Source organism: Micromonospora sp. NPDC051227, assembly GCF_044455385.1.
Lineage (GTDB): Bacteria > Actinomycetota > Actinomycetes > Mycobacteriales > Micromonosporaceae > Micromonospora.
On sequence record NZ_JBITET010000001.1, the window covers coordinates 798,937 to 853,088 of the forward strand.

Genomic DNA, 54,152 nt, shown 5'->3' on the forward strand with positions numbered 1-54,152 from the left:
CCTCCCCCGGCTCCAGCCACGGCACGCCGCGGGCCGCCGCAACGTCCAGCAGGACACCACGCGTGACGATCCCGTTCGCGGCCGCCGTGACGGCCGCCCATGCCGAGCCCGTCGCGGCGTCGACAAACGAGTGCGACCGCCCGTTGTACATCGTGCCGTCCCAGTAGATGTGGCACGGCGAGTCAAGGTGGGTGAGGGTGTTGCCGTGGTACGAGATGCCGAGCCGCTCGGACGAGAAACCCCAGCGCCGGTCGGCGTGGAAGGCGGGCGGCATGTTCTCCGCACCCGGCATGTCGGCGGTGCACGGGCACGTCGTCGTCGACCGCTCCATGTCTGCCGGCGCGGTGACCTCCCACGCGCAGGACACGCTCCTGCCGTGTCGCACGGCCCGCGCCGCCGCGAGCCGGACGTCGTCGGTGATGTGGTTCAGCGTTCCGCGCTCGTCGTCGTGGCCCCACCGCCCCCAGTTCGACAGCGTGTCGAAGTACGCGAGCACCTCGTCCTGGGTCGGCATGGGTCGTCCCGCCGTCATCTCAGCACCGACTCCTCTGTCACGGGGGTTCGAGTCACCACAGGTCAGGGTAGCCCGCCGCTTGATCGACGGACGGCCGCAGGCACCGCAGCGGCGCTGGTGTCCTACTCGCTGAACTCGGTCACCGAGAGCGCCAGGTCCAGCCGACCGGCCGCCAGGTCGTCGTGGCGGATGACGAAACTGCCGTAGTAGTACTCGTCGGCCGGGGAGAACCGCGCGAGCGACACCCACTCGCTCGTCAACCGGTGCTGCTCCTTCTCCAGTTGGGTGTACCACTGCGCCACCGGGACGACGATCTCACCGGCCTTCTCCCGCCCGGCGAGGGTCTGCTCCGCGATACTCCTGATCACCTCGTCGTCGGCGTAGCCACCGATTTCGGCGCTGGCGAGTCCTTCATCGGGTGGCCAGAGGTCGTCGGCCAGCGCACGGAGCTCGTCCAGGTGCGGCAGGTCAACCTCCAGGTCACGGGCCAACTGCTGCTGGAAGGGCGACAGGTCGTCCTCGTCGTCGTCCTCGTCCTCGTCGTCGGTCGCGATCCACGGGGGCAGTTCCGCGCGGAGTCTGGCGTGGAGGTCGTACTGCTCGCCGACGAACGTGGGGTCGCTGGGTTCTTCCGCCACCTCGGTAGCGGCGTCGGCCGGGACATACACGACTCGCGCGTATCTCCGGTCCCCGGTGCCACCGGCCAGGTGGTCCTCCTGGTGGTTCAGGAAGAAGAGCAGCGAGCCGTCTGCCGGCAGGCCGATACCGTCGACTCTCGGCAGCGCCGCACAGTCCACGGAGAAGACGAACGGCAACGGATCGGCTCCGGCGGTCGGCCAGCCCATGCCCACCGGCAGTCGGGGCAACCCACCGAACTGCCCGACCGGGGAGTCGCCGGAACCCCCACTCAACCGGATCGCCAGACGCAGGTGTTCGGTGAACCTGCTGATTTCGTCGTCCGGAATGCCCACCTCGAGCGCGGCACGGCGGAACTGCCCTTGATGATCCATGGCCCCGCATAATGCCATCGAGGTACGACGCGAGGACGCCCGGCGACCGGATGGACCGACTTATCGGCATTGTCGCGAGGAACATCCCGTCCTCGGGCAGGAATGTGTCAGCGGGCCACTAACCCGGCAGGGGGAAGAGATATCGCTCTGCCGAGGGAGGCTGTGCACCCTGCGGTGGTGCGATGGTCAGACCGTGACCGGTGGCCGCCAGCGGACGAGGGCATCGCGGGCGTCGGTGGTGACAGCAGTGGCCGAGCGGGGTGAAGGTGACGATGACGCAGCATGCTGTCCGGGTGGCCCGGATGTTCGACGGCGAACGGCTCGTGGACGGCGGGGTGCTGGTCCTGCTCGACGAGGGGCGCATCGCCGAGGTCCGCCGGGGTAACGCCGAGGCGCCGGAAGGCTGGCCGGTGCGGGAGGAGCCGAACGGCACGCTGCTGCCCGGTCTGGTCGACGCGCACGTGCACCTGTGCGCCGACGCCGGGCCGGACGCGCTCGGCCGGCTCGCGGAGCGGCCCGAGTCGGACCTCGACGGGGTCGTCGAGGCGTCGCTGCGTACGCACCTGGCGGCCGGCGTCACGACGGTCCGGGACCTGGGTGACCGACGCGGCGCGGTGCTGCGTTGGCGGGATCGGCGGGTGCGTGGCGACCTTCCGACGGTGGTGGGGTCGGGCGCACCGGTCACCAGCGTCGGCGGGCACTGCTGGTCGTTGGGGGGTGAGGCGAGCGGTGTCGACGGGGTTCGCGAGGCCGTACGTCTGCGGGCTGCGGCCGGCGCCGATCTGGTGAAGGTCATGGCCAGCGGTGGGGTGTTCACGCCGGGCACCGACACCACGAGGCCGCAGTTTTCCGACGAGGAGCTGACCGCCACGCTGACGCAGGCCCATGATCTGGGCCTGCCGGTGACCGCGCACGCGCACGCGCTCAGCGCGGTCGAGCAGGCGCTGCGCGTCGGCGTGGACGGCATCGAGCACTGCACCTGCGTCGCAGCGGCCGGCGCCCGTGTCCCCGCTGAACTCGCGGACCGACTGGCCGCGTCGGGGGTGGCGGTCTGTGCCACGCTCGGCACCGACCCGGCCGTGGTCACGCCACCGGACGTGGTGGAGATGGCGGCGCGGGCCGGGCTCAGCGAGGCCGCGCTGCGCGACGGCGTTGCCACCCTGCACCGGGCCGGGGTCCGCCTGGTGGCCGGTTCGGACGCGGGCCTCGGCCCCGCGAAGCCGCACGGAATCCTGCCCGAGACGCTCGTCGAGTACGTGGTCTGCGGCATTCCCGCCACCGTCGCCCTCGCCGCGGCCACCTCGGTCGGTGCCGAGGTGTGTGGCCTGGGACGACGCAAGGGCCGCGTCCACCCCGGATTCGACGCCGACCTGCTGATCGTGGACGGCGATCCGACGAGCGACATCACGGTGCTGCGCCGCCCGCTCGCGGTGTACCTCGCCGGTGACCCGGTGGTGAGATGACGATGCCACCGGGTGGAGACGTGTCGAGGCGGATTCAGGACGAGCGGAGTTGCTCGCGGAACCAGGCCCGGTCGGGGTTGACGACAGCCCGATCGCCGAGCACGACCGTGGGCACCGTCTCGTTGCCGCCGGCCACCGCCCGGACGGCGGCGGCAGCGTCGGGGTCGCGCCAGATGTCGACCCAGTGCGCCCGCCGGGCAAGCCGGCCGAGGGAGAACCGGAGCCGCAGGCAGTAGTGACAGCCGGGACGCCAGTAGACGATCGGCCGACCGTCCACCGCGCTGGCCTGTTGCGCCTCCGCGGCGCCCACCGAGCGGGGGAAGGCCCACGGCGACAGCAGCAGCGCCAACGCCAGGAAGACCAGCAACTCGACGCCGCCGACGACGGGCAGACCGGCGGTCAGTTGCGTCACCGCCACCAGCACGCCGCACGTCGCCATCAGGATCGCCAGCACCCACCGTCGCAGCACGCCGAGGACCCTACCTCCAGGTATGCGATGGCGGCTGTTCCGGCCAGTTCGGCGACCATGACGCCTTGACATGTATCGATGTTAACGCCAACATGAACTCCGCCACCCGATAGCAACGCCACCGTCACATTCCCAGCCCCTTCCCGCCTCTCCCCCGGTCCTGCCCGACGTCGCCGCGTGGCGTCGACCGGACCGGCCACGGCATCGCCGCGGTGCTACAGGTGCTGGTCAATGGCCGTTCCCAATCTCGCGGAGGACACATGCCGCTGCCATTCCCTCGAGCCGACCCGAACACCCGTCGGGCCGTCCGCCGGGGGCCTGCCGGCCACGGTGTCCCTCGGCGTCTGCGGTCGACGCTGGCCGCAGTGCTGGTGGTGCTGGCCGTGTCGGCCGGCCTGCCCCTGGCCGCGCCGGCGCAGGCCGCGCCAGCCGTCAACTACACCAACCCATTGGTGAACCAGCGGGCCGACCCGCACATCTTTCGGCACACCGACGGCTACTACTACCTGACCGCAACGGTGCCGCAGTACGACCGGATCGTGCTGCGCCGGGCGACCACCCTGCAGGGGTTGGCCACGGCCGCGGAGACGACGATCTGGAGCCGCCACACCAGCGGAGAGATGGGCGCCCACATCTGGGCGCCGGAGATCCATTTCATCAACAACCGGTGGTACGTCTACTTCGCCGCGGGCCGCACCGACGACGTGTGGCGGATCCGGATGTACGTGCTGGAGAACGCCAACGCCAATCCACTCACCGGTTCGTGGACCGAACGCGGCCGGATCACGACACCTTGGGACACCTTCAGCCTGGACGCCTCGACCTTCGTCGCCAACGGGGTGCGCTATCTGACCTGGGCACAGCAGGAGCCGTCGATCGGAAACAACTCCAACGTCTACCTCGCCCGGATGGGTGCCAACCCGTGGCAGATCACCGGCACGGTGACCCGGCTCGTCGTCCCGACGTACGACTGGGAGACCCGCGGCTACCGGGTCGCCGAGGGACCGGCGGTGATCCAACGAAACGGCCGGATCTTCCTGACCTACTCGGCCAGCGCCACGGACGCCAACTACTGCCTCGGGATGCTGAGCGCCTCCGCCAGCGCGAACCTGCTCGACGCCGCCTCCTGGAGCAAGAGCCCCAGCCCGGTGTTCGCCAGCAACGCCGCCACCGGCCAGTACGGCCCCGGCCACAACTCGTTCACCGTCTCCGAGGACGGGCAGAGCGACATCCTCGTCTACCACGACCGGAACTACCGCGACATCACCGGCGATCCGCTCAACGACCCGAACCGACGCACCCGGCTGCAGAAGGTGTACTGGAACGCCGACGGCACTCCGAACTTCGGCATCCCGGTGCCCGATGGGGCCACACCGGTGCGGCTGCGCTCACACGACCAGGCCAGCAGCTACATCCGGCACTACGACTACCGGGCACGGATCGAGCCGAACGTGACCAACCTGGCCGACACCCAGTTCCGCATCGTCACCGGCCTCGCCGGTGGCGGCTCGGTGTCGCTGGAGTCGACCAACTTCCCCGGTTACTACCTACGCCACCGGGGCTACGCCCTGTACGTGGAGAAGAACGACGGCTCGGCGCTGTTCGGCGGCGACGCGAGCTTCCGTCGTCAAGCCGGCCTCGCCGACAGCGCCGGGATCTCCCTGGAGTCGCAGAACTTCCCGGGCCGCCACGTGCGCCACCGGGACGGACTGCTCTTCATCGAGGCGGTCAGTTCGAACGCCGACCGCGCCTCGGCCACCTTCCACCTCGAGTAGGTGCCCGCGGTCGTCGACACCCGTTCAGGTTCGCCCGGAGCCCATTCCAGCCAGGAGGAGCGATGCCCTTCACCATCAGCAGAAGGCCGTCCGGCGGCGGGTCGATCCGTCGCGGCCGGCGTACGGGCCTGGTGCTCGCCATGATCACCACGCTGGTCGGCGCGGCCGGTGCCGCTCTGGTCGGCGCACCGCCGGCAGCGGCGGCGAGCATCGACACCAACGCCTACTACGTCCTGGTCAATCGGAACAGCGGCAAGGTCCTCGACGTCCGGGACACCTCGACGGCAGACGGCGCGGTGATCCAGCAGTGGTCCCGTAACGACGGCGCGTGGCAACAGTTCCAGTTCGTCTCCTCCGGCAGCGGCTACTACCGCCTCAAGGCCCGGCACAGCGGCAAGGTCGTCGACCTCTGGGAGTGGAACACCGCCGACGGCGCCGAGTACCGCCAGTGGTCCGATGTCAACGGCACCAACCAGCAGTTCCAGGTCCTCGATTCCGACGGCGGCCACGTCCGACTGATCAACCGCCACTCCGCGAAGGCACTCGAGGTCTGGGAGCGGTCCACGGCCGACGGCGGCCGGATCAGTCAGTACGCCGACCTCAACGGGACGAACCAGCAGTGGCAGCTGGTCGCGGTAGGCGGCGTCAGCACGCCACCCACCACCGGCTGTGGCAGCGGGTCGAGCAACGCCGAGGCCGTACTGAGCGGGAGCACCTGGACGGCCCGCAACGGCTCGTCGACTGTCTACTCGGGTTCGGACATGCTGTCGGCGATGCAGGCGGCGGTCAGCTCACTCTCGGCGGGTCGTACGTCGAAGCAGCGGGTGGTGGTTCGCGGCTCCGGCTCGATGAGCGCGGGCTCGCGGTTGTCGCTGCCGTCGTACACGACCCTGGCCGTGTGCGGCACGATCAACGTGACCGGGTCCGGCTCGGGCGACCAGGCGCCGGTGTACTCCCGGGGAACCACCGACGTCGAGGTGCAGAACCTCACGCTGACCGGTTCGCCGTTGTACGGGATCTTCATGCGCAACGTGAACAACCTGACTCTCGGGCAGATCGACATGCGGCTCTCGGCCGGTCTGGGCGTCCGCATCGACAACCATGGTGGGGATCGAGCGGTAAAGGTGCGCAACATCCGCATCGACAACGTGTACGTGTCGGGGACCGGCACCCACGGGGTGGAGACGTACGGCGTGGACGGTCTGACGATCGGCACGGTCACGGCCCGGAACACCCGGGATTCGGGCCTGCTGCTCAACGACACGATCAACGCCACGATCGGCACTGTCGACGCGCAGGGCGCCGGGGCGGGCACCGGGTACGCGGCGTTCCGGATGGCCAACCGCAACGGCCGGGTGGGCAACTCGTACCCGACAAACATCCGGGTCGGAACCGTGCTCGCGTCCGGCGGTGGTCGGGGGATCTTCTGCGTGTCCGAGTCGGGTGGCGCGGTCATCGACCGGGTGACCATCTCGAACACCGGCAACAACGCGATCCTGGTGGAGAACTGCTACAACGTCGTCATCGCCGGGGTGTCCGGAACGGTGACGGGCGGCGGCGAGGTGAGGATCGCGGCCCGTACCGAGTTCCCGATCTCCTCCGGCATCCGGTTCCAGAATCTGACCGTCAGCGGCACCAACATCACCCAGAGCCCCTGCGGTGGAGCGAACAACACGATCAGCAACGTCACCCGGGTCAACTCGACGCTGACCTGGTGTTGAACCGGCGAGGAGCGGCCGCCCGGGTTCGGGACGGCCGCTCCTCAGTCGGATCGTGGTGCTTCCGCCCGGACCTGTCGCGGGTTTCGCCGGCTGGCGCTTCCGGGTAGCGGATGGCCCATGAACCGCAATCTCGTCAAGGCTCTGCAGGTCGCGTGGGAGCTGCCGGAGTTCCGCTCCGGAGTGCGACACGTCGTCGATCTTGAGGAGATCGGGGGGCTGCTGGCCACCCTGTCCGTTCCCGACCATGACCACGAGGTCGAGCGCAGCCTGCTGAACCTGCTGCGGTCCGCCTTGGACACGGTCGAGATTCGGGAGGCGGTGTTGCTGCTGCTGGAGCAGGACGAGGTCCGCAGGCCGCTCGTCGCGGCGGCGGTGGAGCCGCTGGCGGACCGACCGGGTCAGGCTGCCGCCATAGCGTCGGCGGCCGAGGATCCGGCGGTGCGGCGTGAGGTGCGGGCGGTGCTGGCCAGCGCCAAGGTGCGCGAGCTGATCTGGCAGGCGATCGAGAACCAGCTGAGTGACAACCGGCTCGGTCTGATCCGCCGGGCGGCGGTGCTGTTCGTGTGGCACCCGCGCGTCCGGCGCCTCGCCTGGGCGGTACGCCGGCACGGCGTGTTGCGGGAACTACGCCGCAAGCAGTGATCCACGCTTGTCGATGCCAGAGGCGCAACAAGTCTGTTAGCGTTAACACTTACGACGATCAATCAAGGCCGGAGTGATCGTCGGGATCACGGGCAACCCCGTGTCAGTGCAGCAGACCGGTGCCGACCGGGCCAACGGCACCGAGAAGGCGCGCACCACCACCACCCAGGAGGACACGACAATGACGCAAGATCAGAATGAGCAGATGACCGGCGAACGGAAACGGCTTACCCGGCGAACCGTCCTGACGACGATGGGGGCCGTGCCGGTAGCAGCGGTCGCGACGGTCGTGGGGGCCACCGAAGCCGTTGCCGCACCTGCGAGCATCAACCCGTCCGCGACGCGACAGACGATCCGAGGCTTCGGCGCCATGGCCCACGCGGCCTGGATCGGCGACCTGACCGCCGCCCAGCGCGACACGGCGTTCGGCACCGGCGAAGGCCGGCTGGGGTTCTCCCTGCTGAGGATCCCGGTCAACGAGAACCAGGCGGACTGGAGCCGTGATCTGGCGACGGCGCAGCGTGCGGTCGCGCTCGGCGCCACCGTCTTCGCGTCGCCGTGGAACCCGCCGACCAGCATGATCGAGACCTTCACCCGCGGCAACCAGACCAACGCGAGACGGCTCCGATACAGCTCGTACGGCGCCTACGCCACGCACCTGAACGACTTCACCACCTACATGCGCAACAACGGGGTGAACCTGTACGGCATATCGGTGCAGAACGAGCCGGACTACGCGGCCGAGTGGACGTGGTGGACGTCCGCGGAGATGCTCCGGTTCCTGCGGGATAACGCTGGCTCGATCAGCACCAGGGTCATCGCGCCGGAGTCCTTCCAGTACGTGAAGTCCGTGTCGGACCCGATCCTCAACGACTCCGCGGCGCTCGCCAACGTGGACATCATCGGTGCCCACCTCTACGGCACCTCGTACGCGAACTTCCCCTACCCCCTCTTCAAGCAGAAGGGCGCGGGCAAGGAACTCTGGATGACCGAGGTCTACTACCCCAACAGCAACACCAATTCGGGCGACGCCTGGCCCGAGGCGCTCGACGTGGGGGAACACATCCACCGCGCCATGGTGGACGCCGAGTTCCAGGCGTACGTCTGGTGGTATCTCCGGCGCAGCTACGGTCCCATGCGGGAGGACGGCCAGATCAGCAAGCGCGGTGCCATGATGGCGCACTTCGCCAGGTTCGTCCGCCCCGGATACGTACGGATCGACGCAACGGCGAACCCCGCGTCGAACGTCTACGTCTCGGCGTACCGGGGTGGCGACACCGTCGTCATCGTCGCCGTCAACAAGAACACCTCGTCGGTGAGCCAGCAGTTCACACTGTCCAACGCCACCGCGTCCGGCAGTGTGTCGAACTGGCTGACCGACGGGAGCAGGACCGTGGCGCCCCAGGGCGCGCTGAACATGTCGAACGGCTCGCTCACCGTCACGCTTCCCGCCCGAAGCGTGATGACCTTCGTCACCAGCGTGAGCGCCACCAGCCCCGGGGACACCTACAAGCTGGTCAACGTCGACACCGGCCTGGTTCTCGGCGTACAGAACATGTCCACCGCCGATGGCGGTCTGGCCGTGGTGTGGGGTGACAGCGGCACCGCCGACCACAACTGGGTCCGGGTCACCGACGGCAACGCGTTCCGGTTCCGCAACGTCAACAGCGGCAAGGTCCTCGGCGTCGAGAACATGTCGACCGCCGACAACGCCCGCGTCCTGCAATGGAGCGACAACGGCACCGCGGACCACCGCTGGACTCTGGTGGCCAACAGCGACGGTTCCTACCGGATCCGTAACGTCAACAGCGGCAAGGTGCTCGCCATCCTCAACGGATCCAGCACCTGGGGCACCCAGGCCGTCCAGTACGCCGACAACGGCAGCACCAGGAACAACTGGCGCCTGACCCAGGTCAGCTGAACGTCAGCGGCTCCGGGTCGACCTCGCAGGTCGACCCGGAGCCGAACTCCCGTGTCACCGGACGTCAGATCACCGACGACGGCGGGCCATCCACTGCCAGATGTGGGTGCCGTTGAGGCTCGGGTCGTTGCGGGCGACGTAGATCCAGGACCAGTGGCCGGGGAACTGGTAGCCGTTCCAGACGACGTGGTCGTACAGACTGATCAGGGATCCCGGGATGAGGTTGTGGGCGTGGATCGTGTTGGTCTCGGGTGGCACTGTGTCGTCGTCGCGTGAGGTGACCAGCCAGGTCGGGGTCCGGATCTTCGCCAACTCGGCGTCGGAGATCAACGGCGGGCCCTCCCCGCTGAGCGGCTCGACGACCCCGCAGATCGGCACCGACGCGGCGAACAGGTCGGGATAGGTCGTGGTCATCTCCAGGGACATGTAGCCGCCGTTGCTGCACCCGACCACGTAGATCCGGTCGGGGTCGACACGCTTGCGACGTACGAGGTCCTGAATGATCTCGTGGATCAGCGGGGCGAACCGGGGGCCGCCCTCCATCCAGTAGGAGGTGCTCTGCGGAGCGACGACGTACGCGCCGGAGAAGATCCGCTGAGCCTGCGGGGTGGCGAAGCCGAGCGCCCCTCGGTTGGCGCGCAGTGTGGTCTCGTTGTCGTAGTAGTCGTCGGGCAGCGAGGCACCCTCGCCGCCACCGTGCAGCCAGACGATCAGCGGTCGCCGGCCGTGCCGGGGCGAGTGGTCGGGCGAGTACAGCCGGTATTTCAGGCCCGAGCCCGAGACGTGGTAGCTGAAGGCGTCCACCTCGGGGTTCGACAGCCCTGCCTGCATGAAGCGGCTGATGGTGACCGGTGAGCCGCGACGCCGGACGAGCGGGGTGTTCTGGGTGATGGTGTAGACGAGGTCCAGCCGGACGTTGCGGCCCCTGCTCAGGATGTAGCCGAGGGTGCCACCGCCGGGCTGACCTTCGGCGTGGCTCAGCTCCAGCACGATGTTCCCGTGCCGGTCGAGCCGGGCCGCGGTCACCGTGCGGTCCAGGTCGTACTCGCTGAAGATCTGGTCTCCGGGAGCGATCGGGATCGGGCTGGTGGCCTTGGCGTGCACGCTGAACGTGGCGGGGGTCAGCCCGGCCGGGTCGATCGGCCCGAGTCGGCCGGTGTCGAGGGTGACCGAGGTGACCTGCTCACCGCCGTCGAGCGTTCTCGCGTCGAGGGTGAAGCTCACGCTGGTGCGATGATGGCCACCGGCGTGCGCGGCGACGCCGGGCAGGGCCAGGCCGATGGCGGCACCGGCCCCACCGGCCAGAACGGTGCGACGAGTGACAGGCGACATGCGGGCCCCCGTACCTTGCGATGTAGACCTTCATCGATTGAACTTCAACGTAACGTGGTGGAGATCCGCTGGCAACCGATGCCGACACGGGTGATCAGGGCGCCCCACGAGCTACCGGGGAGACGCCCTGATCAATCATGAGAGCAACGCCGCCCCCGACACCGTCAGCTCAGCCGCTGGAACACGGAGAACGGGTAGACCCAGGCGGGGTTGAAGATGAGGCCCAGTCGGTGCAGGTACCGCTGGCAGGTGTTCGGCTGCGCCGGGTCGGTGCAGAAGGTCACCCACAGCTCGGAGTACCCGTCCTTCTCGGTCGGGCTGTAGTTGACGATCTGGTCGCGCACCACGAACTGCATCGAGGTCAGTCGGGGGTCCTGCACGTCGTTGGGGAAGGAGAGGGAGGTGTCCAGGCCGTACAACACGATCTCGTTGGAGAACAGGCAGACGCTCGCCTGGAAGTACAGCTCATAGATGGTGGTGTAGGTGGCGGTCTCGTAGACCTCCTCGGAGACCTCCTCGCGATAGCAGGGGGTGCCCGGCGGGAAGGCGGGCGGCGTGGGCACCGGGATCGCGTTGGTCGTGATGTCACCGGTGGTGCGCGCCGCCCTGCCCGACGATGTCGCTCGCAGACCACCGTCGGCGCAGGCCGCCTTCGTCTTGCAGACGGCCGCGTCGGGCGCCGCCGACGCGGCGGCCGCCGGCACGGTGAGCGTCGCCGCGAGCACGGTCAGGGCCAGGACCAGAGGCTTGAGATGTACGGACACATGACCTCCAATGGTTCGATCAGTGCGCTCTGCACCCGGGCAGGATCGCCGATCGGACCGGGCCTCTGGCCGGAATTCCGTACACCGCCGTACACTGACGAACGTCGATTGTCGACTGTGGGGGGCGGCGCGCTGGATGCTGCGGGGGCGCAAACGTCCAACGACCTCGCCGGGTTGTTGCGGGCGTTACGACGCAGGCACGCACGCCAGCAGGGCGACGGTGAGCTGACCTACCGAGAGCTGGCCGCCCGCACCGGCTGGTCGCACACCGCGATCGCGGAATACCTCACCGGCAAGACGCTGCCGCCCACCGACCGGCTCGACGCCCTGGTCCGGCTCCTCGGTGCCACGCCGGCCGAGCAGGGCGCGCTGGCCACCGCCCGGGACCGGATCGAGGAGAGCCGCCGCCGCGCGCCGCGCGCACCCGATCGGATGACGCCCCGGCAGTTGCCCGCCGACGTGGCCAGCCTCGCCGGGCGTGACGACGAGTTGGCCCTTCTGGACAAGCTCGTCGCCGCGCCCACCGCCGTCGTGGTCGCCGCGATCTCGGGCACCGCCGGGGTGGGCAAGACCGCCCTGGCCGTGCACTGGGCGCATCGCGTCGCCGACCGGTTCGACGACGGTCAGCTCTACGTCAACCTGCGCGGCTTCGACCCACGCGGGCAGGCGCTGAGCGCGGCGAAGGCGCTGCACGGCTTCCTGGACGCGCTCGGGGTGCCGGCCGCCCGGGTGCCCGCCGACCTCGACGCCCAGGCCGCCCTGTACCGCAGCGCGCTGGCCGGCAAACGGATCCTCATCGTGCTGGACAACGCCCGCGACGCCGAACAGGTCCGTCCGCTGCTGCCCGGCACACCCACCACCATGGTGCTGGTGACGAGCCGCAACCAGCTCACCTCGCTGGTCAGCCTCGACAGCGCGCACCCGATCCCGCTCGGCCTGCTCAGCCGCGACGCGGCCAGTCACCTGCTCACCCATCGGCTCGGCGCCGAACGGGTGGCCGTCGAGCCGGCGGCCGCCGAGGCGATCATCGCCGCCTGCGCCCGGCTACCGCTGGCGTTGAGCATCGCCGCCGCCCGAGCCCAGCAGTCCGGCTTCCCGCTGGCCACCCTCGCCACCGAGCTGGGGACCGCCGGTCAGCGGTTCGGCGTCCTGGACGCCGGTGATGCGGTCGGCGAGGTGCGGGCGGTGTTCTCCTGGTCGTACACCGCGCTCACCGCGCCGGCGGCCGGCCTGTTCCGCCTGCTGGGTCTGCACCCCGGCCCGGACATCACGGTGGCCGCGGCGGCGAGCCTGGCCGGCCTCCCGGCGGATGGAACCCGCCGGCTGCTGACCGAGCTGATCCGGGCGAACCTGCTCGCCGAGTACCGACCCGGCCGGTTCACGGCGCACGACCTGTTGCGGGCGTACGCCGCCGAACTCAACGACGGCACCGATCCCGAGGCGGACCGCCGGGCGGCCACGACCCGGCTTCTCGACCACTACACCCACACCGCCCACACCGCCGATGCCCTGCTGCGCCCGCACAGCGACCCGGTCGACCACCTCGTCACCCCGCCCGCGCCCGGTGTGCGGCCGGAGCAGCCCGCCACCCACGCGGAGGCGATGGCCTGGTTGACCGCCGAGCATCCGGTCCTACTCGCCGCGCTCCGCCAGGCCGCCGGTGCCGGATTCGACGCGCACACATGGCGGCTGGGGCGGGCCCTCGACACGTTCCTGGACCGGCAGGGGCACTGGCAGGACCGCGTCGAAACCTGCCGGGCGGCCCTGCGCGCCGCCGAGCGTCTCGGCGACCCGGTCGCGCAGGCCGTAGCACACCGCTTCCTCGCCGGCGCCCACACCGTGGTCAACCAGTACGCCGACGCGCTGGGCCACCTCGAAAGGGCCCTCGACCTGTACGTCCGCGGCGGAGACCCCGAGGGCGAGGCGCGTACGCACCAGAACCTCGCCTCGCTGTGGGACCGGCAGGGCGAGCCGCGGAAGGCGCTGGAGCACTCGAAGCGGACCCTCGTCCTGGCCCGGGCCACCGGCCACCGTAGGGCCCAGGCCGACGCGCTCAACGCGGTCGGCTGGTGCCATGCCCAACTCGGCGAGCACCTCGCGGCGTTGGCGTACTGCGAGCAGGCGCTCGCACTCCTCCAGCAGCTCGACGACCGCGCCGGCGAGGCCGCCACCTGGGACAGCCTCGGCTTCGCGCACCACCACCTCGGCCGGTACGGCCGGGCCGTGGAGTGCTACCAACGCACGCTCGAGCTGACCCGCGACCTCGGGGACCGCTGGGGTGAGGCGGACACCCTCAGCCGGCTCGGCGACACCCGGCACGCGCTCGGCGACCCCACCTCCGGTCGGGCCGACTGGCAGCGGGCACTGGACATCCTCACAGCCCTCGACCACCCGGACGCCGCCGCCGTCCGCGCCAAACTCCACCCCGCCTGATCCACCAGCAACCAGGCCACCCGAGTCGTACTTTGGGACGATCTGGAGTGGCACCACCGTTCGTACCATGAGTCCCATGCACCCTCGCCTGCACGCGGTGTTGGCCGAGCCGCGGGTCTCCCCCGCCCCGTCGCGGACGTGGCGCGACTGGGCGGTGATCGCGGTCCTCGCGCCGGCGATCGTGGTGGAAGGAATCCTCCGACCCGATCTGCCCTGGCGGGTGGGCTGCGTCGTCGTCGCGCTCGCGCTGCTGCCCACGATCCTGTGGCGGCGGACCAAACCACTCGCGATGGTGGTGATCGCGTTCGGCTGCACGACGGTCGCCCCGTACGTGCTGCCCGGTGATCCCTGCCAGCTCGTCACGGCGAGCTTCCTGGTCCTGCTGGCCTACGCGCTGTTCCGCTGGGGCTCCGGCCGGGACGCCGTGCTCGGTTCGTTCTTCGTGGTGGCCAAGGTGACCGCCGCCGGCCTGGTCGGCTCGATCGACGGTGGCGAACTGGTCGCCGGCTTCGCGGTGATGTTCGCCGCCGCCACGCTGGGTGTCGCGATCCGTTTCCGCGCCGCCGCCCGGCTGCGCGAGCTCGACCAGGTGAAGCTGTTGGAGCGGGAACGGCTCGCCCGTGACCTGCACGACACGGTGGCCCACCACGTGTCGGCGATGGCGATCCGCGCCCAGGCCGGCATCGCCGCGTCGACGAGCCAGCCGGGTGCCGCCGTCGAGGCGCTGCACACCATTGAGGCCGAGGCGTCCCGGGCGCTTGCCGAGATGCGCGCGATGGTGCGTGTCCTGCGCCGCGACGAGCCCGCCGACCTGGGGCCCAACCCGCAGGTCGCCGACATCGAGCGGCTCGCCGGCCAGTTCCGCACCGGGCCGACCGTCGACGTGGATCTGCGCGGCGACCTCGGCGACCTGCCACCCACTGTCGGCTCGGCGCTCTACCGGCTGGCCCAGGAGTCGGTCACCAACGCCCGTCGCCACGCTCGCCACGCCACGCGCATCGAGGTCAGCGTCGCGGCCGACGACACGTCCGTGCGGCTGCGGGTCAGCGACGACGGCGAAACCGGTGCCGCCCGCCCGACCGGCTTCCCCGGGTTCGGCCTGGTGGGCATGATGGAGCGCGCCGACCTGCTCGGCGGCACCTGCGAGGCCGGCCCCAACCCCGACCGCGGCTGGACCGTCACGGCCGTGCTCCCCCGCGAGGGGGTCGGCGCGTGACGGTTCGCGTGCTGGTGGCGGACGACCAGGAGATCGTCCGCACCGGCCTCACCATCATCCTTAACACGCAGCCGGGCATCGAGGTCGTCGGTGGGGCTGGCGACGGCCGGCAGGCGGTCGAGCTCGCCCGGCGGCTCCGCCCCGACGTGTGCCTGTTCGACATCCGGATGCCGGGCATGGATGGCATCGAAGCCACCCGGGCGCTCGCCGGGCCGACGGTCCCGGAGCCGCTCGCGGTGGTCGTCATCACGACCTTCGACCTCGATGAGTACGTGTACGCGGCGCTGCGGGCCGGCGCTCGCGGCTTCCTACTCAAGGAGGCCGGTCCCGACCTGCTCAGCCAGGCCGTGCACGCCGCCGCCAACGGGGACGCGCTGATCGCGCCGAGCGTCACCACGCGGCTGCTGAAGGCGTTCGCCGACGCGGATCCAGCCGTGCCGCGCCAGCAGCCCATCGAGGCGCTCACCGACCGGGAGGAGCAGGTCCTGGTCGCCGTCGCGCGGGGACGCACCAACCAGGAGATCGCCGACGAGCTGTACATCACTTTGAGCACGGTCAAGTCGCACGTCACCAGCCTGATGACCAAGCTGCGGGTGCGTAACCGGGTCGAGGTGGCGATGTGGGCGTACGAGACCAACCGCCGCCGACGGCACTGGTGACCGGCGAAAGTACGACGACGGCGTCCGACCATGGGCCGACCCGGTCGCGGCCCATGTGCCGATGAACGGGAGCGGGTGCGGCGTCCACCATCGGTGGCATGACGATGCGCGAGTGGCGGCTACCGGCCGCGGTGATCCTGCTGGGCCTGATACCGATGCTCGCCGGCGCGGGGCGGCTCACCGAGCTGGGCAGCGGACCGGAGGTCACCGCGGCGAACGCACGCTTCGTCGCCGATCCGCTGCCGGTGGTGCTGCACATCGTCGGCGCGGTGGTGTACACGATCCTCGGCGCGTTCCAGTTCGTACCCCGTCTGCGCCGGCACGCCTGGCACCGCCGGGCCGGCCGGGTGCTCGTCCCCTGTGGGCTGACGGTCGCGTTCACCGGGCTGTGGATGGCCTTCGCGTACGACCTGCCGGCCCATGACAACGACGTGCTCGCCGGTATGCGGCTCGTCTTCGGCTCGGCCATGGCCGGCTCGATCCTGGTCGGTTTCGGTGCCGTGCTCCGCCGGGACATCGCCCGGCACCGCAGGTGGATGGTGCGCGGCTACGCGATCGGCCTCGGAGCCGGCACCCAGGCGTTCACCCACGCGCCGTACCTCATCGCGACCGGCGAGCAGCCCGACGGGAACCTCCGGGCCGGGCTGGTGGTCGCCGGCTGGTTGATCAACCTGGCGGTGGCCGAGTGGTACCTGCGCCGTCCGGCGCGGGTCGTCACCGCGCCGGCCCTCAAGCTGAGCTGAGCCCGTCGGCCGTCGGTGACCGGCTCAGGCCGCCCCGGATGTCCTCCTCGATCCGCTTCGCGGCGGCCAGCAGCGGCGGGAGCAGCTCTCGACGGATCATCTCGAAGGACCCCCGGCTGGCGTGCGCGGAGACGTTCACCGAGGCGATCACCGACCCGTTCTCGCCGTGGATCGGCGCGGCCACCGAACGCAGCCCCTCCTCCAACTCCTGGTCCACGATGGCGTACCCCTGAGCGGCGATCTTCGTCAGGACGGCGCGCAGCTTGACCGGGTCGGTGACGGTGCGCCGGGTCAGCGGCCGCAGCTGCGCGGTGGCGAGGTAGTCGTCCAGCCACTCCACCGGTTGCGCGGCGAGCAGCACCCGGCCCATGGAGGTGGCATACGCGGGGAACCGGGTGCCGACGCTGATCCCCACGGTCATGATCCGCTTGGTGGGCACGCGGGCGACGTAGACCACCTCGTCGCCGTCGAGCACCGACACCGAGCAGGACTCGTGCACCTGCGCGACCAGCGCCTCCATGTGCCGCTGCGCGACCTCGGGCAGGCTCAGGCTGGACAGGTAGGCATAGCCGAGTTCGAGGATCCGGGCCCGCAGCGAGAAGAGCCGGCCGTCGGTGTGCACGTAGCCCAACTCGACCAGGGTGAGCAGGAACCGGCGCGCCGCAGCCCGGGTCAGCCCGGTCCGTCTGGCCACCTCGCTGAGCGTGAGCTGCGGATGTTCGCCGTCGAACGCCCGGATCACCGCGAGGCCGCGCTCCAGCGACTGAACGAACTCCGGCGACCTCGTCGCCTCCTCGCTCACGCTCACCCGGCCTCCTGCCGCAGGGCCTCCCGGGCCACCTTGAACGCCCGGTTCGCCGCCGGTACACCAGCGTAGACGCCGACCTGGAGCAGGACCTCCGCCACCTCCTCCGGGCTGAGCCCGTTGCGCAGCGCGGCCCGGACATGCATCGCCAACTCCTCGTCGTGGTGCAGGGTGGCGAGCACGGCGAGGGTGACGCAACTGCGGGTCCGCCGGTCGAGGCCCGGCCGGCTCCACACCTCCCCCCAGGCGTAGCGGGTGATGAAGTCCTGGAAGTCGGCGGTGAACTCTTCCGTGCCGGCGATCGCCCGGTCCACGTGCGCGTCACCCAGCACCTGTCGACGTACCGTCATGCCCGCCTCGTGCCGCTCGCGGTCGTTCATCCGTCACCACGTCCCTCGTGGAAGTGCTCCAACAGGAGTCGGCACACCTGCTCGGGTTGCTCGACGTTGGCCAGGTGCGCCGCCGCGTCGATCACCGCCAACCGGGCCAGTGGGATGCGCCCCACGATCTCGCGGGCGTGCTCCACCGGGGTGGCCGGGTCGTCCGCGCCGGCGATCACCAGCGTCGGCGCGGCGACCCGCCCGAGGTCGGGTCGGAGGTCCATCGCGGCTATCGCCTCGCAGCAGGCTGCGTATCCGGCCGGCGACGTCGCGGTCAGCATGGCGCGGTGGGTGGCGACCACCTCCGGCCGGGCTGCGGCGAAGGCCGGAGTGAACCAGCGGGCCACCACCGCGTCGGTGATCGCCGGCAGACCATCGGCTCGAACCGTCGCGGCTCGTGCCCGCCACTGCTCGGGTGGGCCGAGCGACGCCGACGTGCAGAGCAGCGCCAGCCGCCGCACCCGGTCGGGCGAGTACGTGGCGAGCCACATGCCCACCATGCCCCCGAGGGACAACCCCGCGTAGTGGACCCGCGGCACGTCGAGGTCGTCCAGCGTCCGCAGCAGCTCCCGGCCCAGCAGGTCCAGCGTGTACGGCCCGGGCGGCACCGCCGAGCGCCCGTGGCCCAGGTGGTCGTATCGGATGACCCGGAACCGTTGGGCGAGCGCCGACAGCTGGGGTTCCCACATCGCGGCGGCGGTGCCGAGGGAACTGCCCAGCAGCAGCACCGGCGCGGCGGCCGGGCCGTCGACGGTGAGATGCAACCGGGTGGTCATCCGCCCGCTCCCCGGACGGCGGCCAGGGCACTGTCGACGAATTGGCCGGCCGAGCCGAGCCAGCGGTACGGGTCGAGTGCCTCGGCCAGCTCCGTGTCGGACAGGTGGGCACGGACCTCGGGGTCGGCGAGCAGCGCGGCGCGGAACGAGGGTTCGGCGGCGGCGCGGGTCACCAGGTCGTGTGCGACGCGGCGGCCGACGGCGGGCGCCAGGCGCGCGGCGACCGCCTCGGCGAGCAGGAGGCCGCCGGTCGCGTCGAGGTTCTCCCGCATCCGCTCCGGGCGGACCTGTAGCCCGGCCAGCATCCGGGCGCACCGGGCGGTGGCGCCACCGGCCACGTGCAGCAGATCGAGGAGCGGCTCCCACTCGGCGTGCCAGCCGCCCGCGGCCCGCTCGTGCTCCTGCACCGCCGTGGCGAACAGGGTGGCGACGAGACCCGGACCGCGTCGCGCCGCGGCGGTGACGAGGATCGAGTCCACCGGGTTGCGCTTGTGCGGCATGGCCGAGGAGCCGCCTCGTCCGGCGCCGCCCTCGGCGACCTCGCCCACCTCGTTCTGGGCGAGCAACCCGACGTCGAGCGCGATCTTGCCGGCGGCCACCAGGAGCCCACCGAGGGCGGCGGCCAGATCGAGCCAGGGTTGACGGCGGGTGTGCCAGGGCAGCGGGCTGGGCGGGAGGCCCAGGTGCGCAGCGAACCGCTCGGTGACCTCGGCGCCGGCCGGCCCGAACGCGGCAAGGGTGCCGGCCGCGCCGCCGAGTTGCGCGGGCTGTGCGGCGCGGACCTGACGCAGTCGGTCCCGGGCCTGGACCAGACCGGTCAACCAGCCGGCGGCCTTGAGCCCGAAGGTGCTGGGTGCCGCCTGCTGCCCGAGTGTCCGGGCGACCATCACGGTGTCCCGGTGGGCGTCGGCCAGCCGGGCGGCGGCGTCCACTGCCACGTCGAGCTGAGCCAGCAGCGGCCCGAGCGCCCGCACCGCCACCAGGACCAGCGCGGTGTCCAGCACATCCTGGCTGGTCGCTCCGGAATGCACCCAGGCTCGGGCGTGCTCCGGCACGGCGGCGGTCAGCTCTCGCACGAGCGGGACGACCGGGTTGCCGGTGGCGTCGGCGGCCCGGCCCAGCGCCGCCGGGTCGTACCGCTCGGCGCGGCACCACTCGGCGATCGCCTCCGCCGCCGGTACGGGCAGGATGCCGGCGTCCGCCGCGGCCCGGGCGAGCGCGGCCTCCACGTCGAGCATCGCCTGGAGCAGGGCCAGGTCGCTGAGTTCCGCGTCGACGTCCGGGGCGCCGGAGAGGCCGCCGAGCAGTCCGTCAGAGGGCGAAGAAGACGGTCTCATGGTCGCCCTGAAGGTGGATGTCGAACCGGAACCCGTCCGCGGCGGGCCTCGCCAGCAGGGTGCCACGGCGGTCGGCGTCGACGCTGCTCAGCACGGGGTCGGCGGCGTTCGCCGTCGACTCGTCGGGGAAGTAGAGCCGGGTGACGAGGCGGTGCAGCAGCCCGCGCCCGAAGACCGACAGGGTCAGGTGGGGGGCTTCGGTGCCGCCGTCCGGCTCGGGCAGCGCACCGGGCTTGACGGTCAGCAGCCGGTACCACCCCTGCCCGTCGGTCTCGCTCCGCCCGAATCCGCGAAAACCCGCGAGCGCGGGCGGCCGGGCCCCCCGGGGGTCGTCCGGATGGTCGAACCGGCCCTCCGGGTCGGCCTGCCAGCTCTCCACCATCGCGTCGATCACCGGCGTCCCGGTGCCGTCGACGATCCGACCGCTGATCCAGAATGCGCCCGGCGTGCCCTCGGGCACCACGTACGGGCCGTCGGGCCAGCGCAGACCGATGTGCAGGTACGGCCCGACGGTCTGCGCGGGCATGACGCCCAACTGCTCACTCATCATCGTCCTCGTCCTCGAAAGGGGTGCTCTCCCGGCCGCGCAGCACGATGTCGAATTCGTACGCCAACGCCCACTCCGGTGCGGTGCTGGCGTGGTCGTACCGGGCGATCATCCGTTCCCGGGCCTTCGGGTCGCGGACCGAGTTGAAGATCGGGTCCTGGAAGAAGAGCGGATCGCCCGGGAAGTACATCTGCGTCACCAGCCGCTGGGTGAACGCGCGGCCGAAGAGGGAGAAGTGGATGTGCGCCGGCCGCCAGGCGTTGTCGTGGTTACGCCAGGGGTAGGCGCCGGGCTGCACGGTGATGAACCGGTAGCGCCCCTGGTCGTCGGTGAGCGCCCGGCCCACCCCCTCGAAGTGGGGATCGAGCGGCGCCGGCCAGGTGTCCCGTGCGTCGCGGTACCGACCGGCGGCGTTGGCCTGCCAGATCTCGACCAGCGTGTGGGGTACCGGTCGGCCGTCACCGTCGCGGACCCGCCCGTGCACGATGATCCGCTGTCCCTGCGGCTCACCGTCGTGCTGGCGGGTCAGGTCGTGGTCGAGCGCACCGAGCCGCTCCTCCCCCAGCAACGGCCCGGTGACCTCGGTCAGCCGCTGCGGCAGGTGGACCAGTGGGTGTCTCGGCGCCCGCGCCACTGTCGACTTGTAGCCGGGGCTGAGCAGGGGTGGGTGGGCGTCGACGTCGTCGCGCCGGTACTGCGGTAGCACCAACCCGCTGCTGGCCTGGGTGTCCTGAGTGGTCATTGTCGTCTCCCGTCGGACTTCGTCGCCTCCAGCGCCCGCAGCACCGCGAGTTCCCGTGCCGTCGGTGGCTCACCCGTGGCCAGTCCCTCGGCGACGGCGAGGTCCCAGCCGGTGGCCGCCCGCGCCTGCTCCCGGGTCACGCCGGGGTGCAGGTGGGTCAGTGTGAGCTCGCAGGTGACCGGGTCGGGCTCGAGGACGCCGAGGTCGGTGATCACCACTCGGGGGCCAGCGCCCCGCAGGCCGAGTCGCTCCCGGTCGCCCGGGCCCGTCCCGTACCCGACCGAGGTGACGAAGTCGACCCGTTCGGTGAACGTCCGGAGGTCCTGCCGGACGATCACCACGACCTCGCCGCAGGAGGCGGCGATCTCCGGGGCGCCACCGGCGCCGGGCAGCCGGACCGTCGGGGCGTCGTAGTCGCCGCCGACGACAGTGGTGTTGATGTTGCCGTAGCGATCGAGTTGCGCGGCGCCGAGGAAGCCCACGTCGATCCGGCCGGGCTGGAGCCAGTAGTTGAACACCTCGGGCACCGAGACGACCGCGTCAGCGGTGTCGGCGAGGATCCCGTCTCCGATGGAGAGCGGAAGCCGGTCCGGCTTCGCGCCGAGGCACCCGGATTCGTAGATGAGCACCAGGTTCGGGGCGTGGGTCGCCCGGGCGAGATTCGCCGCGGTGCTGGGCAACCCGATCCCGACGAAGCAGGCCGCGCCGTCGCGTAGTTGCCGTGCTGCGGCGACGGTCATCATCTCGTCCGCGGTCCAGTCCGCCATCGCGTTCCCCTCGCTCGCTGCGCTGACTCATGCCGCCGCGTCGGCCTTGTGCACGTGCTCGTCCAGCCAGGCCCGGAAGGTGTCGCGGTGCCGGCTGACGGCGTCCCAGTCCCGGTAGAAGTCGTTGTCCCGCACCGAGTAGCCGTGGGCGTAGGAGGGGTGCGCGCCTCCGGGCACCTCGGCCACCGCGGTGACCGCCCAGCCGGGCAGGATCACCTGCCCGGGTACGGGTTCCAACTCGTCCACGATCTCCTCGACGGTGACCAGTGACCGGTGGGCGGCGAGCACCGCCTCCTTCTGCACCCCGGTGATGCCCCACATCTGCACGTTGCCGTTCCGGTCGGCGCGCTGGGCGTGCACCACCGTCACGTCCGGACGCAGGGCGGGGACGGCGGTCAGCGTCTCGCCGGTGAACGGGCAGGTGATGGGCCGGATGTTGGTGGTGTGCCCGGGCAGGTCGGTGCCGGTGTAGCCGCGCAGGACGGCGAACGGCAGCCCGGACGCCCCGGCGACGTACCGGTTGGCCATGCCCGCGTGACTGTGCTCCTCCAGGTCGAGTGGACGTGGCCAGGCGTGCTGCACGGCGTCCCGGAAGCGGTGCAGCGAGCCGACGCCCGGGTTGCCACCCCAGGAGAAGACCAGGCGACGGGCGCAGCCCGCCCCGATCAGCTGGTCGTAGATGACGTCGGGGGTCATCCGCACGAGGGTCAGATCCTGCCGTCCCTGGCGGATGATCTCGTGACCTGCGGCGAACGGAATGAGGTGCGTGAACCCTTCCAGGGCCACCACGTCGCCGTCACGGACCAGGTGCGCCACGCCGTCGGTCAGCGAGACGAGCTTCGCCATGGGCCTCCCCGCCTCCTGGGTGAACCGCGCTGCCCGCCAGCCGTTCGCTATGCGGACTGCCGTACTCATCTCGAACGTACGACGGGGAACGACATCCGTCAACGACAGGCCGGACCGCCGTCCACAGTGCGCGGCAATCACGCCGGGCGATGCGTTGACGCGAGCCGGACCACGTGCCAACGTTCATGCAGAGAACGGCCGTTCGGTAAGCGAACACCTCCGGGCCCTTCGTGAGCGGAAGTCCGCCCGGTCACCCCGGGACCAGCCCACCGGCCCCACGCTCCGAGGAGGACCGCCATGACACTGCTGGACGTCACGACCTGGCAGGGCACCCTGCACAGCGACGGCTGGGTGGAACCGGCCGGCGGCACGGCACCCGTGCGCTCCCCCGCCACCGGCGAGGAGATCGGCCAGGTCGGCGTGGCGAACGCCGAGGACGTGACGCGCGCCTGCGCTCGCGCCGCTGCCGCTCAGCGCGCCTGGGCCGCCACCGGCTACGCCGAGCGGGCCGCGGTGCTGCGCCGGGCCGGGCAGCTGTTCGAGCGGCACGCCGCCGAGATCGGCGATTGGATCGTGCGGGAGTCCGGGTCCATCCCACCCAAGGCCGGCGTCGAGACCGACACTGCGGCGCAGGAATGTTACGAGGCGGCGGCGCTGGCCTCGCACCCGCTCGGCGAGATCATCCCGAGCGCGCAACCGCGGCTCAGCCTGGCTCGCCGGTTGCCCGTCGGCGTCGTCGGGGTCATCGCGCCGTTCAACTTCCCGCTCATCCTGGCCACCCGTTCCGTCGCCCCGGCCCTGGCGCTGGGCAACGCCGTGGTGCTCAAGCCCGATCCGCGCACGGCGGTCTGCGGCGGTGTCTCGATCGCCCGGGTCTTCGAGGAGGCCGGCCTGCCCGACGGGCTGCTGCACGTCCTTCCCGGCGGGGTCGAGGTCGGCGAGGCGCTGGTGGCCGACCCGAACGTACGGGTGATCAGCTTCACCGGGTCGACCGCTGCCGGCCGCAAGGTCGGCGAGGCGGCAGCACGCCACCTCAAACGCGCACACCTCGAACTCGGTGGCAACTCGGCGCTGATCGTGCTCGACGACGCCGATCTGGACCTCGCGGTCTCCGCCGGCGCCTGGGGGTCGTTCCTGCACCAGGGCCAGATCTGCATGACCACCGGCCGGCACCTGGTGCACGAGAGTCTGTCCGAGCGGTACGTCGAGCGGCTGGCGGAAAAGGCGAACCACCTGCCGGTCGGCGACCCGGCGAAGGAGCAGGTGGCGCTCGGGCCGATCATCGACGAGCGCCAGCGCGACAAGGTCCACGCACTGGTCACGGCGAGCGTCGACGCGGGTGCCCGACTGGCCGCCGGGGGCACGTACGAGGGGCTGTTCTATCGGCCGACGGTGCTCACCGACGTCACCCCCGCGACCCCGGCGTACGCCCAGGAGGTCTTCGGCCCGGTCGCGCCGGTGATCACCTTCGCCGACCAGGACGAGGCCGTGCGGTTGGCCCGGCAGACCGAGTACGGCCTGTCGCTGGGCATCCTGGGCCGCGACGTGATGAGGGCGATGGCCCTCGCCGACCGGATCCCCAGCGGGATCGTGCACATCAACGATCAGACGGTGAGCGACGAGGCGGTGGCGCCGTTCGGTGGGGTGGGGGCGTCGGGCACCGGCTCCCGGTTCGGTGGGGCCGCAGCGAACGTCGAGGCGTTCACCGAGACCCAGTGGCTCACCGTGCAGGGCGCCATCACGCGGTACCCGTTCTGACGCCGGGAGGAGAGGGGCATGCCGGGAATGCGTACCCAGGTCGGCATCGTCGGCGCCGGGCCGGCGGGGCTCATGCTGTCGCACCTGCTGCACCTGCGCGGAATCGAGTCGGTGGTGCTGGAGAGCCGCAGCCGCGACCACGTCGAGCACCGGCTCCGGGCCGGGGTCCTCGAACAGGGCTCGGTCGACCTGCTCTGCCGCAGCGGCGTCGGTGAGCGGCTGCGACGGGAGGGGCTGCGCCACGAGGGCATCGAGCTGCGCTTCGCCGGGGAGTCGCACCGGGTACCGATGGCGGATCTGACCGGGCGGGCGATCACCGTCTACGGGCAGCAGGAGGTGGTCAAGGACCTGATCGCCGCCCGGCTCGCGGCCGGCGGCGCGATCCTCTTCGAGGCCGACGCGGTAGGCCTGGACGGTCTCGACTCGGACTCACCGGTCGTCCACTTTCGACGGGACGGGCGGGCCGAGGAGCTGCACTGCGATTTCGTGGCCGGCTGCGACGGGTTCCACGGGGTGAGCCGCGGCGCGGTGCCCGAGGGGGTGCTGACCACCTACGAGCGGGCGTACCCCTTTGCCTGGTTGGGCGTCCTCGCCGCAGCGGCCCCGGCGGTGGACGAACTCATCTACGCCAACCACGAACGGGGCTTCGCCCTCTACAGCATGCGCTCCCCCGAGATCTCTCGGCTGTACCTACAGGTCGCACCGGACGAGGACATCGCCGCGTGGCCGGACGAGCGGATCTGGACGGAGCTGCGGGCCCGGTTGGAGACGGTGCCGGGATGGTCGCTCAACGAGGGGCCGATCCTGGAGAAGTCCATCACCCCGATGCGCAGCTTCGTGGTCGAGCCGATGCGGTGGGAGCGGTTGTTCCTGGCCGGGGACGCCGTGCACATCGTCCCACCCACCGGCGCGAAGGGCATGAACCTTGCCCTCGCCGACGTCGCGCTTCTCGGGGACGCGTTCGCCGCGTGGTACGACGGGGGCCGCACCGATCTGCTGGATGCCTACTCGGCCACGGCGTTGCGCCGGGTCTGGCGGGCCCAGCACTTCTCCTGGTGGATGACCTCGATGCTGCACCGGCTGGAGCGCGACGACCCGTACGAGACGAAGCTGCAGACCGCCACGCTGAGGTACGTCGCCACCTCCGAGGCGTACGCCAGGAGCCTGTCCGAGAACTACGTGGGCCTGCCCGAGGTCTGAGCGCGAGCCGGTGCGACGCCTCCACAGCAGAGCGTTGTTCAACTTAATTATGACGGGCGTCAGAAATTATTGACTTTCAATGCCGGGGTGACTGACCATGGCCAACACAGCGGCGTGCGCCCCCACGCAGCGGTAGTTCACCTGCAGATCCGAGGCATCCGCCGACTTCCGACGCACCCACCACCCCGCCCAGGAAGGGCCTCGTCAATGAAGAAGGTCATGGCTCTCGGGCTGATCGCCGCTACCGCGATCGCCCTCACCGGATGTACCGACTCCGACGCGTCCACACCGTCCGCACAGCCCTCGGGCGACCTGCGCAAGGTCCGGGTCGCGGCGCTGCCCATCACCGAGACCGCCGCGCTCTGGGGCGGCGTCAAGGCGGGCATCTTCGCCGAGCGCGGGCTCCAGGTCGAGGTGCTGCCCGCCCAGGGCGGCGCGCAGGCCATTCCGGCACTCATGAACGGCGACATCGACTTCGCGATCGGCCAGCCCTTCGGCCCGTTCCGGGCCGACCTGCGGGATCTCGGCGTCGTCATCATCGGCAACTACGCCTCCTCGTACGCCGACGGCGACGACATCAACGCCGTGGTCGCCTCGGCGAAGTCCGGCATCAAACGACCGGCCGACCTCGCCGGCAAACGGGTCTCGGTCAACAGCCTGGGCGCGGCCGGCGACGTGACGATCATGGCGGCGGTCGAGAAGGACGGCGGTGACCCGTCGACAATCAAGTTCGTCGAGGTCGCCTTCCCGGACGCCCCGGCCCAACTCGAATCCGGCAACATCGACGCCGCCTGGGTGCCGGAGCCCTTCGTCACCCAACTGAAGACCCGCGGCGACACTTTCATCGTCGCGCCCTACCAGGCGGTGGTGCCCGGCCTGACCACGCTCACCACCATCACCACCAAGGAACGCACCGAGAAGGACGCCAAGCTGGTCGAGGACTTCACCGCAGCGATGAAGAAGACGCTGGAGTGGGCCAAGGACCCCGCCAACGAGGCATCATTGCGGCAGGCCATCAAGGACAACCTGGAGCTGCCACCGCCGGTGGCCGAGTCGGTGCGGCTGCCGGCCTTCGGTTGGGAGGTCGACCGGTCGAGCCTGCAGACGCTCGCCGAGCTCGCGCAGAAGTACAAGGTTCTCGACAAGCAACCCAACTTCGACCGTCTCATCCAGCAGCAGTAGCTGGCGCGATCCCGCCCTCCCCGACCCCCGGACCGGGGAGGGCCTCGCCGCCCGCCTGACGACGGGAGTGACATGCGCGTGTTCCCCACCCGACGCCTGCGCGCGTTACGCACAGCGATGCTGGGCGTCGTCGGCCTGACCGGGTTCCTCGTCGTCTGGCAGCTGATCCCGACGCTGGGCCTGATCAACCCGCTGTATCTGCCGTACGTGACGGACGTGCTGGCGCGGCTGTTCGAGCAGCTCGTCGACCTCGCGTTCTGGCGGCGGCTGGGCAGCACCATGACGTCCTGGGCGATCGGCCTGACGGTGGCGACGGTCGCCGCCGTCGTCCTCGGCACGGTCGTCGGGCTGGTGCCGTTCCTACGGCGCGCGACCCACACCATTGTCGAGTTCCTGCGACCGATCCCATCGGTCGCCCTCATCCCGCTCGCCGTGCTGATGTTCGGCATCCAGCGGCAGGCCGCCCTCGTCATCATCATCTACGCGTCGTTCTGGCAGGTGTTCGTGCAGGTGATCTACGGCGTCGCCGACGTCGACGCGGTGGCTCGCGACACCGCCCGCAGTTTCGGTCTGACCCGGCGGGAGCAGTTGTCGCACCTGGTCCTGCCCACCACCCTGCCGTACCTCATGACGGGCCTGCGCCTCGCGGCGGCGGTGGGGCTCATCCTCGCCATCACCGCGGAGATGGTGATCGGTAACCCCGGCCTCGGGCGCATGATCGAGCTTTCCCGCTCCGCCGGAGACGCCGCCGGCCTGTACGCGCTGGTCGTGGTCACCGGCCTGCTCGGGCTCATGGTGAACATCGTCTTCCGGTTCATCGAGCGTCGGGTGCTGTCGTGGCACCAGTCGGTACGAGGAGAGGAGCCGTTGTGACCCCGTACACCGGGCGGATCGCCACCACGGCACGCAGCCGGACGGTCGGATTCCGGATCGCGGCGAGCCTGCTCTACCCGTTGGGGTTGCCGACGCTGCTGCTGGTGCTCTGGGGTCTGGTGGCGACGAGGACGACGAGTCGGTTCTTCCCCGACCCGTTGACGATCGCCGAGGCTTTCAGGGAGACCTGGATCGGCCCGGCGTTCGTCGAGGACGTGCTGCCCAGCCTCGCCCGCCTCGGCCTCGGTGTCGCGGCGTCGATCGTGCTCGGCATCGCCGCCGGCACCGTCATCGGCCTGACCCGCTGGTTGCGCGAACTCCTCGAACCGCTGCTGGAGTTCCTCCGGGCCATCCCGCCACCGGTGCTGATTCCGGTGATGATGCTCCTGCTCGGGATCACCGACACCATGAAGGTCGTCGTGATCGTCTCCGGCGCGATCTGGCCGATCCTGCTGAACACGATCGAGGGTGTCCGGGGGACGGACAGCGTCATGACGGAGACCGCGGAATCATTTCAGGTCACCTGGTGGGAGCGGCTCTGGTTCCTCGTGCTCCCGGCCGCCAGCCCACGGGTCATGGCCGGGGTCCGGCAGGCCCTCTCGGTAGCGCTGATCCTGATGGTCATCTCCGAGATGTTCGCCTCCTCCTCCGGCCTCGGCTACCGGATCGCCTACTTCCAGCGCAACTACCTGATCGCCGAGATGTGGAGTGGCATCCTCCTCCTCGGTCTCGTCGGCGTCTTCCTCGCCGTAGCTTTCGGTCTCGTCGAACGGCGTGTTCTGCGCTGGTACCACGGAATCAGGGAGGTCAACCGTGCCTGATCGGAGCACCCTGCTGCGGGTGGAGCACCTGCGGAAGGTCTACGAGTCGGCGACGGGCACCGTCGAGGCGATCGGGGACATCAGCTTCACCATGGACGCCGGTGAGCTCGTCTGCATCGTCGGGCCGTCCGGTTGTGGCAAGACCACCCTGCTGAAGTGCCTCGCCGGCCTGCTGCGGCCCACCAGCGGCGTGGTCGAGATGGACGGCTCGCCGGTGACCGGGCCCAGCCCGGCCATGGCCGTCGTGTTCCAGGAGTACGGTCGCAGCCTCTACCCCTGGCTGACGGTGCGCGGGAACGTCGAGCTGCCACTGCGGCACAAGAAGCTCACCCGCGCGGCCCGGGACAAGCTGGTCGTCGACGCCCTTGAGGCGGTGGGCCTCGCGCACGCCGCGCGAAGCCACCCGTGGCAGCTCTCCGGGGGGATGCAACAGCGGGTGGCGATCGCGCGGGCGATCGCCTACCAGCCCGACGTCCTGATCATGGACGAACCGTTCGCCGCCGTCGACGCGCAGACCCGGGCCGACCTGGAGGACCTGGTCCGCGAGCTGCACGCCAGCCGCACCATCTCGGTTGTCTTCGTCACCCACGACATCGACGAGTCGGTGTATCTCGGTCAGCGGGTTCTAGTATTGTCCACGTCGCCGACCTGGGTCCAGGAGGACCTCGCGATCGACCTGCCGCCGGAGCGCGATCAGATCACGACCCGCGCTCTGCCCCGTTTCACGGAATTGCGGACGCACGTCTACGACCAGATCCAGCGGGCCAAGCGCGGGCAGGCTGTGGCCCCGCGATCCGCCCGGTGATCGGCGGCCAGGCCAACGAGTTCGCCGAAGGGAAGCGCTGTGGGTAGTCGTCAGCCGAAGCAGTTGTTGCTCGCCTTCTTCGGCGAACACGTCGTCGACGCCGCCACGGGGCCCATCCGGGCAAGCGCTCTGATCACCGTGTTGGAAGGCGCGGACGTCGCCGCGCCGGCCACCCGCGCGACCCTCGACCGTCTCGTGCACAGCGGCATCCTCGCGCGCAGCAGGAGCGGCCGGGAGACGCTGTTCTCACTGACCGAGCACGGGGCGGCGGTGTTGCGCGAGGCGAAGGACCGCGTTCGCGGGCCGCGGCCGTTCGACCCGCAGGGCAGCGGCTGGACCCTGGTCACCTTCTCGATCCCGGAGGGTCAGCGGATGCTGCGGCACCGGCTGCGCTCAACCCTCACCTGGGAGGGCTTCGCGCCGATCCGGGACGGGCTCTGGCTCGCGCCCGGCGAGGTCGACCTCGCCGGGTCGTTGGAGCCGCTGCGCCAAGACCTCGCACCCAACACCGTGGTCGCCTTCCACGCCCGCGAACTCGCCGGCTTCCCGATCGGCGAGAGCGTGCGCGCGGCCTGGGACATCGAGGCGATCCGACGCGCGCACCTCGCCTTCATCGAGGTGTGGGACGACAGGTCCGCGCTGGCGATGGCGCCGAGCGCCCTCACCGTACGGACGATGCTCGTAGCGGACTGGCTCGCCCTGCTGCGCGCCGACCCGAGGCTGCCGGCCGAGTTCATGGACGCGGAATGGCCCGCCGCGAGATCGGTGCGGACCTACCGCCGGATGCACGACAAGCTGGCCGAGGCGTCCGCGGCGGAGTTCGCCGAACTCGTCGCGACCCGGCCCGCGACTAGGCGCCGAATCGGGTCCGCAGATCGGCCTTCCGCACCTTCCCCGACGCCGTCCGCGGCAGCTCGTCCACGATGACGACGTTCTTCGGGAGCTTGTAGCGCGCGATCCTGCCGTCCAGGCGGGCCCGGACGGTGGCGGTGTCCACGGACGCGCCCTCCCGTACGGTCACGATCGCCCACGGCACCTCCCCCCAACGCTCGTCCGGCACGCCGATGACCGCCGCCGAGGTCACCCCGTCGACCTCGGTGAGCAGCTGCTCGAGTTCGAGCGGGTAGATGTTCTCGCCCCCCGAAATGATCATGTCCTTGAGGCGGCCGGAGATGTGGAGGTAGCCGTCGGCGTCCAGGTGGCCGAGGTCGCCGGAGCGGAACCACCCGTCGGCAGTGAACGCCTCGGCGGTCGCCTTCGGCAGCCCGTGGTAGCCGGGAAAGACGTTGGGACCGGCCACCTCGATCTCACCGACAGCGCCGGCGGGCAGCACCGCACCGGCCGGATCGGTGATCCGTACGTCGGTGAAGAAGTGCGGCAGGCCGACACTGCCCTGCTTGACGCGGGTCATCGTGGGCGGCAGCGCGGTGGCGCCCGGCGCGGCCTCGGTCATTCCGTAGCCCTGGGAGAACGACAGGCCCCGCGCCTCGTACGCGTTGAGGATGCGGGCCGGCACCGCCGAACCTCCGCAGGTGAGCTTCGTCAACGTCGACAGGTCGGTTGACGCCCAGGCGGGGTGGTCGGCCATCAGCTGGTAGGTGGTCGGCACACCGCTGAGCATGGTGACCCCGTGCCGCTCGATCTGCGCGAGCGCGCGGCCCGGCTCGAAGCCCCTCTCGATGACCATCGTGGCGCCCTTGAGGATGACGGGCAGGGCGCCCATCCCGAGCGAGGCGACGTGGAACAGCGGCGAGATCATGAGGGCGACGTCGGTGGAGACGACGTCATAGTCGACCACACAGTTGAGCGCCACCCAGGTGAGGTTGCCGTGGGTCAGCACCGCGCCCTTGGCCCGGCCGGTCGTGCCCGAGGTGTAGACGATCGCCGCCGGATCCTCGTGGGCGGTGTCGGCGTGGCCGGTGAACGGGGTGACGGCGGCCCGGGCCAGGTGGGCCAGCCCGGGCCGGTCCGCGCTGCCCGCACCGTTGACGATGACGTACGGGGTCCGGACGGTCGACACGGCGGAGGCCACCGGCACCGCGAAGTCCGGGTCGTGGATCAGCACCCGCGCACCGCAGTCGGCGAGGACGTAGGCGATCTCGGGTGCGGCGAGCCGGGTGTTGACCGGCACGAAGACCGCCCCGACCTGCGCTGCCCCGAACATCACCTGGAGGAGTTCGGGGCTGTTCTCGCCCAGGTAGGCGACGGAGTCGCCGTTGCCGACGCCCCGCTCCCGCAGCACCGCCGAGATCCGGTCGACGGCGTCGGCGAACTGGCGGTACGTCATGGGTGGCCGGTCGCCGTGGATGATCGCGATCTGGTCCGGGGACTTGAGCCGGCGCTTGGCCAGCCAGGCGCCGATTCCGTGCTGGTGCATCATCATTCTCCTGGGGGTGGAGGTGGTGTGCTCGCCCGGCTCGACGGATGCCCCCGGGCTCAGGCGTAGAAGCGGTACAGCCCTCGCGCGACGACCGCCGGCTTGGTCCCGCCCTCGATCTCAATCGTCTGGTCGACGGTGAGCTGGTAGCCGCCGCGGACCTCGACGACCTCGACGACGGTGGCCCGCATGCGCACCCGCGCCCCGACCACGACCGGCGCGGGGAAGCGCACCTTGTCGAGGCCGTAGTTCACCTTCGTGGTCACCCCCTTGACCTCGAGCAGCTCGGTCCAGAAGGGAACCGCCAGGGAGAGGGTGAGGAACCCGTGCGCGATCGGCGCGCCGAACGGACCGGTCTTCGCCCGTTCCGGGTCGACGTGGATCCACTGGTGGTCGTCCGTGGCGTCCGCGAACAGGTCCACCTGGTCCTGGGTGACAGTGCGGTACCCGGTGTGGCCGAGATCGGTGCCGGCGAGGTCGCCGAGCCGGTCGTAGGTGATGGTCGTCGTCATGGCGTTTCCTCTCGTCGTCACCGGGCCAGGCCCAGCAGTCGGGCCGCGTTGTCCTTCAGGATCCCCGGAAGCACGTCCGGCTTGAGGTCGGTCGACTGCACGTCGCGAAGCCACCGGTCCGGGGTGAGCATCGGGTAGTCGGTGCCGAAGAGCACCCGTCGCTTCAGCAGCGAGTTCGCGTAGCGCACCAGCTCGGGCGGGAAGTACTTCGGGCTCCAGCCGGACAGGTCGATCCAGGTGTTGTGCTTGTGCGTGGCCACCGACAACGCCTCGTCCTGCCAGGGCACCGACGGGTGGGCCATGATGATCTGAAGGTCGGGGAAGTCGGCCGCGATCGGATCGAGCAGAATCGGGTTCGACCGGCCGAGGCGCAGACCGTAGCCGCCCGGCGTACCCGCGCCGATGCCGGTCTGCCCGGTGTGGAAGAGCGCCGGGACGCCAGCCCGCTCCAGGAGGCCCCACAGCGGCGCGTACTCGTCGTGGCTGGGGTCGAAGCCCTGCACGGTGGGGTGGAACTTGAAGCCGCGAACGCCCTCCTCCCGGATCAACCGGTCGGCGAGTTCGAGGGCCGCTCCCCCGGTGCGCGGGTCGACCGACCCGAACGGGATGAGCACGTCGGCGTGCTCGGCCGCCGCGCGGGCGATGTCGCTGCTCGACAGTGGCTGATGCTTCAGTTGGGTACGCGCGTCCACCGTGAAGACGACGGCAGCCATGTGCCGCTCGCGGTAGTACTGCGCCACCGCGTCGACGGCGGGCCGTGGGCCGTCCGTCCTGAAGTACGCCGACGCCGCTGCCACGAGCGGTTCGGGCAGAGAGGCGTGACCCTGGTCGTCGACCTCGATGTGCACGTGCATGTCGATCGCCGTGACGTCGTCGAGGTCGATCGCGGGCTGGTACATGGGGCCAACCTTCGTCGGGCGGGTCGGTGCGGGCAGGTCTGCTCGGGCCGGTCAGGACGGCGCGGGCTCGAACTCCTCGGGGAGTTTCGGGAAGCGTTCGCCGACACTCTGCGCGGCACCGGCGAACGTCGTCGGCCAGGCCTCCACCAGCGCGTCGTACGTCCAACCGCCCTCGCGGTGCGCGGTCAGCGCCGCCTCCGGGTGGGTCCAGATCTGCAGGCGGTCCCCGCCGACACCTATCACCTGCCCGGTCACCGAGGCTGCCGCGTCGGAGCCGAGGAACGCGACCAGCCCGGCCACGTCGTCCGCCGTGCCGAATCCCAGCTCGTGTCGGAAGAACGCGGGCATCGGCTCGCCGTTCGCCTCGGCCCGCACCGCCGCGGCGAAGTAGGGAACGGTGGCTGTCATCGCGGTCGCGGCGACCGGGACGACGGTGTTGGCGGTGATGCCGGCCCGCTTGAGCTCCAGCGCCCAGGTCCGGACCATGCCGACGATGCCCGCCTTGGCGGCGGCGTAGTTGGTCTGGCCGAAATTGCCCCGCTGCCCGGTGGGTGACCCGACGCAGATGATCCGCCCGCCCTCGCCGGCCTGCCGCATGTGCTGCACCGCCTCGCGCACTGTGGTGAACGTGCCGCGCAGGTGCACGTTGATGACGGTGTCGAAGTCGTCGTCGCTCATCTTCCACAGCACCGTGTCGCGCAGCACGCCGGCGTTGGTGACGAGGATGTCCAGCCGTCCGAAGTGCTCGACCGCCGTGCTGACGAGCTCCTTCGCGGTCTCGGTCGGTCCGACCGGTGCGACCACCGCGACGGCCCGACCGCCGGACGTCTCGATCGTCGCCACGGCGTCGGCGGTGGCCTCGGCGTCGACGTCGTTGACCACGACCGAGGCGCCCCGCCGCGCCAACTCCTGCGCGTAGGCGAGGCCGAGACCCCGCCCGGCGCCGGTGACGATGGCGACTTTGCCGTCCAGTGACATGAGTGCTCCCTTTCGTCGATGCCGATCCGCGCACGAAGGTGGGGAGTAACACGCGCACCGGCAACGTAATGCAGAATTTGACCGGGCGTCAACGATTCGCAGTCTGTCTACATCAGACGGCAGGGCGGGTGGAGTTGTTCAGCGCCCGGGAGACCACCCGGCCGGCGGCCTGGACCAGCGGTGCCAACGCCACCGCGTCCGCGCGGTCGTGGGCGACCACCAGCGAGATCGCCGCCACCACACCATCCGGTACGCGGATCGGCGCGGCCACCGAGAGGGCGTCCATGGTGACCTGACGGTCGCTGACCGCGTACCCGACCCGGCGTACCTCGGCGAGGCAGCGACGCAGCCGCTTCGGGTCGGTGATGGTCAGTTCGGTGTACCGCTCCAGCGGAGCGGCCAGCACCTGCTCCTGAACCTCGGCGGGCGCGTGGGCGAGCAGGACCAGCCCGACGCCGGTGGCGTGCAGCGCGAAGCGACCCCCCACCCGGGTGAGCACGGGCACCGCGTGTCGCCCGGCGATCCGTTCGATGAAGACGAGTTCGAGATCCTGCCGGACGGCGAGCTGGACGTTCTCGTGGGTCACCTCGTACAGGTCCTCCATCACCGGCAGGGCCAGCTCCCGCAGCCCCAGGCCCCTGGGGGCGAGCGAGCCCACCTCCCACAGCCGCAGACCGATCCGGTACCGCCCGTCGTCGCCGCGCTCAAGTGCCCCCCACGCGACCAGCTCCGCGGCCCGCCGGTACACGGTGGGCAGTGGCATCCCGGTGCGACGCGCCAACTCGCTCAGGGTCAACGCCGGGGTGGCCGGGCTGAACGCGTCGAGCAACGCCAGCACCTTGCTCGTCACCGACCGTCCCGGTTCTGCGCGCACCCCGTCATCATCCCCGCCCACGCCGGGCGCTCACAGCTCCAGCACGAGGCGGGGCGTACGGGCCCGGGAGACGCAGATCATCATGGTGTCCCCGGCGGCCCGCTCCTCGGCGGTGAGCAGGCTGTCGCGGTGCTCCGGCACACCGGCGAGCACCGGCGTCTCGCAGGTGCCGCAGGTGCCCTCCCGGCAGGACGAGAGGACCTGGACCCCGGCCTCCTCCACCGCCCGCAGGATCGGCGTGCCCGGCGGCACTGTCACCGTCCGCCCGGAGAGCGCGAGTTCGACCTCGATCGTCGTCTCCGGCGCGCCGGTGTCGCCTCGGGCGGTGAAACGCTCGACGTGCAGGCAGCCGGGTGGCCAGCCACGGCAGTGCTCCTCGACCGCGGCGATCAGTGGTTCCGGGCCGCAGCAGTAGACGAGCCCGGTGCCGGGCCGGCCCAGCAACCCGGCCAGATCAAGCAGCCCGGTCTCGTCCTGCGGGTGCAGGCTCACCCGGTCGCCGTACTTCTCCCGCAGGGTGGTGGCGAAGACCATGGTGGCGCGGCTGCGTCCGCCGTACACCAGCCGCCAGTCGGCGCCTGCGGCGTCGGCTGCGGCGACCATCGGTGCGATGGGGGTGATGCCGATACCGCCGGCAATGAAGAGGTAGCGGCGTGCCGCGACCAGCGGGAAGGTGTTGCGCGGTCCGCTCACCCGGACGGTCGCGCCGACGGTGAGCCGCTCGTGCGCCAGCTGGGAGCCGCCGCGCCCGTTCGGTTCGCGCTGCACGGCGATCCGCAGGACGGACCGCTCCGCCGGGTCGCCGCAGAGGGAGTACTGCCGGGCCAGCCCGGCGCCCAACTCCAGGTCAATGTGCGCGCCCGGCGTCCACTCGGGCAGGTCACCGCCGTCCGCCCGACAAAGGCGAATCGCCACCACCTCGGCCGCCACCTGATCGCGGCCGGCGACCACCAGCTCGACACCGGTCAGCACGTCCACAGTCACTCGCGCATCGCCGGCCGCCTCGGCGGCCCGGGCACCGGCACGGCTGCACCCTGGTGGCCCTGCGGGTGGCCGAGCAGCCACTCCCACAACTCGACCGGTTCCTCGGTGCGGCGCTCGGCCCCGCAGTGGCAGATCCCGCGCAGGGTGTCGGTGCCCGGCACCCAGTGGATCCGGTAGACCCGGTCCCCGGTGAGGGAGCCTGCCCGGGACCTCATCGCGCCGCTCCCACCGTCCCCGACCCGACCATCCGAGCCAGCAGCCGCCGGGCGGCCAGTCCACCGGTGTCGATGTTGATGCTCAACTCCTGGTACCTGTCCGGCTCGGTCGCGATCACCTGCTCCAGGATGTTGAGCGCTGTCACGTCCTGCATGACAACTGTGTGATTGCTGTGGTGGAGGTACTCGCTGACCGACTCGTCGTCGATGGCGAAGTCGCGCGCCACCGCCCAGAAGTCGTAGGTGGTGTGCTCCGTCGACGGGGTGATGGCGTACACGATCTCGGCGTGGAACGCTTCGCGGTCCTCGCCCTCCGCGGGCGGGTAGACACCCTGCGGTGCGATCCGGCTGTGCAGCAGGTAGAGGCAGGGCGGGTGGTACTCGATGTCCTGCCACCGGGTGATCCGGCCCTGGATGCCGGTGGAGCGCGCGTAGAACGGGGGGCACTCGGCGTCGTCCATGTGCCGACTGACGTAGACGATCCCCCGGTCCTCGTCCACTTCGGTGGTGATCGGGGTGTCCGCCACCTCCGGCGTGCCGATGTAACCGCCGTGCAGATAGGTCTCGTGGGACAGGTCCAGGAGGTTGTCGACCAGCAGGCCGTACCGTGCGTTCAGTGGCGCCATGCCCCGCACCACCGCGTAGCGCGGGTGGGCCAGCCACGGTGCGCGGGGAATCGCAGCCGGTTCGGCCCGGTCGAGGTCGCCGATCCAGACCCAGATGAAGGAGTCCTGTTCGACCACCGGGAACGAGACCACCCGCGCGGTGCGCGGGATGCGCTGTTGACCGGGTACGAAGACGCAGGCGCCGGTCGGATCGTAGGTGAAGCCGTGGTAGCCGCAGACGATCGTGTCGCCGTCGAGCCGGCTCTCCGACAGCGGGAAGCGCCGGTGTACGCACCGGTCGGCGAGCGCCACCGCCTGCCCGGCACCGGTGCGGTACAGCACCAGCGGCTCACCGAGCACCGTCCGGGCGAGCAGGTTTCGCCCCACCTCACTGCCGTAGGCCGCCACATACCACTGGTTACGCGCGAATGTCATGCGACCGGACCTCCATGCCGACGGACGTCGATGGAGCCGGATCGTCCCGTGCGGTGTCCCCGCTGGGGAACCGGAGCTTTCACTGAATGAAAGGCCGGGCTCTCGCACGTGACGGTGTGGCTGCCGTGCCGGCGGCGCGGCAGCCACACCGGGCGTCACCTGTTCTGCTTCTCCTGGCACGGCACGCAGAAGCGGGCGTGCGGGAGAATTTCGAGCCGCTCGGCCGGGATGCTCCGGTGGCACCTCTGGCAGGCACCGTAGGTGCCGTCACTGATGCGGCTCAGCGCACCGGTGATCTGCTCGATGGTCTGACGGGTGGCTGCCAGCAGCGCGGCCTGATTGTGGGCCTCGCCCGGGTCGCCGGTGTCGGCGTTGAGTTCGGTCAGTTCCCGCAGGCGAGCCGTCTGGGTGGCGAAGTCGTCCGCCAGGGACGCTCGCACATCAGCCAGCCAACTCTGATCGAGGGTACGACGATGATCGACGGTCATGGTCTGCCTTTCCAGGGGATTGGGCGGGAAAAACAAAAAGGGCCGAAGCTGGATAGCTTCGCCCTGGCGGTCGTTCTGGGTATGCAACGATTCCGCAGGTGGGCCTCGGCCGGTTCGCGTGGGGCTCGACATCTTGTGCGTGGGCGCGGTGTGCGGCGCGCGGACAACCGGCACCCGCATGTCGGCCTTGAGGCGTGTCGCCGTCGGCACCTGGACAGCACCGCCTACCGCCACCTCGGTGGCGGCGGGCGAGCGGAAGGTCACCGGCGGCATGCCCCCACCATAGATCGGTGTCTGCCGTAAAGCCAACGTCCGCGGTGGGACCTCACGTCGGCCACGAACTGCCACTTTCGCCGCAACCGGGCCGTTGCCCGACCCGGTGGGCGCCCTTCGACATCCGCCGCAGAATGGCGGCACCCCGTGATCGGTCAGCTCGGGGTGAGGAGGCAGAACTCGTTGCCCTCCGGGTCGGCGAACACCCGCCACCGGACGGTCTGGCCCAGCTCGATCGGGGTCGCGCCGAGACTCCGCAGCCTGACCGCCTCGGTCTCCAGGTCGTCACCGGGGTACGGGCGGACGTCGAGGTGGACGCGGTTCCACCCGTTCTTCACGTCAGGTGTACGGACGAACTCCAGGTAGGGGCCGACGCCCTTGGCGGAGCGCAGTCTCGCCCCCTGGTCGGTCACCTCGTGCAGCGTCCAGTCCGTGGCCTCGCTCCAGAACCGGGCCATGGCTCGCGGGTCCGCGCAGTCGACCACGACGGCGGCGATCGGCCCGGTGTCCTGGTAGAGCGGCCGGGGGTCCAGCACGCAGAACTCGTTGCCCTCCGGGTCGGCCAGGACCGTCCACGGCACGTCACCCTGGCCCACGTCGGCGGTTGTCGCGCCGAGATCCTTCAGCCGCGCGACCACCTCCGCCTGATGCTCCGCCGAGGTGGTGGCGAGGTCCAGGTGCACGCGGTTCTTCACCGTCTTGGGCTCCGGGGAGACGATGAGGTCGATGCAGACAGCTACGGGGTCGGGGTAGACGAAACCCTCGGGTTCGAGGTTCGTCACGCCGGGTCCCTCACTGGAGATTTCCCAACCGAGCGCCTGCGCCCAGAAACCGCCCAGCGCGGCGTCGTCCTGAGCCTTCATGTTGATCTGTACAAGCCGCGTTGCCATGCCGGCGATGCTAGGGCCTGTGACGCAGTCCCGCTGCCCACCATCGCCGTCTTCGTCGGCTACCGTCCGCGCTCGTCCGGAGGCTGCTCCTTCGTCAGGTGGAGCAGCCACCCCTCGCCGGTGCGGATGAGCGCGTACCGCCGACGGCCGGTGCGGCCGTGCAAGGTGAACAGCATCCGGCGGTCGGTGCGGTCGTGCTCCTCCCAGGTGCCGATGTCGGCGATCGACTTGTCGGCGTCCTCGTAGGTGAGGTGATCCAGGTCGTGGTCGGGTACGGCGATCGCGAGCCGGTTGTCGCTGGGGCTGTCCGGCAGGCCGCGCGGCACCGCCCACGAGCGCAGCACACCGTCTTCTTCGAGCCGCAGGTCGAAGTGCGGTCGTGGTTTGCGGTGGTCGTGCAGGACGAAGGCGGGTGCCACTCCCCCATTGTCGGCGCCGGCCGGCCCTTCCGCCTGTCAACGCGACCACCTCACGAGGCCTGATACGCCTGCCAGTCCCCGATCGGAGTGAGCGGAACCGGCGCGGGTCGCTCTACCACCGTCGTCAGCTCGACCCGCTGGCCTTCCGCCGCGGACCTGAGCAGGCTGGTCATCGTTTCGAGCACGTGCAGTGCAACGTCGCCGCCGGCGCGCGACGGACGCTCATCGTCGGCCCTGACCAGGTCGATCAGACCGATGCCCCGGGAACCCTCGGCGTAACCGGCCCGCGGTTCGAGGGGGCGCCATTCGGTGCCGCCGAGCGCGAAGAGGCGGACCTCACCGTCGAAGTAGTTCGGGTCGGGTACGGCGAGCGTGCCGGCCTCCCCGTGCACCTCGATCGGTGCGGCAGTCGTCCGGACGCCGTCGAAGCTCGTCGTGATGGTGGAGAGCGCACCGTTGGCGTGCTCCAGGACGCCGGTGAGGTGGGTGTCCACCCTCACCGGGATCCGGTGGCCGGCGCGCGGACCCGAGCCGATGACGCGCTCGGCGCGCAGGCGGCTGGCGGCTCCGGTCACCGCCCGGACCGGCCCGAGCAGGTGGATGAGCGCCGAGATGTAGTACGGCCCCATGTCCAGCAACGGGCCGCCGCCCGGGGCGTAGTAGAAGTCGGGGTTGGGATGCCAGCGTTCGTGCCCGGGAGTGACCATGACGGCCGACGCGGACATCGGGCGGCCGATGAGCCCGCCGTCGATCGCCGCCCGCGCCGTCTGCGTACCCGTACCCAGAACGGTGTCCGGCGCGCACCCGACGCGGACGCCTGCCGACGTGGCCCGTTCGATGATCGAGCGGCCGTCCGGGAACGTCACGGCGAGCGGCTTCTCGCCGTACACGTTCTTGCCGGCGTCGATCGTGGCCAGCGCGATGCCGGCATGCGCCGCGGGGATGGTGAGGTTGAGCACCGTCTGCACGTCCGGGCGGGCGAGCAGGCCCTCGACGCTCATCGCCTCGGCTCCAGGAATCGTGGCCGCGACCTCGGCCGACCGGGAGGCGTCGAGGTCAGCCACCGCGACGATGTCGACCTCAGGGTGGTCCGCGAGTGTGTCGAGGTACGCGCGGGAGATGACCCCGAGACCTATGACGCCGACGCGGTGCGGGTCGCCCACACCATCCCCCTCTCGATCACGGTGCGGACATCAGCGTGCTCCAGCACGTCGAGGCTGTGCCCCGGGGTCGTCACGACGATGCGCCCGGCACCCCACTGTCGGGTCCAGATCGCCGGTGAGGTGACCGGCCGATGCCACGGATGCCACGCCTGCGTCGGGTGGGTGGTCACGGCCAGCACGTCGATCAGGTCATCGTGCAGCACCCAGTACTGTTCGGTGACCAGGTCGAAGTCCTCGATGCCCGCAGTGATCGGGTGCCCCCGCCCGAGGTCGGTGACGCGCACCGTGTGCGGCAGGAAGTTGTCCTCCGGGCCACCGTGACGCTCACACGGCTCCCGGCCCGGATGGGTCGCGAACTGGCCGCCCACCAGGTGCAGGTATTCGGATGACGCGCGGAACGAGTCCACGATGCCGCCGTGCCAGCCGGTGAAGCCCGTGCCGGCGATGACCGCCGCGCTGAGGCCCGCCACCTGGTCCGCGGTGATCTGGGACATCGTCATGCACTGCACGACGAGGTCGGTCTCGGCCATCTCGGCGGCGTCGGCGTAGATCTCCGTCGACTCCTCGACCCGTACGGCATAGCCGCTTCGTTCGAGGAAGGGGAGGAACAACTCCGTCGCCTTGACCGGCTGGTGCCCCTCCCAACCGCCCCGAACCACCAATGCTCTCCGCTGCGCCACCGTCGCTCCCTCCCACGGTCCGTCGCCACCGGGCTGGCCGCTCCCGCCCCGACGACGTGCCGCCGATACCCGTACGTGTCGAGCACCGAAACCGTACCCGTGGGCGCCGACAAAGCCGACGTACGCCGGCTTCCAAATTCCACTTTGCCCGGTCGGCATTCGCCGCGCCACTGACGGAACCGGTGCTGGACCGGCGCAGAGGGTCGGGGCGGGTCGGGTTGGATCACAAGCGTCGCGGCGGGGACGCCACAGCGCACGGCCGGCGTCGGCATGAGCTGACGACCGTGTTGATCCCAGGGTTTGCGCTGACAGAGCGCCCATCGCGGATCAGCCGCTACGGCGGTTACCCCACTGGCGAGGGCTCTGGACCGAGCCCCGGCCGCCGAGGTGCTGACCCTTTCCGTGTGGTTGGGGCGAGGCCACCTTGCCCTTCGCGCGTCGGGCAGCCCGATTCGCCGGAACGGCAGGCGGCTCGGTCTCGGTCTCGGTTTCGGCCGTTGGTGAGGTCTCGGCAGCCACCGCGGGGGCGTCCTGGGCGGGCTCAGGCTCCGGCATCGGGTTCTCCTTGAATGTGATGGGTTCTGCGGGCCATCGACGGCCGGCGGACGCGGACTGTCGACGCCGGGGCGCGCGCCTTGACGGTAGCGCAACGCCAGGCCCAGCTGACTGCTCCCCCACTCCGACGGGACAGTCGTCACCTGCTGGCTGCCGGCGCAGACGGCGTCTTCAGCGCCCAGGACGATGGTGGGCTGCTCTGGCAGGTGGACGAGGTCGAGGCGAGGTACGCCGTCAGCTGCTGAACGAGTGCGCGCCCAATTGCCAGCGCGGGGTCGGTCGCCCTGGCGGCGACGACGCGGTGATGCTGGCCGGTTCGGCCGGATGGCCCGGAGCACCGGCCGCCGGTACGAGATGGCGGTGGCCGTGCATTTCCGGGTGCATGGTGATCAGATCGTCAAGCTCCGACTCTACGAGGACTCATTCCTGGTGGCCAACGCCTACGCCGGATGACCGGCGTCAGAGGGCCTCGCTCCGGCCCGCACATCCCGAGTACCGGTTATGCGGGCCGGAGCGTGGCTCAGTGGCTCCGTCGAGACGACAATTCAGACCGCAGTGCGGGACCACTGCTGGTTGGTGCCGGAGTTGCACGAATACTGCTTGAGGACCACTCCGTCCGCGGTCGACGCGGCCGGTACGTCCACGCACTTGTTGCTGTGTCGTGCCCGCAGCTGGAAGTAGTTGCCGTTGGTGAGCATCTGGAACTGCTGGTTGGTGCCGCTGCCGCAGGTGTACTGGACGAGCTCGGCGCCGTCGGCGGTCGACGCGCTCACCACGTCGAGGCACTTTCCGCTGTGCCGGCTGACAATGCGCCAGTAGCCGCTGCCGGCGTCCTGGAACTGCCACTGCTGCCACGCACTACCGCCGTACGTGTACTGACCCACGCGCGCACCGTTGTCGGCGTTCGGCTGCTGGACGTCCATGGCCTTGCCGCTGTGCCGCACATCGATCCGGTAGAACGTCCCCGTCGATGGCGGAGGTGTCGTCGGGCCACCGCCGACGGTGTCGCCCCACGCGTACCGGATCCGGTCCGCGCCCGAGGTGTTACGGACAGTCAGGTTGAGGTCGGTGCCGCTGCCGGTGAGAGCGAACATCGAGTACCAGTCGTAGCCGATGCTGCCGGTCTTGCCGCCGAGGGCGGGCCAGTAGGTGCCACCCATCTGGTTGTCCCGCATCACCTGGGCCATGGCCCGGATGTAGCGCACGAAGTTGTCGCTGCTGTTCGCGTCGGCGTAGTTGCGACCGTCGTTCATCGGCGCGCCGAACTCGGTCGCGACCGCGCGGGAGGCACAGTTGCCGAGGCGAGCCTGGATGTGGCTGCGGAAGGCGTCGTAGGTCATCGCGCCGTAGAAGAAGGCGTAGTAGTGGAAGGACAGCAGCGTCGAGTTGAAGCGGCTGTCGTTGCAGATGTCGCGCAGGTCCTGGCTGAAGCCGGTGCCGCCGATCAGCACCCGGCCGGGCACCGCCGAGTAGTGGTAGCTGAGCCAGTTGGCGGCGACGTTGCGCCACTCCGCCGAGCTGTAGCCGTGCGGCTCGTTCATCGGCTCGAAGTAGACGTTGGTGTTCGTGCCGTACGTGTTGGTCACCGTGGACCACATCGCGTTCCACGCGGCGAGGTTCGTGATCCTGCCGCCGGAGGCGGCGCCGTCCTCCCAGTAGGCGAGGATGACCTTGAAGCCGCGGGCGGTGGCCGCGTCGATGGCGCCTCGGTACGCCTCCCACCAGGCCGTCCCCACCGTGTGGGTGTTGATGGGCAGTCGGATGGTGTTGACCCCCATGGTGGACGCCATGTCGTCGTAGAGGGCATTGGCCTTCGCCCGCACGGTTGCGTTGCTGTCGGACATGCTCAGGCCCTGCACGACGAGCGGGCTGGTCTTGAAGTTGTCACCCAACATGGCCCAGTTCATGCCGCGGAACTGGTTGGTGGCGGCGGTGGCCGGCGACGACGCGACGGCGACGACGCCAACCATCGCCGTCAACGCGGCCACCAGGGCGCAGAGCACCCGTCGATGTAGTGCCACAGTCGGAACTCCTTGAAGAGGGACCAGGTTCAGCTGGTCACGCGGAAGGTGGCGTCGGCACGGCTCTGCGCGTCGGCCACCGGGTCGAGCCGGAGCAAGTAGGCGTAGTGCCGGAGGTAGCGGTCCGGGTGGCTGTAGGACTGGAACGACGTCCACGACGAGTTGGCGAGGCCGGCGACCTGCCGGAAGGTGGCGTCGGCGGCGAAGGTGGCGGTGCCGTCGTTAGCTTCCAGCCGGAAGTCGTATCCGTAGTGGCGCAGGTAGTGGCCCGGGTAGTTGACCGACTGGATGGAGACGGTGCCGGAGCCGACCAGGCCGGGCACCAGCCGCCACTGGCCGTCCTGGGCAGGGCTGATGTTCGGGTCGATGCGGACGTCGTAGTCGTGGTGCCGCACGTACCGGTCCTGGAAGTTGTACGACTGGATCCGGTTGACCGCGGTGGCGGGCCAGCGGGCGAGCACCCGGTTCTGTTCGGCAGCGGTCAGGTTGAGGATCGAACCGTGCCGTTTCTTGGTGCCGCCCATCGCGTACGAGCCGGACGCCGGCAGTCGGTAGCTGCCCGGGCTCGACGGATCGGTGGTCAGGACCGGCAGGTAGCCGCGCCCGCTGGCGTACTGGTCTAGGTAGAGAACCCATTCGTTACGGTTGTTGTACTTCATCCACATCGGGCCTTCGACCTGGGCACCGGTCAGCCCGATGCCGGAGAGGTTCCCGAGGCTGGTCCAGGTGCCGAGGATGGAGTTGCTGCCCTCAATGGCGATCTGGCCGTCCCGGGAGGCCCGGACGTAGCGGTAGGCGCCGACGCCGGCCGGCACCTCGACGATCTGGGTGTCGATGATCTCCTGGTTACCGGGTCGGTTGACGTAGACCTGCGGTGTGGTGACGCTGCGGAAGTTCGCCGTTCGCGCGGAGTAGATGCGGTGCTTGGTCGCGCCGTTGAGCGGGACGTTCGTCGCCCAGTAGAGAACGTAGTCACCGGTGGCCGGGTTCCAGATCGCCTCCGGAGCCCAGGCGTTGCGCCCGTCTGGAATTGCGCCGGCGACGTTCAGCAGCCACGGCGCCGACCAGTTGACCAGGTCGGTGGATTCCCACACGACGAGGTTGCGGCTGCCGTTGTTGATCGCGGTCGACCAGTCCTGACCGCAGCCGATGCACAGGTCGGTGGCGATGATCCAGTACCGGTCGCCGGCCGGCGAGCGCACCAGGGCGGGGTCGCGGACGCCACGGGTGCCGACGGTGGACCGCAGCACGAGACCACCGTTGTTGAGGTCGGTCCAGCGTAAACCGTCGGTGCTGTGGGCGAAGTAGATCTGCTGGTCGGTCGACGACTCGCCGGTGAAGTGCGCCATCAGGTAGCCGACGGTCGGGTCGAGCGCGGCCGCCTCCTTCGGTGTCGCCGCCGACCAGGTGGCGAACAGCAGGCTCGTGGCCACCGCAACCGCGCAGAGCCGGGCGAGAACTCTCGGCATGTGTCTCTCCTTCGCGCAGGGGCTTGTCAGTCGACTAGAGCGTCGGCACGACGGGCCGGATGGTGCCGTCGATGCTGAACTCCATCCGGTCGATGGCGGTCTCGCGGTTGGTGCCGTTGCCGGTCGGTACGGCGAAGCGGTGGTAGGCGATGTACCAGGTGTCGCTGCCAGGTGCCCGGACCACAGAGTGGTGACCGGTGCCCTTGATGCCGACGTCGAGGCGCTTCTGCAGCACCACGCCGCGCCTTGTCCACGGCCCGAGGGGTGAGGAGCCGGTGGCGTAGGCGACCCGGTAGTCCTCGCTGCGCGTGTCGTTCTCCGACCACATGAAGTAGTAGAGACCGTTGCGCTTGAACACGAACGGCGCCTCGTTGTAGCCCGACGGGGTGATGACCCGCGCCTGCGTCGCGTCGAAGGACACCATGTCGGCGTTCAACCGCACCGCCCGCGCGACGCCCTGCCCCCAGTACAGGTAGGACTGCCCGTCGTCGGTGAACACCATGGGGTCGATCGTCTGCCCGCCGGAAAACTGGTCGCTGCGGATCAGCGGCCGGCCCAGCGCGTCACGGAACGGTCCAGTGGGGCTGTCGGCCACCGCCACACCCAGCTGTTTGGCGGTGTTGCCGCTGGCCGCGCCGCCGCTGAAGTACAGGTAGTAGCGGCCGTTGGCGCTGGCCACCGCCGGCGCCCAGGCCGAGTTGTCCGCCCAGGAGACGTCCGGACCGTGGTCGAGGACCACGCCGTGGTCGGTCCAGTTGACCAGGTCCGCCGAGGAGAACGCCTTGTAGTAGGTGCCGGCCCAACTCGCGTAACCGTCGGTGGTCGGGTACAGGTAGTAGCGGCCGTTGAACACGGCAAGGTGCGGGTCGGCGAAGAGACCCGGGATCACCGGCCCCTTGCTGGTCCTGGGTGCCCAGGGCGCGACGAGGCGGAAGGCGCTGTCCGCCCGGAACGCGGCCGTGTCCTGGTAGGCGTCGAGCCAGAGCGCGAAGTCCCGGTGCCGGATCCGCCGGTTCGGATAGTTGTACGAGACGAGCGCCACCGACCCGCTGACCGAGCCCTCCACGGCACAGAAGGTGGCGTCGGCCCGGAACGCCGCGTCGCCGGTGTTCGGGTCGACCCGGAGCCGGTAGTCGCGGTGCCGCAGGAACATGCCTGTCCTGGTCTGGAACGAGTAGCACGTCGGCGACGCGAGACCGTTTACCGCTGTGAAGGTGGCATCCAGCTTGGTCTGGTTGGCGCTGCTGGAGGTGACCGGGTCGAGTTGACCGAGATAATCGATGTGCCGCACGTACCGTCCGGCCTGGTTGACAGCTTCCAGCGAGACGGCGCCGGTCGGCAGCGTGGCGGCATCCGCCGGCCCGTCGGCCACCACCACGACAGCCGCGGCGGCCACGGCGGACAGCACGAGCAGGGCACGTAGACGCGTCGTCGATGCTCCCGACAAAATCACCATCCCGGCCCCTCCGGTAAGATCATCTATGTTAGCGTTAACAAGAGCTGGCGGTATCCGGGCCCAGGCTTGGGCGGCCCTGGCGACAGGTAAGGTGTTCGCACGCGATGCCTTTGGCCGTCACACGACCACAGACACAATGTGTTCGGCTCGTTAAGTTCGCGTTGCGGACAAGTGTTAGCGATCGCATCTACGGGTGTCAAGGGATCGACGGTTGCCGCTCCCCCACGGCTCCGGTCACGTCACCCATCATCGACACCCTCGGTCAGACCGTGCCGTGGCCCTCCTGAAGCCATCGATGGACGGCGACAAAGTCCGCCTCGGTCAGGCCCGTAACGCCCGACGGACGTCTCTGGCCAGCCGGTCGGGTCTTGAACGGAATCAGCGGTCCGTCCACATCGAGGAAGATCACCGGACGTCCGGCGAAGCTGGGAGTCACGCCGGAACCGTCCCCTGACGCCCTTGATCCTCGAGCGTCTCTCGCACCTGCATGAGCGCGAAGCCGAGCAGGTTGAGTCCTCGCCAACAGGCGGGGTCGCCAGCAGCCTGATCGTCGCGGTTGGGGCCGATGCCCCAGATCCGGTCGACCGGGCTGGCCTCCACCAGGACTCGCTGCCCGGTAGCCAGCAGAAACGCCCGGAGCGCGGGATGCTGATCGAACTTCGCACGGTTGCCGGCCACCACGATCGCGAAGCGGTGTTCGCTCCACGTCTGCTGATCGAAACCCGCGACGCGTCCCCAGCACCTTCGCGGCGTGGGGATGCGGCGCGGCGAGGATCTGTTCCGCCATCGTGCGGTCGCCGAACAGGATGGCCTTGCGCCACATCATGTAGTGCTCCGCAGTGGCGAACCGCAGCTTGTCGGCGGTGAACGGCGCTGGCCACCACTGGCTCAAGCAGCCTGCGGCACCAGCGTTCCGCGTACCCCGCATTTTCGACCGCGTCGACGTGCTCGCGGCCGCCGCGTCGCCAGACGTGCCCACGGCGCTGTGACGAATTGCCCACGTCAGGCGGCCATCAAATCCGACGGCCGGTACCTACAGTCGGACCATGAGCACCGACGACGGCGTGCGGGTCTGGCTCCGCCGGCAGGGAGCTGAGCAGATCGCCCATCCCGGAGGCAACCTGTACGCCCACCTCTGTCGAGTCAGCGAACGACTCGCCGCACTCGGCTGCGCGCGTGACGTGCAGGCCGCAGGTCTCACCCACGCCGGTCTACGGCACTGACGGGTTCGACCTCACCCTGCTTGGTCGGACCGATCGTGCCGTGCTGCGCGATCTCGTTGGCGCCGACGCCGAGGAACTCGTCTATCTGTACGGCGGCTGCGACCGTGGACGCAGCTGGCGGGAGTTGGCAACGACCGGCGAGGTGTTCGACCGCTTCGCCGGTCAGGTGCGGACGCCCGACGAGACTCAACTTCGGTCGCTCGTGGACCTGAGCATCGTCAACGAACTGGACGTCGTCGAGCACGATCCTGCGATGGCGGACCGGCACGGGGCCTACTTCCGGGAGCTGTTCGCCTCGTGGGCCCCGATCGCCTCGGAGCAGGTCATCCGCGATGCGCAGCGGGTCCTGCGGCAGTGACACCCGAATCGCCGCGTCCGACAGCACGGACGCCCGGCCACGTACGGGTGCGAGCCGTCTACCCCGGCAGCTTCCATCCCTTCACCCCGGGGCATGTGAATGTGGTGAGCCGGGCACGCGCTCTCTTCGACGAAGTGGTCGTGCTCGTCGCCGTCAACAGCATCAAGCATCCGGGCAGCGACGAAGAGGAGCGGGCGGCCGCAGTCCGGGCGGTGCTGCCGGTGGAGTGGACCTCGGTCACCGTCGCGGCCTGGAGCGGGTTGACCGCCACCTACTGTCGTCTCCGGGAAGTAGGAGTGATCGTCCGCGGAGTGCGTAACACCACCGACCTCCGGGCTGAGTACCAGCTCGCGGCGATGAACCAGTCGCTGGGCGTACCTACGGTGTTTCTGCCGGCGCAGCCCGAACTGGCCGCTGTGTCGTCGACAGCGGTGCGCACGCTAGGGGCGTGGCGGGTCGAGTAGGGCGGCGACCATCGCTTCGGGCTCCATGGTGGTCGGCCTATCGCTGACCTGCCCGTCGCCGAGTTCGATGACCCGCCACACGTCGTCGGCGCGTAGGGCGAGGTCCACGGTGACGAAGGGCAGACCGAGCCCGGCGATCATCGGGGCGACCGGCTCCAAATCGATCTCGACCGAAGGGCGGTCGTTCGGGGTGTCCGGATGCGGGCCGATCAGGACGCAGTGGCCGTTGACCCACCAGGTGCGTACCTCGGCGGAGGTGAACCGCTCGAAGCGGCGCAGCACGAACCCGCCCACGAAGTCGTCCTCGCGCAACTCCAGGAACCGGCTCGCCACTCTCCAGACGGCCACCGCGTCGTCGAGCTCGGGGATGAAGGCCGCGTCGTCCCAGTAGTGCTTCATCGACTTGGTGTAGTCACGCAGGACCGCCGGCCCCGCCCCGAGCGCGACGCGCGCACGGTCAAGATCTGCCTGATCCGAGCCGCGGGTCCACACCGACGCGGGAGTGACCGCCGCCAGCGCCGCGTACCAGCCGGGCAGCTCATGTGCCCGCCGATACTGCTCACCACTGGTCCTCAACACCACACCGCGCTCGGCGAGAGCCTCGGCGAACGCCGCGTACCGCTCACTGCGCAGCATCCAACCGCGATAGACCGCCGCACCGCTGCCCGAGACCGAGGCCACCGCCCGACGTACGTCATCGCCCCGCGCCAACGCGTCGTGGTCGACCACCGCCACCTGGAACCCGGCGGCACGGGCCGCGTCAGCCTCGGCAGTGAAGTGCTCGTCCGGATGGCGTGGACGCAGCGGGTTCGCGGGAACGATCAGGATCACCCTCGTATCCTGCCCCCGGAAACTGGTTGCCCGTCGCCGGGGTCGCGCCGACGATCAGTCGATGCCCAGTGACCAGGCGACCCCCCGGCGGGTGTACGAGAAGGGTGGACCGAAGGCGTCAGCTCTGGATGGAGAACGTAAAGACGACGCCGCTGTGGTCGGACCTGGTGCCACCGACAATGTCGTAGTCGGTCATCCACATCAGCTGGTGTTCGGGCAGCCGCTTCCCTTGTGCCGGTACTTGACCCAGTTGTTGTACCGCGCGGGCGGCACTTCGCCCGGGCCGTTGGTGTCACAGACGAAGATCGATCCCTTGTCGAGTACGTCGAACATGCTCCGCCGGTGGCCGGGAGGGAGTTACGCGAACGTGAGGCCGTCGGACCGGGCGCGTTTGAGCTCGGAGAAAGCCCGGCAGCCGGCGAGCAGGCGAGCGCCGTCGAAGATGCGGACGGCCTCCTCGCCACGAGGGATCGAGGTCAGTACGGGGCCGAAGAAAGCCACGTCGTTGACGACGACCGTCGGGGTGCCGAGGTCCTCGCCCACCAGTTGCTGTGCGTGGGCGGTGCTCGCCCGCATCTGCGGGTCGAGGTCGCTGCGGTGGGCGGCGTCGGCCAGGTCGGCGGGGAGGCCGGCCTCGGCCAGGGCCAGCGGGACGACGGTGTCGAAGTCCTTGTCGCCGGCGTCGTGGATCCGGCGGCCGAGCGCCGGGTACAGCCGTGCGAGGGCGGCGGAGCCGTGTTGCGCGGCGGCCGCCACACACACCCTGGCCGGACCCCACGCCCGGTCGTTGAATTCGCGGTACCAGGGCTCCAGGTCACGATGCTCGTTGATCACCGCGAGGCTCATCACCTCGAACCGCAGGGTGAGCGGCCGCATCTTCGCGACCTCCATGAGCCAGCGGGAGGTGATCCAGGCGAACGGGCAAGACGGGTCCACGTACGCCGTGACCACCGGAGCTGACATTCGAGCCGAATTGTCTTCCATGGAAGACAATTTATCTTCCCCGGAAGGTAAGATGCAACAGTGGAAGACGACCGCATCGCCGACATCGTTGGGCAGTGGGGTCGCGAGCGACCAGACCTCGACCCCACTCCATTGCTGATCATCGGTCGCATCCAACAGTTGGCCGCCGTACTCGATGAGGTCCTGCGACCGCCGTTCGCCGCCGCGGACCTCGGCAACGGCGACTTCGACGTGCTCGCGGCGCTGCGCCGCGAGGGCGAGCCCTACACGCTCACGGCGGGCCAGCTGAGCCAACGGATGCTTGTGACCACGGGAGCGGTGACCAAACGGGTGGACCGACTGATCGCCCGCGGCCTCGTGTCGCGCTCGGTCTCCGCAGCCGACGCGCGCGGCAGGGTGGTCGGGCTGACTTCGACCGGCGTGGCGTTGACCGACCGGCTCATCGAGGAACATCTGGCCAACGAGGCGGCCATCCTTCGCGGCCTCACCGACAGCGACCGCAGAACACTTGAGCGCCTACTGGCGGCGATGAATCGGACCCTGGCCTCCGGAGATTTTGGACCCGGGGGCGGGGGCCACGAGGGGTGATGCCCCCGGCATGATCGACCGATCCTCGGATTACCATTCGGGCATGGACGACACCACCCGCGGCGTACGCATCAGACGCGGTGGCCCGGCCGACGCACCCGCCGTCTTGGACATGCTCGACTCCGCAGTGGTCTGGATGAACGATCGCGGCAACACCGAGCAGTGGGGCACGAGGCCGTTCTCGGAGAAACCCGAAAGGGCCGAACAGGTCGATCGGTACCTGACCGAGAGTCTCCCCTTCATCGCGGAAGTGGACGGGACGCCGGCCGCAGCCCTGGTGTTGGATTCCGGGCCCGACCCCCGGGCACCGATCGCGCCTGCGGAAGAACCCGAGCGCTTCGTCCGCCTACTGGTCTCCGACCGACGATTCGCCGGCCGGAAACTCGGGTCGGCCCTGTTGGCACACGCGGTGGAGGAAACCCGGCGAGCCGGCGTGCGATTGCTACGGGTCGACTGCTGGGCGGGCGGCGGCGGCGAATTGGTGGCGTACTACGAGCGCCACGGGTTCACTCCCACCGAGACCTTCCTGGCGGGATCCTGGCCGGGGCAGGTGCTGGCCCAGCGGGTCGACTGAGCCGTGCGCCCTGTGCCAGTGAGGATGGGGCGGGGGCATCGGACTGATATTCGGGCGTCTCGCCGGGGTGCGTCCACTAGCGTCCCGCCTCATGGAGAACACCACCGTACGCACTGAACGCCTCGAGCTTCGCCCGGTGCGGGACGAGGACGTCGACCGGATCCTGGAGTACCGCAATCTGCCGCAGGTCACGCGCTGGCTACTCCGCACGCAGGTCGACCCTGCCTCCTACCGCGCGGCATGGCGACGCGCGGCCGCAGACCCCGACGACCACAGCATGGCGGCCACGCTCGACGGCGTGGTGATCGGAACCGTCTCGCTCGACGTCGTCGACGGCATGGGTCAACCCGGCATGCCACCACGGACCGAGGCCCAGCTCGGCTACATCTTCGATCCAGCCTACGGCGGACGTGGGTACGCAACCGAGGCGGTGACCGCGGTGGTGGCGCACGCATTCAACCGGCTGGGCATTCGGAGAATCACCGCTGGCTGCTTCGCTGACAACCTCGCCTCGGTGCGCATCCTCGAAAAGGTCGGCATGCGTCGTGAGCAGCACGGCGTCGGCGATTCCTGGCACACCGATCTGGGCTGGGTCGACGGTTACACCTACGCCATCCTCGCCGAGGCATGGCATCGAGAGACAGCACCGTCGGAGCAGCCGGTCGCGTCCATATCGGTGCCGCGAGCGCGGTGAACCAACAGCGCAGACTCGACGGCGCCTGTCCTATCCCGGCCGGGCCGGCCGCGGCGAGGCTAGCCGCTGGTGGACTCCAGCTGATCGAAGGCCATGCTCCACCAGGACTTCGGGTCGGCGAACGCAGACGGGTCGACGCCCATCAGTTCCTCGCGGATCGCGGCAGCTCGCGCGGCGCGGGCCCGACCGCCCGGGTCCGTGGCGATGAGCTGCCCGAGCCGGTAGAGGAACTCGACGAACGCGGCGAAGGTCGCGTTGACCGCCTCGAAGTTCGGGGTTTCCAGGTCCAGCAACACGACGGCTCCGGTCAGCGCGTCGAGGCAGAAGAGCAGCTGCGGGTCCTCGGGTGAGCTGCCGAGGACGATGTGGATGCGCGGGCTGGCCTCGCCGATCTCGATCTTCAGCTTGGAGAACAACTCCATGCCGGAGATGTCGACGTCGACAGTGAACAGGATAGGCACGTCGACCGGGATGGCCCCGAACGGCGGGAAGACCTCTGGCGTCAGCGGGCCGAGGACGTCGTCGAACCGGTCGACCGGGAAGTAGATCATCCCATCGGCGCCCCAGAGCGCCGTGAGCTCCTCATGTGTCGCGGTCAATCGTCCGCCTCCTCGTCATCGTCACCGGGCGTGGTCAGACCGCGCTCGTCGAGGAAGCCCCACCACTCGTCGTCGTCGAAGCCGACCTCCCCGTACCCGGCGCCGAAGACGTAGTAGGCGAGGAACGAGTCGAGGTCCGGCGCGACGTCGAGAAACAGCTCACGCATGAACCACTCGTCGGTGGTCTCCGCCGGGAAGTACCAGACCGCGCCGGTGTCGCGTCGGATCAGCAGCGGTTCGTCGTTCCGCGTGCCGATGACCAGCCACTCGGCGGGCTCGTCGGCGACGCCGGTGAACTCGGGCATCTGCTCGATGTAGTACTGGATGTCGTCGAGATCCGCGACTGCGGGCAGGTCGAACGCGCCGGCCAGGATGCCGTTGGCGGTCTCCAGCAGCTCCCGGACCGGCTGCGGCAGCTCGGCGGGAATCTGGTCGGCCGGAGCGCCCTCGTTGATCTGGGCCCATGCCAGCGTCGCCGGCTGGTCCGCCTCCAGGTCGGTACGCAGCTCCGCGATGAGCTCCCGCAACTCGGGATTCAATCCACCACCTCTATTCGGATCGGTGTGCCATCGGGCAGGTGCATGATCTGCCGCCAAATTTGCCCGCCGACATCCCAGTTCGTTTTACCGTGCAGGAGCTTCAGATTACTAACGTCGTCTGCGCCGCCGAGTTGCAGCTCCCACACATGGTCGGGCTGCTGCTTACGGAGTCGGGCGGCGAGGGCGTTCGCCATCTTCTTGTCGTGGGGCCAGTACTTGTCGAAGATCTTCTGCCGGATGCGCTTCTTGTAGGCCTTCGTGATTGTCTCGTCCCGGGCGACCGGGTTCGCCTGTTTGAACAGCTTGCCCTCGTCGCTGAGCTTCTTCAGTGCGTTCATCTTTCGGTCGAACTGGCCGCGCGCGTGGAACGGCCTGCGCTGCACCTTGATCGTGACCTCGGGCAGGTCGTTGTTGCGCACCACCGGCTTGGCGGCGGCCTTCTTCACCGCCGCGCGGACGCCCTTGCCAACCCTCGGCTTGCCCGCGCCGCCGCGCTTCTTCGAGCTCTTCGGTGCCCTGCTAGGC

Annotated in this window: 61 protein-coding genes and 1 pseudogene (3 of these 62 cut by a window edge); 24 read left to right on the forward strand and 38 right to left on the reverse strand. The window is 70.1% G+C overall.

Going from position 1 to position 54,152, the window contains the following annotated elements; all coding sequences use genetic code 11:
* Nucleotides 1–514, reverse strand: partial view of a cyclase family protein gene (locus tag ACIA47_RS03680; protein WP_396705170.1) — the 5' portion only. Its footprint begins 422 nt before the window's first position; 514 of the gene's 936 nt are visible here — the first part of the coding sequence; its start codon is at nucleotides 512–514; its stop codon lies off the left edge, out of view.
* A gap of 122 nt (nucleotides 515–636) precedes the next feature.
* Nucleotides 637–1,524, reverse strand: a complete 888-nt coding sequence (locus ACIA47_RS03685) for a DUF1963 domain-containing protein (RefSeq protein ID WP_396705172.1) — start codon at nucleotides 1,522–1,524, stop codon at nucleotides 637–639.
* A gap of 272 nt (nucleotides 1,525–1,796) precedes the next feature.
* Between ACIA47_RS03685 and ACIA47_RS03690 the strand changes: the two genes are divergently transcribed.
* Nucleotides 1,797–2,987, forward strand: a complete 1,191-nt coding sequence (locus ACIA47_RS03690) for an amidohydrolase family protein (RefSeq protein ID WP_396705174.1) — start codon at nucleotides 1,797–1,799, stop codon at nucleotides 2,985–2,987.
* A gap of 34 nt (nucleotides 2,988–3,021) precedes the next feature.
* Here the strand turns inward: ACIA47_RS03690 and ACIA47_RS03695 are convergent, their stop codons facing one another.
* Entirely contained in the window at nucleotides 3,022–3,456 is a 435-nt protein-coding gene (locus ACIA47_RS03695) for a glutaredoxin domain-containing protein (protein WP_203119803.1), read from the reverse strand.
* A gap of 260 nt (nucleotides 3,457–3,716) precedes the next feature.
* Between ACIA47_RS03695 and ACIA47_RS03700 the strand changes: the two genes are divergently transcribed.
* From ACIA47_RS03700 to ACIA47_RS03715, 4 genes are all read left to right on the forward strand, one after another.
* Nucleotides 3,717–5,231: a family 43 glycosylhydrolase gene (locus ACIA47_RS03700; RefSeq protein ID WP_396705176.1), complete on the forward strand. Its 1,515-nt coding sequence runs from the start codon at nucleotides 3,717–3,719 to the stop codon at nucleotides 5,229–5,231.
* Nucleotides 5,232–5,293: 62 nt separating this feature from the next.
* Complete coding sequence (locus ACIA47_RS03705; RefSeq protein ID WP_203119799.1) at nucleotides 5,294–6,952, forward strand: RICIN domain-containing protein; 1,659 nt, start codon at nucleotides 5,294–5,296, stop codon at nucleotides 6,950–6,952.
* A gap of 117 nt (nucleotides 6,953–7,069) precedes the next feature.
* Complete coding sequence (locus tag ACIA47_RS03710) at nucleotides 7,070–7,594, forward strand: hypothetical protein (protein WP_396705178.1); 525 nt, start codon at nucleotides 7,070–7,072, stop codon at nucleotides 7,592–7,594.
* A 100-nt stretch (nucleotides 7,595–7,694) separates the two neighbouring features.
* Nucleotides 7,695–9,515 (forward strand): RICIN domain-containing protein, encoded by a 1,821-nt coding sequence (locus ACIA47_RS03715; RefSeq protein ID WP_396705180.1) that lies wholly within the window; start codon nucleotides 7,695–7,697, stop codon nucleotides 9,513–9,515.
* Between the two features lie 69 nt (nucleotides 9,516–9,584).
* On the opposite strand, the gene ACIA47_RS03720 is transcribed toward ACIA47_RS03715, so the two are convergent.
* Nucleotides 9,585–10,847, reverse strand: coding sequence for a prolyl oligopeptidase family serine peptidase (locus ACIA47_RS03720; protein WP_396705182.1), 1,263 nt, complete (start codon nucleotides 10,845–10,847; stop codon nucleotides 9,585–9,587).
* A gap of 164 nt (nucleotides 10,848–11,011) precedes the next feature.
* A complete protein-coding gene (locus tag ACIA47_RS03725) occupies nucleotides 11,012–11,611 on the reverse strand; it encodes a hypothetical protein (protein ID WP_203119793.1) in 600 nt (199 codons plus the stop codon).
* Nucleotides 11,612–11,728: 117 nt separating this feature from the next.
* On the opposite strand from ACIA47_RS03725, the gene ACIA47_RS03730 reads away from it, so the two are divergent.
* From ACIA47_RS03730 to ACIA47_RS03745, 4 genes are all read left to right on the forward strand, one after another.
* Nucleotides 11,729–14,044 (forward strand): ATP-binding protein, encoded by a 2,316-nt coding sequence (locus ACIA47_RS03730; protein WP_396705354.1) that lies wholly within the window; start codon nucleotides 11,729–11,731, stop codon nucleotides 14,042–14,044.
* Between the two features lie 67 nt (nucleotides 14,045–14,111).
* Nucleotides 14,112–15,260, forward strand: a complete 1,149-nt coding sequence (locus tag ACIA47_RS03735) for a sensor histidine kinase (RefSeq protein ID WP_396705184.1) — start codon at nucleotides 14,112–14,114, stop codon at nucleotides 15,258–15,260.
* Nucleotides 15,257–15,919 (forward strand): response regulator, encoded by a 663-nt coding sequence (locus ACIA47_RS03740; protein WP_396705186.1) that lies wholly within the window; start codon nucleotides 15,257–15,259, stop codon nucleotides 15,917–15,919. The genes ACIA47_RS03735 and ACIA47_RS03740 overlap by 4 nt, the downstream gene beginning before the upstream one ends.
* Nucleotides 15,920–16,017: 98 nt before the next feature.
* Entirely contained in the window at nucleotides 16,018–16,662 is a 645-nt protein-coding gene (locus tag ACIA47_RS03745) for a DUF2306 domain-containing protein (RefSeq protein WP_238410671.1), read from the forward strand.
* Here the strand turns inward: ACIA47_RS03745 and ACIA47_RS03750 are convergent.
* From ACIA47_RS03750 to ACIA47_RS03785, 8 genes are read right to left on the reverse strand one after another with little or no spacing between them, the layout of a single operon-like run.
* Entirely contained in the window at nucleotides 16,649–17,470 is an 822-nt protein-coding gene (locus ACIA47_RS03750) for an IclR family transcriptional regulator (RefSeq protein WP_396705189.1), read from the reverse strand. The genes ACIA47_RS03745 and ACIA47_RS03750 overlap by 14 nt on opposite strands.
* A complete protein-coding gene (pcaC, locus tag ACIA47_RS03755) occupies nucleotides 17,467–17,847 on the reverse strand; it encodes a 4-carboxymuconolactone decarboxylase (RefSeq protein ID WP_203119787.1) in 381 nt (126 codons plus the stop codon). Before pcaC ends, ACIA47_RS03750 begins: the two co-directional genes overlap by 4 nt.
* A complete protein-coding gene (gene pcaD / locus ACIA47_RS03760) occupies nucleotides 17,844–18,623 on the reverse strand; it encodes a 3-oxoadipate enol-lactonase (RefSeq protein ID WP_396705191.1) in 780 nt (259 codons plus the stop codon). Before pcaD ends, pcaC begins: the two co-directional genes overlap by 4 nt.
* Complete coding sequence (gene pcaB / locus ACIA47_RS03765) at nucleotides 18,620–19,960, reverse strand: 3-carboxy-cis,cis-muconate cycloisomerase (protein ID WP_396705193.1); 1,341 nt, start codon at nucleotides 19,958–19,960, stop codon at nucleotides 18,620–18,622. Before pcaB ends, pcaD begins: the two co-directional genes overlap by 4 nt.
* Nucleotides 19,935–20,507: a protocatechuate 3,4-dioxygenase subunit alpha gene (gene pcaG / locus ACIA47_RS03770; RefSeq protein WP_203118989.1), complete on the reverse strand. Its 573-nt coding sequence runs from the start codon at nucleotides 20,505–20,507 to the stop codon at nucleotides 19,935–19,937. The genes pcaB and pcaG overlap by 26 nt, the downstream gene beginning before the upstream one ends.
* Complete coding sequence (pcaH, locus tag ACIA47_RS03775) at nucleotides 20,500–21,249, reverse strand: protocatechuate 3,4-dioxygenase subunit beta (protein WP_396705196.1); 750 nt, start codon at nucleotides 21,247–21,249, stop codon at nucleotides 20,500–20,502. The genes pcaG and pcaH overlap by 8 nt, the downstream gene beginning before the upstream one ends.
* Nucleotides 21,246–22,016 carry a CoA-transferase subunit beta gene (locus ACIA47_RS03780; protein ID WP_396705198.1) on the reverse strand — a complete coding sequence of 257 codons (771 nt, stop codon included), beginning with the start codon at nucleotides 22,014–22,016 and terminating at the stop codon, nucleotides 21,246–21,248. Before ACIA47_RS03780 ends, pcaH begins: the two co-directional genes overlap by 4 nt.
* Before the next feature lie 27 nt (nucleotides 22,017–22,043).
* On the reverse strand, nucleotides 22,044–22,862 hold the full coding sequence (locus ACIA47_RS03785) for a CoA transferase subunit A (protein WP_396705200.1): 819 nt from the start codon (nucleotides 22,860–22,862) through the stop codon (nucleotides 22,044–22,046).
* Nucleotides 22,863–23,159: 297 nt separating this feature from the next.
* Here ACIA47_RS03785 and ACIA47_RS03790 point away from each other — a divergent pair, with 297 nt between their 5' ends.
* The 7 genes from ACIA47_RS03790 to ACIA47_RS03820 all read left to right on the forward strand — a co-directional run bounded on the left by ACIA47_RS03790 (nucleotide 23,160) and on the right by ACIA47_RS03820 (nucleotide 30,428).
* On the forward strand, nucleotides 23,160–24,620 hold the full coding sequence (locus ACIA47_RS03790) for a benzaldehyde dehydrogenase (protein ID WP_203118964.1): 1,461 nt from the start codon (nucleotides 23,160–23,162) through the stop codon (nucleotides 24,618–24,620).
* Nucleotides 24,621–24,638: 18 nt separating this feature from the next.
* Entirely contained in the window at nucleotides 24,639–25,820 is a 1,182-nt protein-coding gene (locus ACIA47_RS03795) for a 4-hydroxybenzoate 3-monooxygenase (RefSeq protein WP_396705202.1), read from the forward strand.
* A 207-nt stretch (nucleotides 25,821–26,027) separates the two neighbouring features.
* Nucleotides 26,028–27,002 carry an ABC transporter substrate-binding protein gene (locus ACIA47_RS03800; RefSeq protein WP_203118962.1) on the forward strand — a complete coding sequence of 325 codons (975 nt, stop codon included), beginning with the start codon at nucleotides 26,028–26,030 and terminating at the stop codon, nucleotides 27,000–27,002.
* 72 nt (nucleotides 27,003–27,074) lie between these two features.
* Nucleotides 27,075–27,875, forward strand: a complete 801-nt coding sequence (locus ACIA47_RS03805; RefSeq protein WP_396705205.1) for an ABC transporter permease — start codon at nucleotides 27,075–27,077, stop codon at nucleotides 27,873–27,875.
* A complete protein-coding gene (locus ACIA47_RS03810) occupies nucleotides 27,872–28,696 on the forward strand; it encodes an ABC transporter permease (RefSeq protein ID WP_396705207.1) in 825 nt (274 codons plus the stop codon). Before ACIA47_RS03805 ends, ACIA47_RS03810 begins: the two co-directional genes overlap by 4 nt.
* On the forward strand, nucleotides 28,689–29,501 hold the full coding sequence (locus ACIA47_RS03815) for an ABC transporter ATP-binding protein (protein WP_124860935.1): 813 nt from the start codon (nucleotides 28,689–28,691) through the stop codon (nucleotides 29,499–29,501). Before ACIA47_RS03810 ends, ACIA47_RS03815 begins: the two co-directional genes overlap by 8 nt.
* Before the next feature lie 39 nt (nucleotides 29,502–29,540).
* On the forward strand, nucleotides 29,541–30,428 hold the full coding sequence (locus ACIA47_RS03820) for a PaaX family transcriptional regulator C-terminal domain-containing protein (RefSeq protein WP_396705209.1): 888 nt from the start codon (nucleotides 29,541–29,543) through the stop codon (nucleotides 30,426–30,428).
* Here the strand turns inward: ACIA47_RS03820 and ACIA47_RS03825 are convergent.
* The 13 genes from ACIA47_RS03825 to ACIA47_RS03885 form a co-directional block, all read right to left on the reverse strand.
* Nucleotides 30,352–31,878 (reverse strand): long-chain fatty acid--CoA ligase, encoded by a 1,527-nt coding sequence (locus ACIA47_RS03825; RefSeq protein WP_396705211.1) that lies wholly within the window; start codon nucleotides 31,876–31,878, stop codon nucleotides 30,352–30,354. The two genes, ACIA47_RS03820 and ACIA47_RS03825, sit on opposite strands and share 77 nt — an antisense overlap.
* Nucleotides 31,879–31,937: 59 nt before the next feature.
* Nucleotides 31,938–32,390 carry a MaoC family dehydratase gene (locus ACIA47_RS03830; protein ID WP_203118949.1) on the reverse strand — a complete coding sequence of 151 codons (453 nt, stop codon included), beginning with the start codon at nucleotides 32,388–32,390 and terminating at the stop codon, nucleotides 31,938–31,940.
* Between the two features lie 17 nt (nucleotides 32,391–32,407).
* Entirely contained in the window at nucleotides 32,408–33,289 is an 882-nt protein-coding gene (locus ACIA47_RS03835; protein ID WP_396705213.1) for an amidohydrolase family protein, read from the reverse strand.
* A 51-nt stretch (nucleotides 33,290–33,340) separates the two neighbouring features.
* Nucleotides 33,341–34,267 (reverse strand): SDR family NAD(P)-dependent oxidoreductase, encoded by a 927-nt coding sequence (locus ACIA47_RS03840; RefSeq protein ID WP_203118946.1) that lies wholly within the window; start codon nucleotides 34,265–34,267, stop codon nucleotides 33,341–33,343.
* A 112-nt stretch (nucleotides 34,268–34,379) separates the two neighbouring features.
* Nucleotides 34,380–35,141 carry an IclR family transcriptional regulator gene (locus tag ACIA47_RS03845; protein WP_396705216.1) on the reverse strand — a complete coding sequence of 254 codons (762 nt, stop codon included), beginning with the start codon at nucleotides 35,139–35,141 and terminating at the stop codon, nucleotides 34,380–34,382.
* A 30-nt stretch (nucleotides 35,142–35,171) separates the two neighbouring features.
* Nucleotides 35,172–36,125 carry a PDR/VanB family oxidoreductase gene (locus ACIA47_RS03850; RefSeq protein ID WP_396705218.1) on the reverse strand — a complete coding sequence of 318 codons (954 nt, stop codon included), beginning with the start codon at nucleotides 36,123–36,125 and terminating at the stop codon, nucleotides 35,172–35,174.
* Entirely contained in the window at nucleotides 36,122–36,340 is a 219-nt protein-coding gene (locus ACIA47_RS03855; RefSeq protein WP_396705220.1) for a hypothetical protein, read from the reverse strand. Before ACIA47_RS03855 ends, ACIA47_RS03850 begins: the two co-directional genes overlap by 4 nt.
* The gene (locus ACIA47_RS03860; RefSeq protein ID WP_396705222.1) at nucleotides 36,337–37,380 is read right to left on the reverse strand and encodes a Rieske 2Fe-2S domain-containing protein; all 1,044 of its coding nucleotides are present in this window, start codon (nucleotides 37,378–37,380) and stop codon (nucleotides 36,337–36,339) included. The genes ACIA47_RS03855 and ACIA47_RS03860 overlap by 4 nt, the downstream gene beginning before the upstream one ends.
* 155 nt (nucleotides 37,381–37,535) lie before the next feature.
* On the reverse strand, nucleotides 37,536–38,141 hold the full coding sequence (locus ACIA47_RS03865) for a TraR/DksA family transcriptional regulator (RefSeq protein WP_396705224.1): 606 nt from the start codon (nucleotides 38,139–38,141) through the stop codon (nucleotides 37,536–37,538).
* A 155-nt stretch (nucleotides 38,142–38,296) separates the two neighbouring features.
* On the reverse strand, nucleotides 38,297–39,031 hold the full coding sequence (locus ACIA47_RS03870; RefSeq protein WP_396705226.1) for a VOC family protein: 735 nt from the start codon (nucleotides 39,029–39,031) through the stop codon (nucleotides 38,297–38,299).
* Nucleotides 39,032–39,090: 59 nt separating this feature from the next.
* Nucleotides 39,091–39,450 carry a DNA polymerase ligase N-terminal domain-containing protein gene (locus ACIA47_RS03875; RefSeq protein WP_203118935.1) on the reverse strand — a complete coding sequence of 120 codons (360 nt, stop codon included), beginning with the start codon at nucleotides 39,448–39,450 and terminating at the stop codon, nucleotides 39,091–39,093.
* A gap of 50 nt (nucleotides 39,451–39,500) precedes the next feature.
* Nucleotides 39,501–40,613: a Gfo/Idh/MocA family protein gene (locus ACIA47_RS03880; RefSeq protein WP_203118933.1), complete on the reverse strand. Its 1,113-nt coding sequence runs from the start codon at nucleotides 40,611–40,613 to the stop codon at nucleotides 39,501–39,503.
* A complete protein-coding gene (locus tag ACIA47_RS03885) occupies nucleotides 40,583–41,293 on the reverse strand; it encodes a ThuA domain-containing protein (RefSeq protein WP_396705229.1) in 711 nt (236 codons plus the stop codon). Before ACIA47_RS03885 ends, ACIA47_RS03880 begins: the two co-directional genes overlap by 31 nt.
* A gap of 879 nt (nucleotides 41,294–42,172) precedes the next feature.
* Between ACIA47_RS03885 and ACIA47_RS03890 the strand changes: the two genes are divergently transcribed.
* Nucleotides 42,173–42,301, forward strand: a complete 129-nt coding sequence (locus ACIA47_RS03890) for a hypothetical protein (protein ID WP_396705231.1) — start codon at nucleotides 42,173–42,175, stop codon at nucleotides 42,299–42,301.
* A gap of 92 nt (nucleotides 42,302–42,393) precedes the next feature.
* On the opposite strand, the gene ACIA47_RS03895 is transcribed toward ACIA47_RS03890, so the two are convergent.
* From ACIA47_RS03895 to ACIA47_RS03915, 5 genes and pseudogenes are all read right to left on the reverse strand, one after another.
* Entirely contained in the window at nucleotides 42,394–43,869 is a 1,476-nt protein-coding gene (locus ACIA47_RS03895; protein ID WP_396705233.1) for an RICIN domain-containing protein, read from the reverse strand.
* 29 nt (nucleotides 43,870–43,898) lie between these two features.
* Nucleotides 43,899–45,338: a glycoside hydrolase family 43 protein gene (locus ACIA47_RS03900; protein WP_396705235.1), complete on the reverse strand. Its 1,440-nt coding sequence runs from the start codon at nucleotides 45,336–45,338 to the stop codon at nucleotides 43,899–43,901.
* A gap of 34 nt (nucleotides 45,339–45,372) precedes the next feature.
* Nucleotides 45,373–46,794 (reverse strand): family 43 glycosylhydrolase, encoded by a 1,422-nt coding sequence (locus ACIA47_RS03905; protein WP_396705237.1) that lies wholly within the window; start codon nucleotides 46,792–46,794, stop codon nucleotides 45,373–45,375.
* Between the two features lie 262 nt (nucleotides 46,795–47,056).
* Nucleotides 47,057–47,230 (reverse strand): hypothetical protein, encoded by a 174-nt coding sequence (locus tag ACIA47_RS03910; RefSeq protein ID WP_396705239.1) that lies wholly within the window; start codon nucleotides 47,228–47,230, stop codon nucleotides 47,057–47,059.
* Nucleotides 47,227–47,686, reverse strand: a pseudogene (locus ACIA47_RS03915) (NADAR family protein). Before ACIA47_RS03915 ends, ACIA47_RS03910 begins: the two are co-directional and overlap by 4 nt.
* Here ACIA47_RS03915 and ACIA47_RS03920 point away from each other — a divergent pair.
* The 4 genes from ACIA47_RS03920 to coaD are packed head-to-tail and all read left to right on the forward strand — an operon-like array spanning nucleotide 47,658 to nucleotide 48,839.
* On the forward strand, nucleotides 47,658–47,783 hold the full coding sequence (locus tag ACIA47_RS03920) for a hypothetical protein (protein WP_396705357.1): 126 nt from the start codon (nucleotides 47,658–47,660) through the stop codon (nucleotides 47,781–47,783). The pseudogene ACIA47_RS03915 and the gene ACIA47_RS03920 overlap by 29 nt on opposite strands.
* 57 nt (nucleotides 47,784–47,840) lie before the next feature.
* Nucleotides 47,841–48,017 carry a DUF6817 domain-containing protein gene (locus ACIA47_RS03925; RefSeq protein ID WP_396705241.1) on the forward strand — a complete coding sequence of 59 codons (177 nt, stop codon included), beginning with the start codon at nucleotides 47,841–47,843 and terminating at the stop codon, nucleotides 48,015–48,017.
* Nucleotides 47,971–48,375 (forward strand): DUF6817 domain-containing protein, encoded by a 405-nt coding sequence (locus ACIA47_RS03930; protein WP_396705243.1) that lies wholly within the window; start codon nucleotides 47,971–47,973, stop codon nucleotides 48,373–48,375. Before ACIA47_RS03925 ends, ACIA47_RS03930 begins: the two co-directional genes overlap by 47 nt.
* A gap of 47 nt (nucleotides 48,376–48,422) precedes the next feature.
* Nucleotides 48,423–48,839, forward strand: coding sequence for a pantetheine-phosphate adenylyltransferase (gene coaD / locus ACIA47_RS03935; RefSeq protein ID WP_396705245.1), 417 nt, complete (start codon nucleotides 48,423–48,425; stop codon nucleotides 48,837–48,839).
* Here coaD and ACIA47_RS03940 read toward each other — a convergent pair.
* The 3 genes from ACIA47_RS03940 to ACIA47_RS03950 form a co-directional block, all read right to left on the reverse strand.
* Nucleotides 48,816–49,670, reverse strand: a complete 855-nt coding sequence (locus tag ACIA47_RS03940; protein ID WP_396705247.1) for an ATP-grasp domain-containing protein — start codon at nucleotides 49,668–49,670, stop codon at nucleotides 48,816–48,818. The genes coaD and ACIA47_RS03940 overlap by 24 nt on opposite strands.
* Nucleotides 49,671–49,871: 201 nt before the next feature.
* The gene (locus tag ACIA47_RS03945) at nucleotides 49,872–50,003 is read right to left on the reverse strand and encodes a hypothetical protein (RefSeq protein ID WP_396705249.1); all 132 of its coding nucleotides are present in this window, start codon (nucleotides 50,001–50,003) and stop codon (nucleotides 49,872–49,874) included.
* Between the two features lie 24 nt (nucleotides 50,004–50,027).
* Nucleotides 50,028–50,633: a disulfide bond formation protein DsbA gene (locus ACIA47_RS03950; protein ID WP_396705251.1), complete on the reverse strand. Its 606-nt coding sequence runs from the start codon at nucleotides 50,631–50,633 to the stop codon at nucleotides 50,028–50,030.
* 60 nt (nucleotides 50,634–50,693) lie between these two features.
* Between ACIA47_RS03950 and ACIA47_RS03955 the strand changes: the two genes are divergently transcribed.
* The 3 genes from ACIA47_RS03955 (at nucleotide 50,694) to ACIA47_RS03965 (ending at nucleotide 52,489) form a co-directional block, all read left to right on the forward strand.
* Nucleotides 50,694–51,221, forward strand: a complete 528-nt coding sequence (locus ACIA47_RS03955) for a MarR family winged helix-turn-helix transcriptional regulator (RefSeq protein ID WP_396705253.1) — start codon at nucleotides 50,694–50,696, stop codon at nucleotides 51,219–51,221.
* A 43-nt stretch (nucleotides 51,222–51,264) separates the two neighbouring features.
* Nucleotides 51,265–51,795 (forward strand): GNAT family N-acetyltransferase, encoded by a 531-nt coding sequence (locus tag ACIA47_RS03960; protein ID WP_396705255.1) that lies wholly within the window; start codon nucleotides 51,265–51,267, stop codon nucleotides 51,793–51,795.
* 91 nt (nucleotides 51,796–51,886) lie between these two features.
* Nucleotides 51,887–52,489 carry a GNAT family N-acetyltransferase gene (locus ACIA47_RS03965; RefSeq protein WP_203118905.1) on the forward strand — a complete coding sequence of 201 codons (603 nt, stop codon included), beginning with the start codon at nucleotides 51,887–51,889 and terminating at the stop codon, nucleotides 52,487–52,489.
* 59 nt (nucleotides 52,490–52,548) lie between these two features.
* Here the strand turns inward: ACIA47_RS03965 and ACIA47_RS03970 are convergent, their stop codons facing one another.
* Nucleotides 52,549–53,088 (reverse strand): SUKH-4 family immunity protein, encoded by a 540-nt coding sequence (locus tag ACIA47_RS03970; protein ID WP_396705258.1) that lies wholly within the window; start codon nucleotides 53,086–53,088, stop codon nucleotides 52,549–52,551.
* Entirely contained in the window at nucleotides 53,085–53,627 is a 543-nt protein-coding gene (locus ACIA47_RS03975; RefSeq protein WP_203118901.1) for an SUKH-4 family immunity protein, read from the reverse strand. The genes ACIA47_RS03970 and ACIA47_RS03975 overlap by 4 nt, the downstream gene beginning before the upstream one ends.
* Nucleotides 53,624–54,152, reverse strand: the 3' portion of a protein-coding gene (locus ACIA47_RS03980) for an endonuclease (protein ID WP_203118893.1). Its footprint extends 2 nt past the window's final position; 529 of the gene's 531 nt are visible here — the last part of the coding sequence; its start codon straddles the right edge of the window (only 1 of its three bases is visible, at nucleotide 54,152); the stop codon is at nucleotides 53,624–53,626. The genes ACIA47_RS03975 and ACIA47_RS03980 overlap by 4 nt, the downstream gene beginning before the upstream one ends.
* Nucleotides 54,147–54,152, reverse strand: partial view of a hypothetical protein gene (locus ACIA47_RS03985; protein ID WP_203118891.1) — the 3' portion only. 489 nt of this gene lie beyond the right edge of the window; only the last 6 of its 495 coding nucleotides appear in the window; the start codon falls outside the window, past its right edge; its stop codon occupies nucleotides 54,147–54,149. The genes ACIA47_RS03980 and ACIA47_RS03985 overlap by 8 nt, the downstream gene beginning before the upstream one ends.

Coding starts and splice junctions, on each gene's coding strand:
- ACIA47_RS03860 (WP_396705222.1), bottom strand. CDS start 37,380: ATGACATTCGCGCGTAACCAGTGGTATGTGGCGGCCTACGGCAGTGAG.
- ACIA47_RS03840 (WP_203118946.1), bottom strand. CDS start 34,267: ATGTCACTGGACGGCAAAGTCGCCATCGTCACCGGCGCCGGGCGGGGT.
- ACIA47_RS03855 (WP_396705220.1), bottom strand. CDS start 36,340: ATGAGGTCCCGGGCAGGCTCCCTCACCGGGGACCGGGTCTACCGGATC.
- pcaB (WP_396705193.1), bottom strand. CDS start 19,960: ATGAGACCGTCTTCTTCGCCCTCTGACGGACTGCTCGGCGGCCTCTCC.
- ACIA47_RS03865 (WP_396705224.1), bottom strand. CDS start 38,141: ATGCCGCCGGTGACCTTCCGCTCGCCCGCCGCCACCGAGGTGGCGGTA.
- ACIA47_RS03790 (WP_203118964.1), top strand. CDS start 23,160: ATGACACTGCTGGACGTCACGACCTGGCAGGGCACCCTGCACAGCGAC.
- ACIA47_RS03925 (WP_396705241.1), top strand. CDS start 47,841: ATGAGCACCGACGACGGCGTGCGGGTCTGGCTCCGCCGGCAGGGAGCT.
- ACIA47_RS03700 (WP_396705176.1), top strand. CDS start 3,717: ATGCCGCTGCCATTCCCTCGAGCCGACCCGAACACCCGTCGGGCCGTC.
- ACIA47_RS03965 (WP_203118905.1), top strand. CDS start 51,887: ATGGAGAACACCACCGTACGCACTGAACGCCTCGAGCTTCGCCCGGTG.
- ACIA47_RS03710 (WP_396705178.1), top strand. CDS start 7,070: ATGAACCGCAATCTCGTCAAGGCTCTGCAGGTCGCGTGGGAGCTGCCG.
- ACIA47_RS03685 (WP_396705172.1), bottom strand. CDS start 1,524: ATGGATCATCAAGGGCAGTTCCGCCGTGCCGCGCTCGAGGTGGGCATT.
- ACIA47_RS03705 (WP_203119799.1), top strand. CDS start 5,294: ATGCCCTTCACCATCAGCAGAAGGCCGTCCGGCGGCGGGTCGATCCGT.
- ACIA47_RS03785 (WP_396705200.1), bottom strand. CDS start 22,862: ATGGCGAAGCTCGTCTCGCTGACCGACGGCGTGGCGCACCTGGTCCGT.
- pcaG (WP_203118989.1), bottom strand. CDS start 20,507: ATGAGTGAGCAGTTGGGCGTCATGCCCGCGCAGACCGTCGGGCCGTAC.
- ACIA47_RS03945 (WP_396705249.1), bottom strand. CDS start 50,003: ATGTTCGACGTACTCGACAAGGGATCGATCTTCGTCTGTGACACCAAC.
- ACIA47_RS03950 (WP_396705251.1), bottom strand. CDS start 50,633: ATGTCAGCTCCGGTGGTCACGGCGTACGTGGACCCGTCTTGCCCGTTC.
- pcaD (WP_396705191.1), bottom strand. CDS start 18,623: ATGACCACCCGGTTGCATCTCACCGTCGACGGCCCGGCCGCCGCGCCG.
- ACIA47_RS03690 (WP_396705174.1), top strand. CDS start 1,797: ATGACGCAGCATGCTGTCCGGGTGGCCCGGATGTTCGACGGCGAACGG.
- ACIA47_RS03960 (WP_396705255.1), top strand. CDS start 51,265: ATGGACGACACCACCCGCGGCGTACGCATCAGACGCGGTGGCCCGGCC.
- ACIA47_RS03805 (WP_396705205.1), top strand. CDS start 27,075: ATGCGCGTGTTCCCCACCCGACGCCTGCGCGCGTTACGCACAGCGATG.
- ACIA47_RS03745 (WP_238410671.1), top strand. CDS start 16,018: ATGACGATGCGCGAGTGGCGGCTACCGGCCGCGGTGATCCTGCTGGGC.
- ACIA47_RS03830 (WP_203118949.1), bottom strand. CDS start 32,390: ATGACGACGACCATCACCTACGACCGGCTCGGCGACCTCGCCGGCACC.
- ACIA47_RS03735 (WP_396705184.1), top strand. CDS start 14,112: ATGAGTCCCATGCACCCTCGCCTGCACGCGGTGTTGGCCGAGCCGCGG.
- ACIA47_RS03890 (WP_396705231.1), top strand. CDS start 42,173: ATGGCCCGGAGCACCGGCCGCCGGTACGAGATGGCGGTGGCCGTGCAT.
- ACIA47_RS03870 (WP_396705226.1), bottom strand. CDS start 39,031: ATGGCAACGCGGCTTGTACAGATCAACATGAAGGCTCAGGACGACGCC.
- ACIA47_RS03905 (WP_396705237.1), bottom strand. CDS start 46,794: ATGGTGATTTTGTCGGGAGCATCGACGACGCGTCTACGTGCCCTGCTC.
- ACIA47_RS03720 (WP_396705182.1), bottom strand. CDS start 10,847: ATGTCGCCTGTCACTCGTCGCACCGTTCTGGCCGGTGGGGCCGGTGCC.
- ACIA47_RS03900 (WP_396705235.1), bottom strand. CDS start 45,338: ATGCCGAGAGTTCTCGCCCGGCTCTGCGCGGTTGCGGTGGCCACGAGC.
- pcaC (WP_203119787.1), bottom strand. CDS start 17,847: ATGAACGACCGCGAGCGGCACGAGGCGGGCATGACGGTACGTCGACAG.
- ACIA47_RS03780 (WP_396705198.1), bottom strand. CDS start 22,016: ATGGCGGACTGGACCGCGGACGAGATGATGACCGTCGCCGCAGCACGG.
- ACIA47_RS03800 (WP_203118962.1), top strand. CDS start 26,028: ATGAAGAAGGTCATGGCTCTCGGGCTGATCGCCGCTACCGCGATCGCC.
- ACIA47_RS03795 (WP_396705202.1), top strand. CDS start 24,639: ATGCCGGGAATGCGTACCCAGGTCGGCATCGTCGGCGCCGGGCCGGCG.
- ACIA47_RS03825 (WP_396705211.1), bottom strand. CDS start 31,878: ATGCACCAGCACGGAATCGGCGCCTGGCTGGCCAAGCGCCGGCTCAAG.
- ACIA47_RS03835 (WP_396705213.1), bottom strand. CDS start 33,289: ATGTACCAGCCCGCGATCGACCTCGACGACGTCACGGCGATCGACATG.
- pcaH (WP_396705196.1), bottom strand. CDS start 21,249: ATGACCACTCAGGACACCCAGGCCAGCAGCGGGTTGGTGCTACCGCAG.